At 45.0% G+C, this 50171-nt stretch carries 38 protein-coding genes, 1 tRNA gene and 2 pseudogenes; 32 read left to right on the top strand and 9 right to left on the bottom strand.

Annotated elements, in window-relative coordinates; all coding sequences use genetic code 11:
* From EJL04_RS15380 to EJL04_RS15280, 21 genes and pseudogenes are all read left to right on the top strand, one after another.
* Positions 1-101 (top strand): annotated as a pseudogene (locus tag EJL04_RS15380) (IS1595 family transposase); the annotation flags it as partial.
* A gap of 35 nt (positions 102-136) precedes the next feature.
* On the top strand, positions 137-1129 hold the full coding sequence (locus EJL04_RS15375; RefSeq protein WP_021855279.1) for a glycosyltransferase family 2 protein: 993 nt from the start codon (positions 137-139) through the stop codon (positions 1127-1129).
* A 57-nt stretch (positions 1130-1186) separates the two neighbouring features.
* On the top strand, positions 1187-2149 hold the full coding sequence (locus EJL04_RS15370) for a glycosyltransferase family 2 protein (RefSeq protein WP_125105578.1): 963 nt from the start codon (positions 1187-1189) through the stop codon (positions 2147-2149).
* A 1-nt stretch (position 2150) separates the two neighbouring features.
* Positions 2151-3089 (top strand): glycosyltransferase family 8 protein, encoded by a 939-nt coding sequence (locus EJL04_RS15365; protein WP_021855281.1) that lies wholly within the window; start codon positions 2151-2153, stop codon positions 3087-3089.
* 10 nt (positions 3090-3099) lie between these two features.
* The gene (locus EJL04_RS15360; protein WP_021855282.1) at positions 3100-4230 is read left to right on the top strand and encodes a glycosyltransferase family 4 protein; all 1131 of its coding nucleotides are present in this window, start codon (positions 3100-3102) and stop codon (positions 4228-4230) included.
* Complete coding sequence (locus EJL04_RS15355; RefSeq protein ID WP_125105577.1) at positions 4227-5204, top strand: glycosyltransferase family 2 protein; 978 nt, start codon at positions 4227-4229, stop codon at positions 5202-5204. Before EJL04_RS15360 ends, EJL04_RS15355 begins: the two co-directional genes overlap by 4 nt.
* A gap of 114 nt (positions 5205-5318) precedes the next feature.
* Complete coding sequence (locus tag EJL04_RS15350) at positions 5319-6506, top strand: hypothetical protein (protein ID WP_125105576.1); 1188 nt, start codon at positions 5319-5321, stop codon at positions 6504-6506.
* 14 nt (positions 6507-6520) lie between these two features.
* Positions 6521-7660, top strand: coding sequence for a glycosyltransferase family 4 protein (locus EJL04_RS15345; protein ID WP_125105575.1), 1140 nt, complete (start codon positions 6521-6523; stop codon positions 7658-7660).
* Complete coding sequence (locus EJL04_RS15340) at positions 7657-8889, top strand: glycosyltransferase (protein ID WP_125105574.1); 1233 nt, start codon at positions 7657-7659, stop codon at positions 8887-8889. The genes EJL04_RS15345 and EJL04_RS15340 overlap by 4 nt, the downstream gene beginning before the upstream one ends.
* Positions 8890-9089: 200 nt before the next feature.
* On the top strand, positions 9090-10382 hold the full coding sequence (locus EJL04_RS15335; RefSeq protein WP_241210028.1) for an RNA polymerase sigma factor sigma-70 region 4 domain-containing protein: 1293 nt from the start codon (positions 9090-9092) through the stop codon (positions 10380-10382).
* A gap of 88 nt (positions 10383-10470) precedes the next feature.
* The gene (locus EJL04_RS15330) at positions 10471-11610 is read left to right on the top strand and encodes a glycosyltransferase (protein WP_125105573.1); all 1140 of its coding nucleotides are present in this window, start codon (positions 10471-10473) and stop codon (positions 11608-11610) included.
* A 49-nt stretch (positions 11611-11659) separates the two neighbouring features.
* A complete protein-coding gene (locus EJL04_RS15325) occupies positions 11660-12253 on the top strand; it encodes a sugar transferase (RefSeq protein WP_125105579.1) in 594 nt (197 codons plus the stop codon).
* A gap of 13 nt (positions 12254-12266) precedes the next feature.
* A complete protein-coding gene (locus EJL04_RS15320) occupies positions 12267-12548 on the top strand; it encodes a PqqD family protein (protein WP_021855290.1) in 282 nt (93 codons plus the stop codon).
* A 13-nt stretch (positions 12549-12561) separates the two neighbouring features.
* Positions 12562-13674: a nucleotidyltransferase domain-containing protein gene (locus tag EJL04_RS15315; protein ID WP_125105572.1), complete on the top strand. Its 1113-nt coding sequence runs from the start codon at positions 12562-12564 to the stop codon at positions 13672-13674.
* Positions 13671-14555, top strand: coding sequence for a phosphoenolpyruvate carboxykinase (locus EJL04_RS15310; RefSeq protein ID WP_125105571.1), 885 nt, complete (start codon positions 13671-13673; stop codon positions 14553-14555). The genes EJL04_RS15315 and EJL04_RS15310 overlap by 4 nt, the downstream gene beginning before the upstream one ends.
* 23 nt (positions 14556-14578) lie before the next feature.
* Positions 14579-15370 carry a polysaccharide biosynthesis/export family protein gene (locus tag EJL04_RS15305; protein WP_021855293.1) on the top strand — a complete coding sequence of 264 codons (792 nt, stop codon included), beginning with the start codon at positions 14579-14581 and terminating at the stop codon, positions 15368-15370.
* A gap of 24 nt (positions 15371-15394) precedes the next feature.
* Positions 15395-17737 carry a GumC family protein gene (locus EJL04_RS15300; RefSeq protein ID WP_125105570.1) on the top strand — a complete coding sequence of 781 codons (2343 nt, stop codon included), beginning with the start codon at positions 15395-15397 and terminating at the stop codon, positions 17735-17737.
* Between the two features lie 41 nt (positions 17738-17778).
* Positions 17779-17994: a hypothetical protein gene (locus EJL04_RS15295; RefSeq protein WP_125105569.1), complete on the top strand. Its 216-nt coding sequence runs from the start codon at positions 17779-17781 to the stop codon at positions 17992-17994.
* A gap of 15 nt (positions 17995-18009) precedes the next feature.
* Positions 18010-20244, top strand: coding sequence for a hypothetical protein (locus tag EJL04_RS15290; RefSeq protein ID WP_125105568.1), 2235 nt, complete (start codon positions 18010-18012; stop codon positions 20242-20244).
* 76 nt (positions 20245-20320) lie between these two features.
* Positions 20321-22879, top strand: coding sequence for a CotH kinase family protein (locus EJL04_RS15285; protein WP_125105567.1), 2559 nt, complete (start codon positions 20321-20323; stop codon positions 22877-22879).
* A gap of 31 nt (positions 22880-22910) precedes the next feature.
* A complete protein-coding gene (locus EJL04_RS15280; protein ID WP_125105566.1) occupies positions 22911-24116 on the top strand; it encodes an OmpA family protein in 1206 nt (401 codons plus the stop codon).
* A 775-nt stretch (positions 24117-24891) separates the two neighbouring features.
* Here EJL04_RS15280 and EJL04_RS15275 read toward each other — a convergent pair.
* The 3 genes from EJL04_RS15275 to EJL04_RS15265 form a co-directional block, all read right to left on the bottom strand.
* Positions 24892-24964: transfer RNA gene (locus tag EJL04_RS15275), tRNA-Lys, on the bottom strand.
* Between the two features lie 62 nt (positions 24965-25026).
* Entirely contained in the window at positions 25027-26139 is a 1113-nt protein-coding gene (locus EJL04_RS15270; protein WP_125105565.1) for an AI-2E family transporter, read from the bottom strand.
* An 11-nt stretch (positions 26140-26150) separates the two neighbouring features.
* The gene (locus tag EJL04_RS15265; protein ID WP_021855145.1) at positions 26151-26750 is read right to left on the bottom strand and encodes a thymidine kinase; all 600 of its coding nucleotides are present in this window, start codon (positions 26748-26750) and stop codon (positions 26151-26153) included.
* A 95-nt stretch (positions 26751-26845) separates the two neighbouring features.
* On the opposite strand from EJL04_RS15265, the gene rsmI reads away from it, so the two are divergent.
* Together rsmI and EJL04_RS15255 are read left to right on the top strand one after the other, a co-directional pair.
* The gene (gene rsmI, locus EJL04_RS15260; RefSeq protein WP_021855144.1) at positions 26846-27541 is read left to right on the top strand and encodes a 16S rRNA (cytidine(1402)-2'-O)-methyltransferase; all 696 of its coding nucleotides are present in this window, start codon (positions 26846-26848) and stop codon (positions 27539-27541) included.
* 7 nt (positions 27542-27548) lie between these two features.
* On the top strand, positions 27549-28397 hold the full coding sequence (locus tag EJL04_RS15255) for a Cbp1 family collagen-binding glycoprotein adhesin (RefSeq protein WP_021855143.1): 849 nt from the start codon (positions 27549-27551) through the stop codon (positions 28395-28397).
* A gap of 181 nt (positions 28398-28578) precedes the next feature.
* Here the strand turns inward: EJL04_RS15255 and EJL04_RS15250 are convergent.
* A pseudogene (locus EJL04_RS15250) lies at positions 28579-29517 on the bottom strand (IS982 family transposase); the annotation flags it as partial.
* A 117-nt stretch (positions 29518-29634) separates the two neighbouring features.
* On the opposite strand from EJL04_RS15250, the gene EJL04_RS15240 reads away from it, so the two are divergent.
* From EJL04_RS15240 to EJL04_RS15230, 3 genes are all read left to right on the top strand, one after another.
* Positions 29635-31845 (top strand): RecQ family ATP-dependent DNA helicase, encoded by a 2211-nt coding sequence (locus tag EJL04_RS15240; RefSeq protein ID WP_206429395.1) that lies wholly within the window; start codon positions 29635-29637, stop codon positions 31843-31845.
* The gene (locus tag EJL04_RS15235) at positions 31842-32975 is read left to right on the top strand and encodes a DNA-processing protein DprA (RefSeq protein ID WP_164511800.1); all 1134 of its coding nucleotides are present in this window, start codon (positions 31842-31844) and stop codon (positions 32973-32975) included. Before EJL04_RS15240 ends, EJL04_RS15235 begins: the two co-directional genes overlap by 4 nt.
* 727 nt (positions 32976-33702) lie before the next feature.
* Entirely contained in the window at positions 33703-36030 is a 2328-nt protein-coding gene (locus tag EJL04_RS15230) for an outer membrane beta-barrel protein (protein WP_125105562.1), read from the top strand.
* A gap of 193 nt (positions 36031-36223) precedes the next feature.
* Here the strand turns inward: EJL04_RS15230 and EJL04_RS15225 are convergent, their stop codons facing one another.
* Positions 36224-36709, bottom strand: coding sequence for a nucleoside deaminase (locus EJL04_RS15225; protein WP_125105561.1), 486 nt, complete (start codon positions 36707-36709; stop codon positions 36224-36226).
* A 153-nt stretch (positions 36710-36862) separates the two neighbouring features.
* Here EJL04_RS15225 and EJL04_RS15220 point away from each other — a divergent pair, with 153 nt between their 5' ends.
* From EJL04_RS15220 to pyrH, 3 genes are all read left to right on the top strand, one after another.
* Positions 36863-37231 (top strand): YraN family protein, encoded by a 369-nt coding sequence (locus EJL04_RS15220; protein ID WP_053397507.1) that lies wholly within the window; start codon positions 36863-36865, stop codon positions 37229-37231.
* A 3-nt stretch (positions 37232-37234) separates the two neighbouring features.
* On the top strand, positions 37235-37969 hold the full coding sequence (locus EJL04_RS15215; RefSeq protein ID WP_125105560.1) for a biotin--[acetyl-CoA-carboxylase] ligase: 735 nt from the start codon (positions 37235-37237) through the stop codon (positions 37967-37969).
* A gap of 255 nt (positions 37970-38224) precedes the next feature.
* Positions 38225-38935 (top strand): UMP kinase, encoded by a 711-nt coding sequence (gene pyrH, locus EJL04_RS15210; RefSeq protein ID WP_021855137.1) that lies wholly within the window; start codon positions 38225-38227, stop codon positions 38933-38935.
* 205 nt (positions 38936-39140) lie between these two features.
* Here the strand turns inward: pyrH and EJL04_RS15205 are convergent, their stop codons facing one another.
* The 4 genes from EJL04_RS15205 to EJL04_RS15190 all read right to left on the bottom strand — a co-directional run bounded on the left by EJL04_RS15205 (position 39141) and on the right by EJL04_RS15190 (position 42519).
* Complete coding sequence (locus tag EJL04_RS15205; RefSeq protein ID WP_021855136.1) at positions 39141-40715, bottom strand: glycoside hydrolase family 28 protein; 1575 nt, start codon at positions 40713-40715, stop codon at positions 39141-39143.
* 65 nt (positions 40716-40780) lie between these two features.
* Positions 40781-41062, bottom strand: a complete 282-nt coding sequence (locus EJL04_RS15200) for a DUF4834 family protein (protein WP_053397376.1) — start codon at positions 41060-41062, stop codon at positions 40781-40783.
* Entirely contained in the window at positions 41062-41772 is a 711-nt protein-coding gene (gene pssA, locus EJL04_RS15195) for a CDP-diacylglycerol--serine O-phosphatidyltransferase (RefSeq protein ID WP_021855134.1), read from the bottom strand. The genes EJL04_RS15200 and pssA overlap by 1 nt, the downstream gene beginning before the upstream one ends.
* Before the next feature lie 57 nt (positions 41773-41829).
* A complete protein-coding gene (locus EJL04_RS15190) occupies positions 41830-42519 on the bottom strand; it encodes a phosphatidylserine decarboxylase family protein (protein WP_021855133.1) in 690 nt (229 codons plus the stop codon).
* 905 nt (positions 42520-43424) lie between these two features.
* Between EJL04_RS15190 and dnaE the strand changes: the two genes are divergently transcribed.
* The 3 genes from dnaE (at position 43425) to EJL04_RS15175 (ending at position 49462) form a co-directional block, all read left to right on the top strand.
* Complete coding sequence (gene dnaE, locus EJL04_RS15185) at positions 43425-47132, top strand: DNA polymerase III subunit alpha (RefSeq protein WP_021855130.1); 3708 nt, start codon at positions 43425-43427, stop codon at positions 47130-47132.
* A gap of 134 nt (positions 47133-47266) precedes the next feature.
* Positions 47267-47578, top strand: coding sequence for a thioredoxin (gene trxA, locus EJL04_RS15180; RefSeq protein WP_021855129.1), 312 nt, complete (start codon positions 47267-47269; stop codon positions 47576-47578).
* 219 nt (positions 47579-47797) lie between these two features.
* Positions 47798-49462, top strand: a complete 1665-nt coding sequence (locus tag EJL04_RS15175; RefSeq protein WP_125105559.1) for a sigma-70 family RNA polymerase sigma factor — start codon at positions 47798-47800, stop codon at positions 49460-49462.
* The last annotated feature ends 709 nt before the right edge of the window (positions 49463-50171 follow it).

Raw genomic sequence — 50171 nt, 5'->3', positions numbered from 1 at the left:
GTTATAAGTTCAACAGAAGGTATTTGGGCTTCAGACTCTTTGACAGGCTCGAACTTTGCGCATGTACGTATAGGGCGAACTTTAAACATCGAATTTATTGATTGGCAACTTGCGGACATTCATTAAAAATAATAGCATGGTTTCGATTATTATTCCCGTATATAATTCCGAAACAACGTTAAGACGTTGTTTGGAAAGTGTCATTAACCAATCAATATCTGATTGGGAACTTATATTGGTTGATGATGGAAGTAATGATAAATCTGGTGAAATCTGTGATGAATATGCAGAAAAGAATCAACGAATTAAAGTCTTTCATAAGAAAAACGGAGGTGTCAGCTCTGCTCGTAATATAGGACTTGATAATGCGAAAGGAAAATGGATTGTATTTATAGATGCTGATGATTTTGTAAAAGAATCTTATTTGGCAAATCTATTGGAACATTCACAAAAGCAAGTTGATTTGGTGATATCTTATGCTGAGATTCATAATGGTGATGATATCAATAAAGAATCGTATCCACCTAAATTGATAGACGATACGAATTTTGAGTCCATGTTTATAGAAAATGATATGAATTGGCATACCTCTCCTTGGAGTAAATTATATAAAAGAAGTATTATAGAGGAACATCGTTTACGCTTTTGTGAGGGTATGCATATTGGGGAAGATGCAGTATTCCTATATTCATATATGTTGTGCTCTAATAGAATTTATATATCTAATGATACGGATTATTGCTATTTTGCTTACAACGAAGGTTCATTAACAAAGCGTGTGAATTCTTTAGATTCAGAGACTCTCGCTTACAACCAAATTTTGGCAATCGTAGAATCTATGATTGCCAAAAAATCAATAAAGAATTTTATTGCTTTGAAGAATCTCAATTGGTTGATTGCTTCATACCAAAGACGTATTCTAAATGCACTGTACCACAATAAAGTACAAAAGCCAAAAAGATTATCGATTTTACTAAATATTAATTGGGGGTATTATATTAAACATATTAATTCAAATTCTATAAACGAAAAAATACAAATAGCTTTATTAAAAAAACATCATTATAGATTGTATGATTTTATTAGAAGTATTGTAATTCTAATAAGAAAGATAAAATTATCTATGTGAGAATTATTTTCTTGATCAGGTAGCATATTTACACAAAATCTTAAGAAATTAAAATAAATGGAATATACAGCTGTTATCCGCACATTAGGCACTGCCAAAGAAAAATATCAAACTTTATTAGACTCTTTAAAGCGGCAAACTGTTAAGCCTTCAAAAATATTAGTATATATTGCGGAAGGCTATACAATACCGAAAGAGACTATTGGAAAGGAACAATATATTTATGTAAAAAAAGGTATGGTGACACAACGTGCTTTGCCTTATGATGAAGTAGATACAGAATTTGTTTTATTCTTAGATGATGACGTGTATTTACCTGAAACAGCGGTAGAGCAGTTGTATGGGTATTTAATTGATTATGATGCTGATGTTATTTCTCCTGATGTATTTCCAAATGCAGAACGTTCTTTCTTAGGTAAATGTTTGATGATGCTTTCTGGGAGAATGTTAGCAAGAAAGGATGATGGCAAATGGGGATATAAGGTGATGCGTAACTCTGGTTATTCCTATAATAACCATCCGAGTCCCGGAGTTTATTGGTCTCAGACAAATGCCGGTCCTTGTTTTTTCTGTAAAAAGGCGGATTTTCTAAAAATTCATTTTGAAGATGAACTTTGGCTCGATAAAATGAAATATCCTATGGGTGAGGATCAGGTTATGTTTTATAAAATGTACCTGTATGGGTTAAAGCAATTAACATGGTTCCATAGTGGAATAAGGCATCTAGATGCGGGATCGACCATGCTAAATGAAGATAAAGAAAAAATGTTGATATATTCTGATTTTCGTTTTAAAACGATATTCTGGCACCGTTTCATATATATGCCTGACAGAAACTTTTTTAGTCGGTTATTGAGCTTAGTTTCTATTGGATATGCCTTTGGCTTTACGTTATTTATATCTGCTCTAAAATGTAATTTTAGCATTTTAAGATTGAAGTATAAAGCAATAAAAGATGCTTGTCAATTTATAAAGAGTAAAGAATATAAAAAACTTCCATTAATAGAAAATTTAATTTGATATGAATATTGTACCTATAGTTTTTGCCTTTGATAATAATTTGATTTTACCAGCATGTGTTTGCATATCATCATTGATGATGAATGCTAATGAAGATACATTTTATGATATTTTCATCTTACATTCAGCCCATATAAAATTAAAAAAAGAAGAATTGGATAAACTACCGTTGTATTACAAAAATTGCCGTATTCAATATAAGCAGGTAGACGATACATTTGATTCTTCTTTTGAAATCCGAGGAATAACAACACCTGCATATTATCGCTTATTAATCCCAGAATTGATTACAGAGTATGACAAAGTGATATATTCAGATGCCGATATTATTTTTAGGATGGACTTGTCAGAGTTGTATCATTCTGATATATCGCAATATTATTTAGCTGCAACCAAAGATGTATGGTTAAATTTTAGCGATGACGGAATGAAATATATTTCTTCTGTAAATGGTTTGCGGCAAGGGCGATATTTGCAGTCAGGATTTATTATGATGAATTGCAAAAAAATGTTGGAAGACAAATTGGTTGACAAATTCCGCAATTTTGCTAAAGAGAAACTGAAATATCAAGATCAAGATATTCTCAATCTCACTTGCGGTGAGAAAGTATTGTTTCTATCCATGAAATATAACATGACAGATAATTTATATTACTTTCTCAATAAAGAGAGAGATAAAATAGCCTCCATTCTGTCAGGAGAAGATATTTGTAAAGCGATGAATAATGGAAACATACATTTTAATGGTCATAAGCCATGGAAAAAATACAGTATAAACTTTGATGTTTGGTGGGAGTATTATCGAAAATCACCTTTCTTCGATGAAAGATTTTATTTCGACTACTTTTATTATCGATTGAATATATTTGACCAATTGTCTTTATGGAAAAGAATTAAAATATTGGTGAGATATTTTGTATATGGAAAACGTATAATTTAAACTAGGAAGAATGAAGATTGTTTATTGCTTACCGTCTACATACCTTTTAGGAGGAGTGGAGCGGATTGTATCAAGTAAAGCTAATTTACTTTCTGAAATGGGACATGATGTATCAATCGTTACTACCGATCAACAAGGAAAACAACCATATTTTAAGATTAACAATAACATAAAATGTTATGATTTAGGTATCAATTATTGTTTAAATGGTCAACGCAGTTTTATAAAGAAATTATTTTATTTTTTTTATAACTTCTATCAACATAAAAAGAGGTTAAAGAAATTGTTGTTGGAATTGAGGGCAGATATAGTCATATCAACTTTTCGTACCGAAATGGGATTTCTACCAAAAATAAAAGATGGTAGTAAAAAAATTGTTGAGTTTCATGTATGTAAACCTATGTTCCGTATTACTAGAAGAAAGGGGATAATGGGTTATGTAGATGATTTTATGATGCCTAAAATGATTCATTCATTACGAAAATATGACCGCTTCGTAGTTTTAAGTCATGAGGATGCAGACAATTGGAAAGAATTAAATAATGTTTCTGTTATTAACAATTTTTGTTCTAAGAACTTTGCAGAAAAGGCAAAATTAGAGAAACATCGTGTAATTTCTGTGGGCAGATATGAATATCAAAAGGGCTATGACCGATTGATCAATGCCTGGGCTTTGATTGCCAAACAAGTTCCTGATTGGACTCTTCATATCTTTGGAGAGGGAAGTTTACGGCCTGTGTTGACAAAACAGATATATGATCTAAATTTAGAAAAATCTGTCTTTCTTGATGGGGCGACGAATAATGTTGGCAAAGAACTGTCAGAATCTTCTATTGTTGCTTTTACTTCTAACTATGAAGGCTTTCCCATGGCTATAGTAGAAGTAGAATCAGCTGGTCTCCCTGTTGTTAGTTTTGATGCTCCATGTGGTCCTAAAGATATTATTAGAGATGGAGAAGACGGTTTCTTGGTAAAAAATGGGGATATTGAAGATTTCGGAAAGAAACTTCTTTCTCTTATGCAGGATGAAGAATTAAGAAAAAAAATGGGCGAGAAAGCCCTTGAGAATTCGAAAAGATTTACGCAAGAAAATATTATACCACAATGGATTTCCTTGTTTGAAACCATATTAAAGAAATGAAAATATCTGTAATTGTTCCAATTTATAAGGTTGAGCCTTTTATTGCCCGTTGCGCAAAGTCATTGATGGAACAGACGCTGACGGATGTAGAGTATATTTTTGTTGATGATGCCTCACCAGATGGAAGTATTGCGATGCTACTTAAAGTACTTGCAGATTATCCAAAACGGAGTAATCATGTTAAAATCTTGACTCATACGGAGAATAAGGGGTTGCCTGCAGCACGCAACACAGGTCTTGCCGTGGCTCAAGGAGAATACATTTTCCACTGCGACAGCGATGATTTCGTAGAGCCGGATATGCTTGATCAACTTTACCGCAAGGCAACTGATATTGATGCGGATATAGTGTGGTGTGATTGGTGGTTGTCGTTTGCTAAGAACGAGCGGTATATGAAACAGCCGGAATTTCATACACCTATTGATGCACTGAAAGGCATGTTGAGTGGGGTTATGAAATTTAATGTGTGGAATAAGCTGATACGTAGATCCTTATATGTGGAAAATAAAATAGAATTTCCTGCTGGATACGGTATGGGAGAAGACATGACTATTATGCGTCTTTTTGCTCGGGCTTCTAAAGTAGCTTATTTACCCAAAGCCTTTTATCATTATGTGCAGCTTAATACCGGAGCGTTCAGCAAGACATACTCTAATAGGCATTTGGAGGAATTGCAATATAATGTATCATTATTGTTAAATGATTTACAAGGGATGTTCGGAGAACAATTGAAGAAAGAAATGGCTTTCTTTCAACTGGATGTGAAATTCCCATTCTTGATTACTGATGATTTTTCAAAATATAAATTATGGCAGTCTTGGTATCCAAATGCAAACAAGTATATTCTTAAGAATAAACAACTGTCATTGCGAAGCCGTTGCCTGCAATGGTTGGCATGGAAGAATCAATTTTGGGCAGTATGGCTCTATTACAAATGTGTACATAAAGTGATATACGGACTGATTTATAGATAAAGAACTATGTGGATATTGCGGTTGGTTGGAATGGTGATACTTACCATATTAACCAGTTTTTATTTTTTCCCGTTTGAATTTACCTTTTTGCCGGGAGCCAATACCAAGATGGTTATGGCAGGTATAGGACTAATAATATTGATTGTTCAATTAGCACGTCAAGGCCAATCTTTGATTAATAAGGATATTTTTAACCTTGCCATAATGGCTGGAGTTGTATCATTAATCGGATTTTTTTCAGTAATATGGAATGACACTCATGATTATACATACGCTACTTATATTGTATCAATGTTGGTTTGGCTTTCAGGTGCATACGTGGTTATTCAAGCCATCAAAAAATTTCATGGACATATTTCTGTGGAATTGTTATGTAATTATTTGATTGTGGTATGTGTTACCCAATGCCTGATAGCCTTTGCGATGACACAGTCTCCTCCTTTGAAAGCCTTTGTAGATAGTTTTTTAGGAAGTACGGGATTTATGGGAAAATTAAAAGACAGAATGTATGGTATTGGTGCCAGTTTAGATGTTGCTGGTTCACGTTTCTCTGTCATTTTGATGATGATCGTATATTTTTTGACAAAGAATGCCAAAACAGAAAAAAGTAAATATATTGGATTGTATATGGTAGCTTTTGTGATTGTTGCTGTGATAGGGAGTATGATTTCTCGTACGACTTCTATAGGAGCAATATGCGCTTTGGCTTATCTGATTTATATATCTCGCATTTATACCTTAAGGTTTGATTCAAATATGGCTCATTTATATAGCTGGTTTCTTGGTATAATGTTTGTCATGCTTTTGTTGATGATTTACGGATATAATACAAATATTGCTTTCCGTGAGAATCTACGTTTCGGTTTTGAAGGATTTTTTAGCTTGGTTGAAGAAGGTAAATGGGATGTTCATTCTAACGAAATCCTAAAAAATATGTATGTTTTTCCAGATAATCTGAAAACTTGGATTATTGGAGACGGCTATTTTGATAATCCGAATGGTATAGAACCTTATTATATAGGTCCGACATGGCATGGATATTACCAAAATACAGATGTAGGATACTTGAGGTTTATATATTATTTTGGGTTGGCAGGACTTATTGCTTTTATTCTTTTTATGATTAAAGCAAGTAAAGTTTGTATGAACCGTTTTGCATCATACCGCAGTCTATTTTTTGTAATATTATTATTGAACTTTATTGTATGGTTTAAAGTTTCAACAGATATATTTTTGGTTTTTGCCCTGTTCCTATGTCTTGATAAAGACGATGGCCAAATGGCTGTGCAGAAATCATTATAGAATAATGTAATATCATGAAAATAATCTATTGCACTCATTCAACATACAACCCCGGTGGAATGGAGCGTGTGCTGCTGAACAAGGTAACGTATCTCTCGCAGATTTGCGGATGGGATGTTTCCATTGTAACTACAGACCAGCATCAGCGGCCGCCGTTCTATCCGTTTCCTGATAATGTGAGGATGACAGATCTGGACATAAATTATTCGGACGACAACGACAGGGGAGCATGGAGAAAGATAGCAGGATATCTGCGCAAAAGGAAGGTACATAAACGTAAGCTGGCGGAGTTGCTGAAAAGGGAGAAGGCAGACATCGTGGTGTCGCTATATCCGTCGGAATCGTCGTTTATCCCCGATATAAAGGACGGCAGCAAGAAGGTGCTTGAGTTGCATTTCTGTAAGTTCTTCCGTCTGCAATACGGACGAAAGGGACTGTTGGGATGGATAGACAAATGGCGCACACGGCAGGATGAACGTATTGTAAGAAGGTTTGACAAGTTTGTTGTGCTGACATACGAAGATTGTAGTTATTGGGGCAATTTGCCGAACATTGAGGTGATACCTAACGCGGCAATGCATGTGAGCGACCGCTATTCGGATGTGACAGCGAAGCGGATAATTGCCGTAGGCCGACTTGACTATCAGAAAGGCTTTGACAGATTGATACGTGCATGGGAGATAGTTCAGCGCAACTCTTATTTTGCCGACTGGCGTCTCGACATCTTCGGTCAGGGAGAATGGCAGGAGATGCTGCAGCAGATGATAGACGAAAGAAATCTACAGGGTACAATGCGGATAAATCGTCCGACAAATTCAATAGGTTGTGAATATGCTAAAAGTTCACTGATTGTGATGACGTCAAATTATGAAGGTTTTGGTATGGTATTGGTTGAAGCAATGGCTTGTGGGGTTCCTGCTGTTGCTTTTGACTGTAAGTGCGGTCCAAAGGACATCATCAAGGATGGTGAAAACGGTTTGCTGGTCAGAAACGGAGACATTCAGGCACTGGCAGATGCCATGATGAAGGTTATGGTTGACCAGGAATATAGAAAGAGACTATCGAAAAACGCTCTAAATGTTGTTTCCACTTATTCAGAAGAAACGGTAATGAATAAATGGATAAGCATGTTTACTTCTTTGACTGAGAGATGAAAAAGCTACTTCAGATAAATCCTGTGTTACGTGTCTCAACATCAACGGGACGCATAATGCAGGAAATAGGCGAACTGGCCCTGCAGAACGGGTGGAAGAGTTATATCGCTTACGGCAAGGGACGCGACGGAATAAAACCTTGTAAATCGGAAATTATTCCTGTTGGCGGTATATGCAGCACTCTATGGCATGGCGTTCAGACGCGTTTGTTTGACAGGCATGGCCTGGCTTCAACGCACGCAACTCATGAGTTTGTCAGACAGATAGACCGGATAAATCCGGACATAATACATATACACAACATTCATGGCTACTTCCTGAATTATCGTGTCTTGTTCGATTACCTGTCGCAGTGCGGCAGACCTGTTGTGTGGACCGTTCACGACTGTTGGCTTTACACAGGGCATTGTTATTATTACTCTTATGCCGGATGCGACAGATGGCAGACAGGATGCGGAAATTGCCCACAGCGGAAGGATTTTCCTGCAAGTCTTGTATTTGACAGAAGTAAGCGAAACTTTGAGGATAAAAAGGCTGCTTTCACATCAATGCCCAGGGACAAGTTTGTCATAGTGCCTGTTTCCGACTGGATAAAGACGGAGATGTCAAAGTCGTTTTTGAGTGAATATCGTTTCCGGGTGATTCATAACGGCATAAATACCGATATCTTTAATGTCTGTCCCGACAAAGAGGTTATTGAGAAATATGGACTGAAAGGAAAACGCATATTCTTAGGTGTGGCAAGTATATGGAGCAGAGAGAAGGGGCTGGATGATTTTATGCAATTGAGCAAACTGCTGAATGATGATGAGGTTATTGTGCTCGTAGGAATGAAAGAAGAGGAAAAGAAGAAACTTCCACGGAACATAATCGGAATAAGCAGGACCGAAAATATTCATCAGCTTGCTCAGTTGTATTCAGTTGCCGATGCCTTTGTCAATCCCACGTGGCAGGATAATTATCCAACGGTGAACTTAGAGGCTATATCATGTGGCACGCCTGTGGTGACTTATCGTACAGGAGGCAGCGTTGAGGCTGTAACAGACTCTACGGGACTTATAGTTGAACAGGGGGATGTGAAAGGACTGCTTGAGGCTGTGCGTGCCATCTGTCAGCGTGGAAAAGACTTTTATCAAAAATCATGCAGGCAATATGCCCTTCAGAATTTCAAGAAGGAAGAACGCTATGCCGATTATTTTTGTTTATACGAGGAATTGATGAATACTTAAAAACCAGATCGGTTTAAAGGGTTTAAGTATACCGTTTTTTACAGCTTATTCAGATATTTATTTTTTCCGTTTTATTTCCTTATGGTGTCTGTATTGCATGTCTTGCTGCACCTTGGATAAAACGGACAGAAGTTTATTTTGCGTAAACTGATGAAACGACTGAACTCTTTTCTTGAGTGACCGGTGAAAAATAATTTACTATGAATACACTGAAAAACTGTCAAGAAGACCTGGTGTCATTGACAAAGAGAGAAAAGTCGGTTGTCCAACGCCGGCAGGCTTTACATAAGAAATATGAGGAGGCGGTGAAGCTATATGCCGAAACGGACAAACCTTTGAAAGAAATAGCAGAAATCTGTAATGTTTCTGTAGGTGGATTAGGCAGTTATCTGCGGCGTTACTGGCGTGAACTGGTCTTTAGACACCACGGAATATCTGTGAATAACAGCAGTTTGCAGAATGTGAAAATAATAGAGACGGGAAAGCAGAACATTAATGCCCACATGAAGTATAAGGATGCTGTAGCTGCATGTGATTCATTGACATTTATTGACCTGAATATTTCTCAAATTGCACGCAAGTATGGTCTGGATGCAACAGCGATGGCCAATTTTATGCGTATACATTATCATGACACATTAGTGTGGCGCGAAAAAGTGCGCAAGCAGCTTGGAATAAATGACAATACGGCTCATGGCGCCCGTAAGAAGTGCATCAAGCAATATGCAGAGGCTGTGAGAATGTATAAAGAGACAGACATGACAATGTCGGAAATTGCCGAGGCGTGCAAGGTTTCGCTCAGCGGCTTCAGTCAGCATATGAGATTTTATCATAGCGACATCCTCAAGCAGAAACGGCAGCGGCGTAAAGTGGCAGAGGCAACCAAGACTTTTGGCAAACTGACAGGCAACGGAAGGATGTATAAGCCTGCTCCTGCAACGGAAAAGAAATATGCTGAGGCTTTAGACTTATATAAAAACACGACGATGACCATGAAAGACATTGCGAGGCATGCCGGCGTTTCGTCAGAAGGCTTCCGGTCTTATTTGCATAAATGGCATAAGAACTTGGTTCTTGAACGTTTGGGCGTTGCAGGCGATGTAGATGAAAATATCGATTTGCGTAAGGCGAAAAGACGTTTAAAGACCGTGGCTGTGAAATATGAAGGCGCAATAGAGAGCCTCAGGCAAAATCCTCGTCCGATAGCTAAGGTTGCCGTTGAATTTGGCTTCCGGCCAGATGTCTTCAGAGAATATTTGAATAAGCATGAGCCGGAGCTGGCAGCCAGACAGGGTATGACGTGTTCTGCATCAGGAAAGAAAATATCCCGAAGGAGTGAGGAAAAATATTTCGTCGCGATGAAGCTGTATGAAACAACGCCGGAAAGTCTGAAATCTATTTCCAGACGGCTGGGCTTGACATATAATAGTCTTGGAGGCTATATCCGGCGTAATTATCCGGAAGTGATTAGTCGTCATCGTGATTTACTTTGACGTATGTTTGTTACCAATCAAATTAACTGAACTTAAATTAAGCAGACGCTGATTCTGCTTTTCGGCAAATGTCGAAAGAGAAACTTATATGATTAACAATAATTTTAGAGTATTACAGTTGGGTAAGTTTTACCCGATATGTGGTGGTGTGGAAAAAGTCGCATACGACCTGATGTCTGGATTGTCGGAGCAGAATGTGTATTGTGATATGATGTGTGCCGCCACAAATGGTGAAAGTAGAACTATTTCTGTGAATGAGCATGCAAAAGTCATCTGTTGCCATACGTTGGCGAAGATAGCAGCCACGATGATTTCTCCTGCAATGATTTTTGCGTTAAAGAAAGTACAAGACCAATATGATATTATACATGTGCACCATCCTGACCCGATGGCCTGCCTGGCTTTGCTGTTGTCTGGATATAAAGGTAAGGTCGTACTGCATTGGCACAGCGATATTCAGAAACAAAGGATATTGCTGAGATTATATTCTCCGTTACAAAAATGGCTGATAAGAAGGGCTGATAAGATTGTCGGCACGTCACCGGTATATTTGTCTGAATCTCCGTTCTTACGGAAAGTGCAGCACAAGACAGTGTGTCTGCCTATAGGCGTCGACCCTATGTGTCCGGATGCTGCCGGTGTAAGGAAGATAAAAGACAGATATAAAGGAAAGAAGATTATTTTTTCTTTAGGACGTCTGGTAACCTATAAGGGCTACGAATTCCTTATTGCGGCAACAAAATATCTTAAAGACAATTACATGATACTTATCGGCGGTACGGGTGCCTTACGCGAGAAGTTGCAGGAAGAGATAAACTCAATGCATTTGCGTGGAAAAGTCAAGCTGCTAGGACACGTAAGCGACGAGGAACTGCCTTCATATTATGGAGCCTGCGATGTGTTTTGCTTGAGCAGCGTGCAGAAGACAGAAGCTTTCGGCATCGTTCAGATTGAGGCGATGTCATGCGGAAAGCCTGTTGTTGCTACAAAAATTCCTCATTCGGGAGTGTCTTGGGTAAATGCACACGAAGAGTCTGGCATCAATGTCGTTCCCGGTAATGCTTATGCCTTGGCAAAGGCTATTGAGGCCATTGCCGAGAATGGTGCCGCTTATGACAGATACTCAGAAGGAGCCTTAAACAGATACCAAAAGCTATTTACTAAAGAGAAAATGATAGCTAAATGCAAAGAACTTTACGACGGATTAATGAAAGAAACTAAACAATAACTGAAAACTAATAAACATGAATGATAAAAATAATTGTCAGCACAAGAAAATGTCACTTGGGGCATGTATGTTAAAACGTATTTTTGATGTAATATGCAGTCTTGGAGGCTTGATAGTTACATCGCCTGCTTTTTTGATAATATATTTCTTTATAAAACGTGAAGATGGTGGTCCGGCTATTTTTAAACAGGAGCGTGTCGGATATGGAGGCTTGCCGTTCACGTTGTACAAGTTTCGCTCAATGAACGTCATGTCTGAGGCAGACGGAAAGCCTGCCTTATGCCAGAAAAACGACATGAGACTTACGAAGGTCGGCAACTTCTTGCGTGTACATCATTTAGACGAACTCCCCCAGTTGTGGAATGTCCTAAAAGGAGACATGAGTTTTGTGGGGCCGCGTCCGGAGCGTAAATACTTTGTCGACCAGATAAGGGCTATCAACCCTGACTACGAACTACTCTATCAGCTAAGGCCGGGACTTTTCTCTCCGGCTACATTATACAATGGATATACAGATACGATGGAAAAGATGCTTGAGCGTCTCAGAATGGATCTTAAGTATCTGCGTGAACGTTCATTATGGCTGGATTTAAAGATAATCATACTTACAGTGTCATCGATAATATCTGGAAAGAAATTCTAAATATATTAATGTAATGAATAAAATGGTATTGAACCCTAAAGCAGGGGTTAAACTTAGGAAAGTTGGCAATCAGTATATGATTGTTGAGGCTAATGAAGAAAATGCAAACATGAGCGATGTCTACAGCTTGAACCATACGGCTGCGCTTTTGTGGCAGCAAGTGGAGAAAGGCGGCACCACTCCGGATATGTTGGCTGATTATTTATGCGAGAATTTTGAGATAGACAAAGAAGTGGCAATTAATGACATAGAACGGCAGATGGCCGAGTGGAAGTCTTTTGGCCTGTTGCTTTGAATTTTATATTTGAATGGAGATAAAACAGGACGGCGCCCGACAAGAAAAGCTGCGAAACGTGCTGCTCTTGCTTGTTAGACTGGGGCTGTGGGGCGACCGGGAGGAACACAATACAAGGTTAAATCTTACAGAAGAAGATTGGAACGATGTGTTTCGCCTTGCCATGCAGCACACTGTAACGGGACTTGCATTTCAGGGAGTTTCGCATTTGCCTGACAGTCAAATTCCGCCGCAGTCTCTTCTTGTGAGATGGATGGCAGAGACTGATGCCGTTGAGCGCCGAAATAAAAGAATGAATGGCGTACTTGGCCAGCTTTATAACATATTTCATGAGAAAGGCCTTAATCCTATATTGCAAAAAGGACAAGGCGTGGCCAATTATTACGAGAGTCCGCTGTTGAGGGTATGTGGTGATATCGACCTGTATTTCAATAATAAGAAGGCATGGGACGATGCCTTGGACTTCTTGCGAAAAAACAATATAACGTTTACGAAACAGGCAGATGAGGGCATATCATACAGATGGCAAGGTGTTGACATAGAGCATCATAGCCGCTTGTTTGATTTATATAATCCTTTTCTGCAAGGTTTTGTTGGCAAGTTAGAAGGTCAAAAAGGATACCGGCATACTGCATTGTCAACATATCCGTCGGTCATAGTAACAACGCCGTCTCCATTTTTGGATATATTGTTGCAAAGCCTGCATATCTTGAAGCATTCTGTCAGCCGCGGTATCGGGCTCAGGCAGATGTGCGACATGGCTCGCTCATGCTATAAGCTGCATGGAGAAATAGATTCAGAAGAGATGAAGGCTGTATGCAAGAAAATAGGACTCCACAGATGGTGCCCGTTGTTGCATACTTTCCTGATAGATTATCTTGGCCTTCCTAAAGACTGTCTACCTTATGAAGACACAGCGCCGTCGGCAGCTCCTCTTGCTGAAATCGTATGGCGTGGAGGTAATTTTGGCCAGTATGACAGTATGCTTGTTTCCGAATCTGTTGCTTACAGGCGCAAATTAAATACAATACGTTCATTCATGCGTAATATGCATTTTGCTTCATACTATGCACCAAAGGAAACTTTTTGGTATTTCGTTCAACTGTTGAAGGGGCAATTTAAATGACAGCTACTTATTATTTCCGGGTGGCAGGCTTTCCTTTTTCCGTGTCCTTGCCAGAGGAGTGTGATATTGAAGAGCTCCTCCCGTCATTCTTTCCTTTTTATGAGACAAGTCTTGGTGCTGAAGAGCCTTTGTTCCGGTTCTTTGCCGTGCCTTTGAGCCAGCTGCCTTGTTCAGAGACAAAGGAACTGATAGACGAGACAGACAATGACATGGGGCACCTTGTTCTATACGCCTTGTCAGACGGCTATTATATAGAAATCATCAATAACGGTCATTTGCACAGAATGTTTGCCAAGTCTGATTTTTCATCAGTAGAGGCACACATACAGTGGGATGACGTTAATGCCGGAAACGCTCTCTCGTCTCTTATCCGTGTGGCATACGCTCAGGCTATATTGCGCCACGATGCCGTTTCGATACATGCCTCGGCTGTCTTCTGTAACGGACAGGCATATTTGTTCTTGGGAAAAAGCGGAACAGGCAAGAGCACACATTCAGCTCTTTGGATTGAGAACATTCCTGGCACGGAACTGTTGAACGACGACAATCCTACTATAAGGATTCTGAACGGTAAGGCATATGCCTACGGCTCTCCGTGGAGCGGCAAGACGGCATGCTATAAAAATGTTTCTTTTCCCGTGGGCGGTATGGTGCGCTTGAATCAGGCACCTGAAAATTCGTTTCAGCTGCAGGAAGGAGCCGATGCCTTTGTAGCACTTTATCCCGGCTGCTCTTTTATTGCCAGAGACGAGCACCTACGCAACAGCCTGTATGACACGTTGACCGTATTGGCCGGAAGCGTAACGGTTGGTACTCTTGACTGTCTTCCAGACAAAGATGCAGCACTAATGTGTAATAGAGAACTTACAAGGAAACAATAAAAACAGATAAATCAAAAAAAAAAATGAGCAAAAACTTTTTATGGGCAAGTTTGCTTGCCGTATTGATTCTTACGTCTTGCGCGTCACGAAAAAGTTTCGTTTACCTGCAAGACATGCAGATGGGTACAAAATATCCCATTGAGACAAAGTATGAAGCCGTTATCCATGATGATGACAGGCTTAGTATAACAGTCAGCAGTAAAAATCCTGAGTTGGCAATTCCTTTCAACATCAACGGCGGAGCTGTTCAGGTGGGAACAGACGGAAATGTTTCTGCCGCAGCTTCAGGCGGTGCCAAGCAGATGGGCTATCGTGTGGATGTCGACGGCAACATTGATTTCCCCATCCTTGGCAAGATACATGTATCCGGAATGACGGTCAATGCAGCCAAGCAGCTGATAAGAGACAAAATTATTGCCGGAAACTACATCAGTGATCCTATCGTGTCAATAGAGTTTCTCAATTTCAAGTACACGGTATTGGGTGCCGTAGGACACAACGGCACATTCACAGCCAACGGCGACCGTGTTACGCTTATTGAGGCCATAGCTAATGCCGGCGACCTTACCGCCAAGGCGCAGACCAATCGCGTGGCTGTCATCAGAGAAGTCAACGGCGACAGGCAGATGTTCATGCACGACCTTACAAGCAAGGACATCTTTGAGTCACCCTGTTTTTATCTTCAGCAGAATGATATCGTATATGTAGAGCCTAAGTACCGCAAGAAGGACACTGAAGACCGCGGCTGGCAGATCGGTACAACCATACTTTCTGCAATTACGGCAGTTTGTTCAATCTTATGGGCTATTAAGTAAAAAAACATCATCTAATTAAGTTTTATGCAAACTAATAATTCTCCCAAGAACGAGCAGAGCGTCAATTTGGTTGACCTGTTCGTTTACTTAGCCTCAAAGTGGAAATGGTTCTTGGTTTCCATTGTTGTATGCGTCGGGATCGCATGGTATAAGTATGCCCGTGCGCCTTTTGTATATTTCCGTTCGGCTACAATTATTATCAAAGACCCTTCAAACAAGACAGCAACGTCAGGATTGGACCGCTTTGATAATATCATCAACAAGACCAACGTGGCCAATGAGATTCTTCAGTTCCGCTCCAAGCGGCTGATGCAGGAGGTGGTAAAGCGTGTGCATGCTGATGTCAGCTATCAGATTGACGACGGGCTCCGTACCAACGAGCTCTACACGCAGTCGCCTATGCTTGTGCGCTTCCTTGATGTCATGCCGGAGCATAGCATCAGTCTTGTGATGACGCCAAAAGACAGAAACACCGTCGTGCTGTCTGATATATCCGGATTTGACGCCAAGCCGAGCTACACTCTTCACATGAACGACACTGTGACGCTGGCAAAGGGCGTTCGCGTAGTGGCAACCCGCACCAACTATTATAATGCTTCGTGGATAGACCAGCCAATCCATGTGCACAAGCGTCCGCTCAACTCTGTCGTAAACTATTACAGGTCAGTGTTCGGCATTCAGCAGGAAGATGAAGAATCGTCTATACTCACACTCTCGCTGAAGGACAATTCGGCCACACGTGCAGAGGATGTGCTGAACATGCTTATCACGGTTTACAATGAAGAGGCAATCAAGGACAAAAACCAGGTGGCTGTAAACACCGCCAACTTTATCAGTGAGCGTCTGATCATCATCGAGAACGAACTCGGAAACGTTGAGTCAAGCCTCGAGTCGTACAAGCAGCGCAACCAGGTTGTTGACATTTCGTCTTCGGCAAATATGTATATGAACGAGTCGCAGAAATACAATGCCGATGCCCTGGAACTTGAAACGCAGTTGCGTCTTGCTCACTTTATCAAGGACTATCTGACCAATCCTACCAAGGAAACCGACCTCATCCCGGCTAACACCGGTATCGGAGACATGAATATCGAAAATCAGATAAGCTTATATAATAACACTAAACTTAAGCGCGACAGGCTTATAGACGACAGTAGCGAGAACAACCCGGTGGTGCAGGAGCTGAACAACTCGTTGCGTGCGATGAAGCAGAACATCATACGTGCCGTTGACAATATGATTGTAAGCCTGAACGTGAAACGCAACGATGCCCAAAACCGCGAGATGAGGGCACAGAACCGCGTAACGTCTATTCCGCGTAAGGAACGTCAGATCCTTTCTATCGAGCGTCAGCAGAAAATCAAGGAAGCCCTGTATCTGTTTTTGCTGAACAAGCGCGAGGAGAACGCTCTCTCTCAGGCTATGGCCGACAACAATGCGCGCGTCATCGACAGCGCCGACGGCAGCGGCGCGCCTATAGCTCCGCAGCGCAACCGCATCATCCTGCTTGGACTGCTCGTCGGTATAGCTCTTCCCGGCGTAGGCTGCCTGCTCGTGCTCTTTATGGACACACGCGTTCACGGACGTAAGGATGTTGAAAAGGTTATTAGCGTGCCTTTCCTCGGTGAGATACCGATGGACAAGGAGACAGACCGCAGTCAGCACGGCTATCAGCTGATAAAGCCCGATGACGACAGCGTCGTGTCAGAAGCTTTCCGCATTTTGCGTACCAATATGTCGTTCATGTCGAAGAAAGACCACCCGACTCAGGTCATCACCTTTACCTCGTTTAACGAAGGTGCCGGCAAGACGTTCATCTCTTTTAACCTTGCCATGAGTTTTGTCTTCGCAAAGAAAAAGGTGGTGATGGTCGACCTCGATATACGTAAGGCCACGCTGAGCTGCCATTTTGGCGACCATCGTAATGGTGTTACCAATTATCTGGCTGACCCGACAGTGGCGTTGGACGACATCATACGTCATCAAGACTCTTTCGACCTTATTCCTTCAGGCGAAATTGCTCCAAACCCTGCCGAGCTGCTTATGGACGAGCGTCTCGACCAGATGATGGCAGAGCTGCGTAAGCGTTATGACATAATCATTGCCGACAACGTGCCTATGGGCATCATTGCCGACGCAAGCATCGTCAACCGTATAGCCGACCTGACAATCTTTGTTGTGCGTGCCGGCAAACTCGACCGCAGACAGCTTCCTGACATCGAGGCTCTCTATGAGGACAAGAAGCTCAAGAACATGGCCTTGGTGCTCAACGGCGTAGATCCTGACCGCCGCGGTTATGGCTATGGTTACGGATACGGCTATGGCTACGGTTATGGTTACGGCAAGCATGGAAAAAAGAAAAAATGAGATCTTAAAACTATAGTTTAATTATTAAAAATTTTATTGCAATGAAAAAAGAACAGAAAGAAAAGTATGAGTCTCCGTCAACCCGGAAGACTCAGGTAAACCTGGAAAACGGGTTTATGACGGCTTCGATATTCGAAGACGATAACAATCAAGACGACGGAGTGACCATTACTGGGCATGAAGTCGGAAACACTGGAACTTATACAGATTGGGACTCCGATTTGAATAATAGTACACAACGGACTTGGAGTAATTAACAAAAATAATCAGTTATGAAAAAAATTGTATATTATTTATGTGCAGCCGTAATGATTGCTTTTAGCGGTTGTCAGGACGATATTGTTGATAATCCAGTGGTTCCTGCACAAACTGGTGAGGAAATCATGTTTGGCTCGGAACTTACGAATATTGGCACTCGTACAATATATGGTGACAATCCTGTGGACGGAGCATATCCTGTATATTGGGAAGATGGAGACCAGGTTGCAATTTATTGCCCCCAGGCAGCTCAGGGAAAGTTGGTTAATTATAAAATTACACCGGCAACAGACAATGCTTCTCATTCATCTGCAGTAACGAAAGTAAATACCGACGAAGCTGGTTTGCAATGGGGAACAGAAGAAGTACATAAGTTTTATGGATTCTACCCTGCAAGTGCCGTTACTGGTACAGAGGATGGTAAAATTGTAGGAGAAATACCTACTGTTCAAGATCCCGTAAAATGGAATAAAACATCTAATGACCAGGGGGGTACAACCTATACAGGTGTTGCCAACACTGACTATGCTTTTATGTGGGCTTATGGTGCTCATAATAAAAAGGATGGTGGCGATGTTGCCTTGATATTCCATCCATGGGTTACCATTCTTGATATTGAAATAAACGGACCTGCAAATGATGGTGAGAAGATCAAGATGTCTTCAGTACAGGTTCGTTCTCTAAATAACGAAGTGTTGAACGGTAAGTTTATTTGTGACATGAATCCTGTTGAAGAAGACCCGTCTAAAGCTCCTACCTATACAGGTCTTGAGAATTTGGCTTCAACACGTAACCAGATTTCTATTGAATTGTATGATAAGGAGACAAAGGATTTTATCACACTGGGACATGGCGACAAAATTGTGGTTAGAGCTTATTTGCTTCCTTCTGATGATGATTATGATACAGGTGGAACCGGTGCAGACCATTCTCAGCTTCAGATACGTGTAGCACCTTTTAACTCTGCAGTGCTTACCCGTACGTTGAATGGTGGTTCGGAAAATGCTTCTGGTATTGTTGCCCACAAAATTAATAGGGTTGTTCTTCCGTATGTAAGTAAGGCTGGTCCAAACTATTGGATGTCTTCTCTTGATCCGGATATCTTTGTTACAGAGCTTTCTCTCCCAGGAAGTAAGATGTCATATCAGACTATTGCTAACGGTGCAAGTGTGCCTTATCAGGGACAGTCTATTGCTGAGCAGTTTACAAATGGTATCCGTGCTTTCCAGATACAAACAGCAAGTACAAACAATCATGGAACTTGGGACACAGGAAGTGCTGAAGACCAAATACTTTATATGACAGTTGCTGGAAATAAAACAGGAACACGTTTTAAAGAAATTGTTGAGGAAATTGCAAAAGGCTTGCAAACAGCAGAAGAAGCAGGTAAGAAAAACGAGTATGCTTTCATTTTGTTGACGGCGGCATTGGGTGAATGTGATAGTTATGGTAGCTATCTCGCAGGAAGTCATGTGGATGGTAATCAGGCATGGATGGATGCTATCAGAAATGAATTAGCAGAAATGACAGCAGACAATGGTACATACAGAATTTATACAGGTGAAATAACACCTAATACCACTATTGCCGATGTTGCCGGACATATTATTATTAAGGTGAACTACAATACAGACGCCATGGGTAATCACCTGTCTACTACTGACAAAATACCAGCTATGTTTGCCCAATGGGGAACTCTTGATGATGTAAGTACAGACTTTACAGAGACTAATGCTTATGCTATTAATACGCTTCGTTGGGGTACATCAAATCATAGTGTTAATTCTAATCTGCAGTGGTTCTATCACGAGGCTACCAGCGTAGGTTATAATAATAATGGTGGTGAGGAGACTTATGATCAGAAAACGGGTAATATTGAGGATATGTGGAATAGGAGTATTCAATATTACAAAAACAGCAATGACCATAGCATGTGGTTCTTGAACGACCTTGGTGGATGTTATGTAAATGGTGGATATGACAGTGGTGAATCGGAGAGAGGTGTAAATGCATGGACACAGGTAGTTGGTCCGTATGCGACAAACTTACTTCAGAATAGAAATGAAGATGCTACATTGGGAATTGTTCTTATGAACTATGCAGATCCTAATGATGAATATACCGGTAACCTGATTCAGACCATCATCAACAACAACTTCAACTTCCAGCTGCGTAAAAAATCAGCCACTACGACAAATTACAATGCCACTTATTCAAATGGCGGAAATGCCGTTGGTTGGGATAAGTAATCACTATTTGACAATGAAACTTTCGCTGAAAGACTCAGCGAAAGTTCATTGTTGAAGAATGTATCATATAAGATAAATGAGTTATCCTATACGAAAATATGCGGCATTAGTAATTGCGTTAGCCTGCTTTGTTTCATGCCAGGACGAGTCTTTGCTCGGCGGCGACGCTGCCGGCAACGTGAAGATTCTTGCACGCATGAGCGGCTCAACACCTACGCGTACTTGTGTTGACGGAGTTACGACAGACGGTTCGGTGGGCATATTGTGGTCGCCGGGCGACCGTATCGGCGTGTATGGAAGCGCCGGAACGGCAAACGCCTTGTTCGTATCTTCAAATACGAGTGCCGCGCCTGAAGCCGTCTTTGCAGGCAATCTGAAGCAGGGCGAATCTCCCTATTACGCCTACTATCCCTATGACGAAGGCAACACTTCGTCGGATGTCTCGGCTATTAAAGGAAACCTGAAGCTTGTTCAGGCATACAATATGGCCGACGGAACGTTAGAGGCCGACTATAAAGTAGGCAAGCCAACGTTCTCATCAGCTGATGGCGGACAATATGAGTTCTCGTTCGAGCATCTGTTCTCCCTTATCAGGTTCAGCATCAACGCCACGGGTACTTTTCTCGAAGGCGATAATCTTGAAAGCATCATCCTGACTTTGCCAGACGGACGCAGGCTCGGCGGCGAGTTTACGTTCGACGCAGCTTCGAAGGCTGTGACATGGACAGGTGCTGCCGACGGGGTGAACCAGCTGACCATGAAATGGAGCGATGCTCCGGCGCTTACGAGCGGACAGGAGCTGACGGGATATATGACCTGTGCCCCTGACATACATCAGAACGACGATATAAAAATCACCATTCTGACACATCAGTACAAGGCAGAGTTCACCCGCCGTTCGCTTGCAGACTTCGCTGCTAACACATGCTACACGTTCCCGCTGACGCTTGCCAACTATTCTGATATGGTTGTAACCAAGCGTCCTGTGTTCAAGAGTTTCTCATTCGATGTAAGTGCCAACAAAGGCAAAATTCTTGGCACCAAATTGGTGTATGAGAACGGAAAGACACAGCCTGTGGCTAATAAGGCAGAGGTGATGACGGTAGGTACTGACAGCGTTACCGGCTGCATACCTTATCTGTTTGACTTCAAGCTGAAGCCCACGTTCACCATACCTGAAGGCATGACCGTAACAGTGGACGGAAAAGCACAGACGAGCGGAGCCGACGAGCAGGACTTCAGCAAGCCGGTGACATATGTCGTGTCTAACGGCGAGGAAGACCGCGCCTATGTTGTTGAGGTTACAAACACCGGGCTGCCGGTGGCTGTGCTTGAGCAGGAAGGCGGCAGCGTCTATTGGGATGAGGCCGGCATAAATGTGCGCGCTAAGGGTGAAGACTGGAGCGTAACCGACCATTTTACGCTCTACAATGCAGATGGAACGGTAGATGTGGAAACTGCTTTATGCGGTTCGCGCCTTCGCGGCAACTCCACGCAGAACTTCCCGAAACTTCCCTTTGCGCTTAAATTCGACAAGAAAGTAGGTATACAAGGACTGCCTACCGACAAGCGCTGGGAGCTGCTTGCCAACTGGATGGACCGCACTTCGCTGCGCAATGCAGTTGCTCTCGACATAGCTCATCGCACGGCCGGTGCACATACTGACGGCCTGGGATGGAGTCCTAATGGTGTGAATGTGGAACTGGTTATCAACGGACGTCATGTGGGAAACTATTTCCTGTGTGAGAAAGTGAAGATTGATGCCGACCGCGTGAACATCAAGGACTGCTATGAGGACGTTGTGGACGGTGGCAACTCCAATCCTTCTGTTGCCGACTGCGGTTATCTGCTCGAGTTTGACGACGCGATGGATGAGGTCAACTGTTTCCGTACAGACCGCGGACTGCCTGTCATGTTTAAGGATGAAGTGCCGGAAAACGGAACGCTGTTTAATGCCATAAAAGATAAGATTGAGGCAATTGAGCAGAATCTGGAAAACGGCAACTACTCTGAAGCCTACAAGCAGCTGGACATCAACTCCGTCATTGACTATTTCTTTGTGCAGGAACTTACGTTCAACGATGAATACAAGCATCCTAAAAGCGTATATATGTACATCGACGGCGAGGATAAGCTGACAGCGGGCCCGGTGTGGGACTTCGACTGGCAGACGTTTATCATTCCGGATCAGGTGCGTGCCTACGGCGGAACTTACGACTGCCGTAACACGGACGAGTGGCTGTATGGGGCTTCGGCGTTGGCCGAAAAACAGTGGCCATGGGGAAATCCTGATTATGTCAACGACAAGCCCTATATGTGGTATCCGCTTCTGTTTAAAGACCCGACGTTCAGAAGTAGCTTACAGACGCGCTGGACGGCTGTTTATGCAGCCCTGCAGGCTGTAGTGGCAGAGATAGACCGGCTGGCACTTCAGAATCGTCTTTCAGATAAGTTCAACTCGGCAATGTGGCCTACCACACGCACTCTGAAAAACGAGTGTGGCGCTGCGTTCAACGGTGATGAGGATATGACCTTCGACCAGGCAATACAGTCGATGAAGAAGGCATATACAGACCGTCTGAACTGGATGAACGCGCAGATAATAAGTGGAAGTTTCGTGACAGACGCAGACTAATGAAAATATCTAACGAATAAAAATTCATAATATGATTAAAAGAACAATCGCGGCAGCCATTGTAGTATTGGCTGCAGGTTCAGCCTTTGCCCAGGCTGAACAAAAGACCAGTTCCACAGAATATGTGGAATACAGCTCAAGTAAATATAAAGTGGAGACAAACGGCTTCTGGAGCAACTGGTTTGTCAGTGTTGGCGCAGGTGGCCAGGTCTACTTTGGCGACCATGACCGTCAGGCTTCGTTTGGCGACAGAATTTCGCCGGCTCTCGATGTAGCTGTTGGCAAGTGGTTCTCGCCGAGCATAGGCGTAAGGCTTATGTATAGCGGCCTTTCGGTTAAGGGTGCTACACAGAAGGGATCTTTGGCTCACAGCACCGGTGAGGATGTGCCCGGAAAGGGAGGCAACGGCTATTGGCTGGAGAAGCAGAAGTTTAATTACTTCAACTTCCATGCAGATGTGCTGTTCAATCTCTCTAACATGATATGTGGCTACAATGAGAAGCGCCTGTATAACCTCAGCGCTTACGGAGGTCTCGGCGTGATGCACGTGTCAGAAGAACCGTCAGCCACAGACATATCAGCACACTTCGGTCTTCTTAACACCTTCCGTCTGTGTTCAGCTCTGGACCTCAACCTTGACCTGCGCGGAACGCTGGTTAACGATGAGTTCGACGGCGAGGGCGGAGGCCGCGGCGGCGAAGGTATGTTCACCGTTGCAGTTGGTCTTACCTATAAGTTTAAACCGCGCGGCTGGGAGCGCAGCAAGGTCGTTACACGTACTGTGTATAACAACGACGAAATCAACGCCATGCGCGAGCAGCTCAACCGCATGAGCGAGGAGAACGCACGCCTGCAGGAAGCTCTCAACCAGAACGACAAAGAGAAGGCTGAGACCATAGTTAAGCAGATAACATCTGCCAACCTCATCGTGTTCCCGATAGGCAAGAGCACCTTGTCTAATCAGGCTCGCGTGAACCTCGGAATGCTTGCAGAGGTAATCAAGCAGGGCGATCCTTCAACGGTTTACACCATCACCGGATATGCTGATGTCGGAACCGGAACCAAGGCCGGCAACGAGCGTCTGAGCAAGAAGCGTGCTGAGGCTGTATATAACTGTCTGGTAAAAGAGTTTGGTGTTAACAAGTCACAGCTCCAGATTGACTATAAGGGCGGTGTGGACAATATGTTCTATGACGACCCGCGCATGAGCCGTGCCGTAATCACCAAGACAAAGTAAATATATCTGTCTGACTTGTTGCGATGCGTACCTGCGTCAGCAACGCAGTGGCGCGAGGGTGTGGCAAGGAGTCAGGGCTGGTTAGCTCATTTTATTGCAGTCGGATTTGCTCTGCTGCCTGAATGTGTTTTCGGGCATACAGCGTCAAGTCTGGTATGAGTTTGTCTGTTTCAATAGCCCCTCTTCGTACACATCCTCGTTTTCTAATTGAAAGTTTTGTGTTCAATCCCATTTGCTGTCTTTTTGGCAGTGAATGGGATTTTTTGTTTTCGGGAGTTTCATCTGTCCGCCATGATTCTGATGAGGCATGCCGAGAACATGATCAAACTGCAATGGAAACAAAACGGCTGGCTGAAAGCATGGACGCACAAAACATATAACGCTATCTGCGGTCTGATGTCAGATTCGCGTTTAAGGGCCAGCATAAGGCTTGTGTGCCTGATATGCTGTTGCCTGGCGGAAAGGCCGTCAGAAGGCGCAGAAATGCTCCGTGTGGGCATGCAGCATAGGGAAGCCTGTGCCGGCCATGCGTGCTGAGGTTATGTCATTGTGCATATCCATGCCGCGTCAGAGCTGCTCATGCTGATAAAGTTGCCGGTTGAACTGCATTATGCTTAATGATTTTTGAGACGTGCCTTGAAGGTATGCCGGCGCCCTGTGTAAAAAAGTCAGTTGCTTTTCTGTTGTTTTGGCTTAGCTGCATCGTAGGTTTTTCTGCACGATTAGACGGTGGAGTATATGCAATAAAAAAGGAGTACCGTTTGGTACTCCTCTGTGATCCGTTTGGGGCTCGAACCCAAGACCCCAACATTAAAAGTGTTGTGCTCTACCAGCTGAGCTAACGGATCATCTTATCCATTCGTTTTGTAAAGCGAGTGCAAAGGTACGGCTTTTTTCTTAAACTACCAAATTATTTTTCAATTTTTTTTAGTTTTTCTTCGTTTTGCACCTTTTCATGGCCTTCTTTGGTGATGTATCGCTGATAATAGGCTATGAGGATGGTGGTGAGGGGCAGGGCGATGATGAGGCCGATGAAGCCCAGCAGGGTGCCCCATACGGAGAGCGACAGCAGCAGTATGGCAGGGTTGAGGCCCATGGCCTTGCCCATGATTTTTGGCGTTACCACCATGTCGCTTATTATCTGTACGATGCAGAACACGGCCACGGCTCCTGCCAGTATTATCCAGAAGTTCTGTCCTGTGTCGGCAGCCTTGAGCAGGGCAAGGAACACTGTGGGGATGAGCGCGAAGGTGTGCAGATAGGGCACAAGGTTCATTATGCCTATCATTATGCCGAGGCCTATGGCCATGGGAAAGTCTATTATGGTGAAGCCTATGCAGAACATGATGCCCATGCAGAGCGACACGAGCGACTGGCCGCGTATGTAGTTGTTGAGCTCGCGCTCCACGTCGCCCATCAGCTCCTGCCAGAACGGGCGCACCTTCTGCGGGAATATCTTTATCCATTTGGTGGTGAGCGCCTCATAGTCGAGCAGGATGAAGAACATGTACATGAGCGTTATGAGCGATGCCACCACGCTTATGATGATGTTGGCCGTCTGTCCGAGCACGCTGAATAGCTTTGGCATGGCACTCCTGATGGCCTCTGTTACGTCTTTCTGCTTGAAGAACTGGTGTATCTCGTGGCGGTTGTCCTCAATCCATTGCCTTATGGTGCTGGGAAAGTTGTTTATGTGCGTCGTCTTGTGCAGATAGCGCGAGAGTACATCGCCCAGCTTGTCGAACTGTTCGATCATCGGCGGAACTATGAGATAGAATATGCCCCCTATGACGGCAATGACGAAAATCAGCGCGACGATGATGGACAGCGCCCTTGTGGGCACGTGCATCTTGTACTGGACAAACTTTACGATGGGGTAGAGCAGATAGGCCAGCAGCCATGCCACGAAGAACGGCAGCAGCACGTTGCTCAGATAGTTGGTTATGAACAGCACGGCGCCGACAAGCAGGGCTATGAGCATCCAGCGTATGAATTTGTCGAAAGTGATTTTCTCTTCAAGCATATTTTATCGTGTCAATGTGTTTTGTCCTTGTTTTTGTCTTCCTCAAGCGCCTTGCGGTAACATTCGCGGCAGAGCGGCTCATATTCGGCCTGCTCGCCGAGCATCACGCGCTTCTCGTTGTTCACGAGACGGTGGCTGACGTAGGCCAGCGCGCCGCATCTTACGCAGATGGCATGCACCTTAGTCACTTCGTCGGCAATGGCGCACAGGGCGGGTATGGGGCCGAAGGGCACGCCCTTGAAGTCCATGTCGAGTCCGGCCACGATGACGCGTATGCCCTTGTTGGCAAGTTCGTTGCATACGGCCACGAGTCCGTCGTCGAAAAACTGCGCCTCGTCGATGCCCACCACGTCGATGTCTGACGACAGCAGCAATATCGACGAAGACGAGTCGACCGGCGTGCTCATTATGGAGTTGCGGTCGTGGCTGACCACCTCAATCTCAGAATATCGCGTGTCGAGGGCGGGCTTGAAAATCTCCACTCTCTGCTTTGCAAACTCGGCGCGTTTAAGCCTTCTTATAAGTTCTTCGGTCTTGCCCGAGAACATCGATCCGCACACAACTTCTATTCTTCCAGGGCGGTGTGCCTCGCCTGCCAGATTGTTGTTCATTATGGCGCAAAATTACAAAGACGTTTTAAAAATTGCAAAGAAATATAGCGTTTTTTTGCACTCGTGAATTATTTAACTTATATTTGTGGCGAATTATGGGCTTGTTATATATAGTACCCACACCGGTGGGAAATATGGAAGATATGACGCTCAGGGCCATACGCATCTTGAAGGAGGCCGACCTGGTTTTGGCAGAGGACACCCGCACGTCGGGCATACTTCTCAAGCATTTTGAGATAAAGAACCAGCTCTATGCCCACCACAAGTTTAATGAGCACGGCACGTCGGCGTCGATAGTGGAGCGGCTTAAGGCCGGAGCCACGGTGGCTCTGATAAGCGATGCCGGCACTCCCGGCATAAGCGATCCGGGATTCTTCCTGGTGAGAGAGGCTGTCAGTGCAGGTGTAACGGTGCAGTGTCTTCCCGGCGCCACGGCTTTTGTGCCGGCTCTGGTGTCATCGGGACTGCCTTGCGACAGATTCTGTTTCGAAGGCTTCCTGCCTCAGAAGAAGGGGCGCGCAACCAGGCTTGACAGTCTGCGCGAAGAGACCCGCACGATGATATTCTATGAGTCGCCCTACAGAGTGCTGAAGACTCTCGAGCAGTTTGCCGAATATTTTGGCGAAGACCGCAGGGCAAGCGCCTGCCGCGAGATATCCAAGATACACGAAGAGAGCGTGCGCGGCACACTGGCTGAGCTTATAGCCCATTTCAAGGAAACCGAGCCGCGCGGCGAGTTTGTCATCGTGGTGGCCGGCAAGAACGTTAAAGAAAGGAAACCTAATAATTAATAGCATTATGAAAAAGGTATTATTTTTCGCGGCATGTTTTATGGCTTTGGTCGCATGTAACAACGAGAAAACAGGTTCTAATCTGCCTCAGGTAAGCCAAACAGACTCTTTACAGAAGATTATAGAGCAGAAGGACAATGAGATAAACGACATGATGGGAATCCTGAACGATATTGATGAGGGCTTCCGTCTGATTAACGAGGCTGAAAACAGGGTGAGCGTGGCCAAGGACGGCGAGGGTGCCGACAAGAAGCAGCGCATACGCGAGAACATCCAGTTCATACAGCAGCGCCTGGCACAGAACCGCGAGCTGATAGAGAAGCTGCGCAAGCAGGTCAGCGAGAGCTCTGTGAAGGGTGAGGAAATGAAGCGCACAATAGAGAATCTGGTTAAGCAGCTTGAGGACAAAGACCACCAGCTGAAAGATCTCCGCGCACAGCTCGAGGCAAAGGACATACATATCGAGGAGCTCGACATGACAATCAACTCGCTCAACAAGGATGTAAGCAACCTGAAGGGTGAGAGCGAGCAGAAGTCGCAGACAATAAGCAATCAGGACAAGCAGCTCAACACAGCATGGTATGTGTTCGGAACAAAGAAGGAGCTGAAGGAACAGCAGATCCTGGTTAACGGCAAGGTGCTGCAGGGCAACTTCAACAAGAGCTACTTCACAAAGATAGACATCAGAAACTTCAAGGAGCTGAAGCTGTATTCTAAATCGGCAAAACTCCTTACGATGCACCCGTCAAGCAGTTACAAGCTTGAGCGCGACTCTAAAGACCAGTATGTGCTGCGCATAACAAATCCGCAGATATTCTGGAGCACAAGCAAGTATCTCGTGGTGCAGGTTAGATAAATATAGAATATATGTTTCGGAGGTTATACTGCTAATGCCTCTTTGACACGACATAGTTGACGGACAATATCTTGACCATGAGATATTGTCCGCCGTTTTTTATGTATTTCAGATTAGTGGTCTTATATATTCTTCTAGTGTTGTTCACTTGTAATAATAATACGTGAGTTCGACGACTTCGGAACAAATCCAGCTGTGTGTCAATCGTTCTCGTAACATGGATACAAGGTTTCTTAAGAAAATAGCAATATGAGGCATTTGCATCCAAAAGGTTGAAAATTAAATTATCAAAACTCCTGTGCTTGGAAGCGAAGATCACTATTCGCAAAGCTTAGAAAAGTAATATGTTCGACCTGCGCCATATTCTTGAGTTCGCCATTGACAGATTCGATAATGGCCCGTATCTTGAGAAGTGTTTGCTTGAGAATGACATCAATGCTCCTTTAATGTTGCTTTTCAACTTGGTTATAAGTTGTATACCATCCACGAACAATCTCTCAAAAAGATTATTGCTGATGTATTCCTTGTCTCCGACAAGCTTTCCATGGATGAATTCCATAAAAGCTTTGTATTCAAGATGTTTACGGTAATCCACATTTCCGGGGATAATCATGAAATTCAGAAGTTCTCCATGTTCGTTGTATATCAGGTGCAGCATGAATCCGGAGAACCAACCCATGGGGCATTTACCACTTTGTGTTATTCCTTTGAACGTCTTATGAATATGTGTCTTTTGATTCTTGCATATTCGTAAAGGAGTGCTGTCTATGAAGAATATACTGGTATATTTGCCACAAAGCACCTTTTTGATGAACGGTGTCAACGGGATGACTACTTCTTTCTCTAATTCTACAAAGCGGTTATATGAGACAATCTTTGGAAAAATATGGCGCATATCCTTGTATATCTTTTTCTGATAGAAATGCTTAAGACAACGATAGCCCGAATCATGGAAAAGTATAATAATAAGCATGATTTCCGCCTTAAATAAGGTTGAGACACGGTGATATTTGCGCTTTTTAGCAGATTTAAGCGTCTATTTTGTCGTTATGACATCAAAAAACTTGCAAAAATCATCTGCCATATAAAATAATTCTATAACTTTGCTCTCGGTAATCATAGTGATTATTGTTTGTAAATCTTTGTAATTCAGCACTATAAGATTACAACAATTTTTGCTAATCACCAAATTCACAAGAACTTATAATTCGTCGAATTCACGTTAAATATGACGGCAATGACAAGAGTAGAAGCAGAAAAAAGATTGAAGACTATATTCGGAATAGAACATTTCTATGACGAACAGTGGAACGCTATTGACAGGATACTCTGTGGAGAACGTATCCTTATGATTGAGCGTACAGGATTTGGCAAGTCTTTATGCTACCAGTTCCCGGCAACTCAGTTTTCTGGGATAACTGTAATATTTTCTCCATTGATTGCTTTAATGCGTGATCAAGTACGTAGTTTGAATGAAAAAGGAATATCAGCAGCATATATTAATTCTGAACAGTCGCAGGAAGATAATACACTTGTTATAGAAAAAGCATTAAAAGGAGAAATTAAAATACTTTACATCGCTCCCGAAAGACAGGAAAATCAGGAGTGGATTGAAGCTACAAAAAACATGAACCTTTCAATGGTTGTCATTGATGAAGCTCATACTATTTCTACATGGGGACATGATTTTCGCCCGGCTTTCAGAAGAATAATTAATTTGATACAGTTGCTTCCGAAAAATCTTCCGGTATTGGCAACTACTGCTACCGCAACAAAGAGGGTTCAGAAAGATATAGAGGAGCAAATCGGTGGTCGTCTTACAACCATCAGAGGGAGCCTTTCAAGGAAGAACCTCTATCTTCAGGTGATAAGAGTAAACTCTGAAGATGAGAAAATGATTTGGCTTGCATCAAATTTGGGGAATCTAGATGGAACAGGATTGTTATATACAGGTACCAGAGTTGATACAGAAGTATATGCGCATTGGTTGCGGTATTGTGGTATCGATGCCATTGATTATAATGCTGGCTATGACGCTGACACACGTAAGGAAATAGAAAAGGGTTTGATGGAAAACAGATGGAAATGCATAGTCTCTACTAATGCTTTGGGTATGGGTATTGACAAGCCTGATATACGTTTTATCATTCATACTCAGATTCCAGCTTCACCAATACATTATTATCAGGAGATAGGAAGGGCAGGAAGAGATGGATTACCTACAAGGATTATCTTATTTTTTAATGAAAATAAAGGTAAGGAAGATGAACTTCCAGCTGATTATTCATTGCCATATTCATTTATAGAAAGTTCACGTCCAGGGATAAAAAAATATGAAAGGGTAATAGATTTGCTAAAACAAGAACCTCTTTCGGAAAGAGAGATTATGAAGAAGGCAAATCTTAAACAAAATCAGATAAGAGTAATTAAAGCAGATCTTGTTGATCAGGGAATTATTAAGGAAGTTCTGTATGGAACAAAGCAGAAAAAGTATGAATATCAGTATAATGCTAATGAACTTGATGTTTCTAAGTTTGAGGAATTACGAAAGGCTAAAATTAAGGATTTAGATTCTATGGTGGATTATGTCTATACAGATATGCCAAGAATGGAATATTTGTGTAAATTCCTTAATAGCGACGAAGATAGTAAATATACTAATTGTGACAATACGAATATTGAAAAGTTGGAAGTGGAAAATGATGTAGAAATATCTGCAAATTTAGAAGAATTCAGAGACTCCTATTTCCCAAAACTTGAATTGGCCAGTCATACTCTGAAATCTAGAACAGGATTGAAGATTAGAATGCCATATCCCAATGCGGTAGAAGTATTGAGGAATAATGACGTCGTGGGTGAATATATTAATAAAATTAATTATAGTGAATTCAGTGAGGAAGAAGCGTGTGTTTTACGTGATTTGTTAGAAAAACATCTGCATAACGCGTCGAGACTGACTGATGGGTATGCTGCATCTTATTATGGGGTGTCTAATGTAGGAGCAGCTCTGCATAGATCGAAATATGAAGGAGGTGGCGATTTCCCTGATTTCTTATTAAAAAAGACTCTTTCTGTTTTTGGCAAGAAATATAGAGAAATAAAATTCGATCTCGTATTATATGTTCCGCCGACACATTCCGGTGACCTTGTGAAGAACTTTGCGATAAAGTTTGCAAATACTATAAAAGTTCCAATTTCTCATAGCTTAATTAAAACAAGAGAAACAGAGGAACAGAAAATATTTCAGAATTCGTATGGTAAACAAGATAATGTGAAAGATGCTTTTACGATAGAATCTGAGTTGGTAAGAGGTAAAACAATTCTTCTTATAGATGATATTTATGATAGTGGCGCTACATTGAAAGAGATAGGAATAACATTGACAGAAAAAGGCGCCAAATGGATTGTTCCAATAGTAATAGCAAAAACAGTAGGAGGTACGTTATGACAAATCAGGAATTGACATATTGGGTTACTTTGGCACTTATGCCGAAAATATGGACCAGAAGGAAAAATGAAATATATGTAAAATGTTTTAAGCATAATCCTCGAATATCGGTAATTGATTTATTTGAGAACAGATTATGTTGGGATGAATTATTCTTGACGGACGAAGAAAAAGAACTTTTCAGTGCAGCTTATAAACAATTGCCAAACAATTCATTTATTGTAGAAGACATGTTGTCACAAGGATATGAAATCTTGCCCATTCATTGTGATGAATATCCTAAAATATTAAAAAAGAATCTTGGTAAAGCTGCTCCAACTGTAATATTTACTAAGGGTAACAAGGAACTTCTCAATGAATCATCTATGGCAATAGTAGGCTCCAGAAATGCAGACAAAATATCATTACAGTTTACTGATAATGTGGCAAAACGTATTTCTGCTTCAAATGGAGTTGTTGTGAGCGGATTTGCAAAAGGAGTTGACAGACAGGCTCTTGACTCGGCACTCGCAGCGGGCGGTAAAAGTATAATTGTTCTTCCACAGGGAATCATGACGTTTGCATCTGGATTCAAACAGTATTATAAACATATCATTCAGGGACATGTTCTTGTTATGAGTTCGTTTGCTCCTAAAGCACCATGGAGTAAAGAGTTTGCTATGGCAAGAAATCCTATTATATATGGTATGGCTTCGCATATTTATGTGGCACAGAGTGATGATAAAGGAGGAACATGGTCTGGTGTATTGGACGGGTTAAGGAAAAACAGATCCATTTATGTGCGTTGGCCTGAGACGGGAGAAAAGAATGCTAATGTACAGCTTGTTCAAAAAGGGGCTGTGGCTGTAGATATAAATGGTAATACTATCAAACTTGATGCGGAAAAACTGAAAACAGAGGAGCAGAAAAAAACAGAAATACTGAATGATAAGATTGTAAAAATATTGTCATCAGTAGAGTATTGTTCTTCTAAAGATATTCTTATTCGACTTAATATAGGCTGGTCTGATGCAAAGATGAAAAAATTTCTTGAGACTATGTCGCAGGTTGAAAAGAATAAAATAAAGAATAGAGTGTATTACAGTTTAAAAAATAGTAAGTCTAAAAATCTGACTCTTGATTTTGAATAAGATTTTTGTGGCAATAAATACATTGGTATTAAAGACTGTTATAAGTCATTCGTTTGCGATAAAAAACTCGGCCACTTTTGCATCAAAAGTGGCCCATTTACGGGTCGTAAACGATAGGTTAATGATTTGAAACATATATGCATCGTTTTGCTTAATATCCGTGTTGAATTAATTGGGAATTGTGCGGGATGTTAAGTAAAACGGCCCATTTTCCTTTCAGATTTTTGCCCTTTTTAAAGTCAAAGCCTTTTTGACCTCCACGGATTCTGATTTTTATTTATATTATGTTTGTGCACCTCGTCATGATGTCGCAGATAATGCCGTTGTTTATACTTTTGCGCGTGTTTTATATCTGTTATCAAAAAAAACGGGTTTCTGTATCAAAAATTATGGTTTATTGTTGGCAGCTTTAGAAAAAATGCTTATCTTTGTAAAAAGCTACTTGGCTTAAATGTAATAAAATGAAAAACCTGCATATATGACAAAATGTGGCCAACACCGGATCAGCCTACCAGTGATGTTCATCGTTTTGTAGAGGTGATAACCATAAGCCTCTGTGCAGAAAGCACCACATTAAGCAGCATTGGCTTTGTTGCCTGATGAAGGTGCTGTGGAATACAAAAACTTAAAAAGATAGCAATATGGGATAAGGAAGTGTTTTTGAGTAATGCGAAACAGTAATTATGGCGTCGATGTATAAAAGTTTATCAGTTAAAACTTATCGACCATGAAAGGCAATATTTTTATCAGTAAGCTGCTGTTGGCGGTGCTTGTTTCCATGCAGGCTTTCGGCTGCATTTATGCACAGGACAGCGGATTTAAATTGAAAGGCCGTATATGCGAGAAAGACGGCAAATCGGGCATTGGATATGCCACAGTGAAAGTATATAATGACACCGACAGCGCGTCGGTGTATCGCGGAGTGGCCGACGAGGCCGGAGCGTTCAGCATAGGCAGCGTGGCAGCCGGCAGCTATCGTGTGGCTGTTACATGTGTAGGCTATGAGGATTATGCCGCACGCGTAAATGTAGGTGCTGACACCGACATGGGCACGATAACGTTAAGCGAAGACAAGAACATGCTTGACGGAGTGACGGTTATGGCCGACTACTCGAAAGTGAAACCTACGGGCGACGTTGTCGTCAAGGTGAAAGGCAATCCTATGGCCAAGGGCAAGACCCTGATCAACTTTATGCGCTATCTGCGCGACCTGGATGTTACAAACAACAGTATAAGTGTGCGCGGCAGAGAAAACACCCTTATATATGTAGACGACCGTAAAGTGAGCTTCGAGCAGCTCAAGTCTATCCCACCGTCAATGATCGACCGCATAGAGATAATACCTCATGCCGACGCGTCTTACGGAGTGAATGCCACGGGAGGCGTAGTGAAGGTGTATCTGCGCAGCGAGGGCGGACTGCTCGGTTCGGTGTCGCTGTATGGCGAGGCCGACTATTATTCGCCGGTAAGGTTTTCTCTGGGATTTAATCTTCTTTACTCTAAAGGAAAGATAAGCATCGGAAACTTCTTTAACTCGCGCCCTTATGAGCGTTACAGGCCGGAATATTCAGAGACAAGCATATATGAAGGCGTGAAGGACGAAACGCATATAAAGGGCGTCAACTACGGCAGGTCGCTTGATGAGAATCTTTCGTTCAGATACTCGTTCAACAAGTTCGACCGCATCGACGTTTATGGCGGAGTGGGCGTCGGCAGCGGCGACAGCCGTCAGACCAGCATCGGCAGCGATTCGGAAACGAAGATGAACACCGACAACAATCATAGAGACTATAACGCCGGACTGCAGTTTCAGAAAGGTCTGTCGGACGACGGGCGAAGCTATTTCATGCTGAAGACCGAATATAACAAGAGTTTCGAAAATACCGACAACCGCTATGTGGTAGACATCACGTCTGACAAGGCACACAGCAAGTATAACCTCGACGGCGTTTCGGTTGAGCCTTATGTTTCGGTCGGTCTGACAAAGAGGTCGACGCTTTCGGCCGGATTTAATTATTATTATCTTATAGACCGGCATCAGAACAGGGGCACAGAGACTCTAGGCTATGTTTCGGACATGCACTTTGTCAATAAGGGACACGACTGCGCTGCGTGGGCAAGCTATGGCATCACTATAGGCAAGCTGTTCATGAGGGCTGCGCTGAACTATATATGGGGCGAGCAGATATATAAAGACTATCTTGCTCCTGAAAACAATGTCAGAAATATAGAGAGAGGCTTGTTCCCGACTTTTGTCCTGCAGTGGGACATAAATCGGGAGAAAAGGCGCTTCCTCAATATAGGCTATTTCCGCTATTACTCTTATCCCAACTATAATTACCGTTCGCCGGAGGTGGTATGGCAGAACAGCAAACTTTACAGCGTGGGTAATCCGTCGCTGAAGATGCAGACGTACAACCAGCTGCAGGTATATTTCTCGCTGAACAGGTCGTGGTCGGCAGATTATCTTATGAATTTCGGCAACGACTTGGTTAAGGTGCTGATGCAGCCTGACGGAAGCCGCCCGGGCGTATATTTTACGCGCCCTGAGAATGCTGGCGACAGGATGTATCACAAGCTAAGGCTTACATATTCGGGCCGTCTTTTCGGCTTCTGGTACAGCCGCAACACTCTCGGGGCAGTGTATATGCAGGAGAAGATGCCGGGACGAAAGGTGTGCAACGCCAACATCTCGTTCAGTACTGACAACGATTTCACTCTGTACAAGGGAATAGGCCTTACCATGGCAATGAGTGCTACGAGCAAGACCGAAACGCTGAGCTATGAGAACAACGCGACATATACGATAGACTTCGGTGCCTATGCTTCGCTGCTGAAAGACAAGCTGTCGCTTAACTTTGTATGGGGCAACGTGTTCTACAACAAGAATAAGATGAAAATGTATGGTGACGGATGGGAGGTTACGCGCCTGACGCTGCACTCGAGAACGCGCCTTATGCTTACGGCAACATGGAATTTCAGTCTTGGCGCTAAGATAAAGAAGACCAGTCTGCCTACTTCTGACGGCATGCACAGGCAGACGCCTACGTTGTGATTCCGCCGGGCTTAAGTCATGTAGGGCTTATAATAAACAGCAACCTTACAGTCTTGATATTAACACAAAGAATGTGCCGGCAAACTTATGCCGGCACATTCTTTGTATTTATTGTATGAGATGTTTTTATCTTATTTTTGGCAAGGACAGATGAGACTTGATATGGTCTGATGATGACGGACTGAACTGACGTTTATCTCTTTCCCTTGAAAAACTCCTGCATGAGGGTTCTGCATTCCTCCTCAAGCACGCCTGCAGTAACTTCGGCTTTAGGGTGAAGAGCCTTTGGAGCGTAGATGTGAAATCCGCGCTTGTCGTCGCTTGCGCCGTAAACCACTCGCTTTATCTGTGCCCAGCCGATGGCTCCGGCGCACATGGGGCACGGTTCAACGGTTACGTAGAGCGTGCAGTCGGTGAGATACTTGCCGCCCATGAAGTTCTCGGCAGCTGTTATGGCCTGCATTTCGGCGTGTGCAGTTACGTCGCACAGCGTTTCTGTAAGGTTGTGGGCACGCGAAACTATGCGGTCTTTACACACGATGACGGCTCCTATAGGTATTTCGCCGGCCTCTCCTGCCGCCTCGGCTTCCGCCAGAGCCTTGCGCATAAACTGTTCGTCCTTCTTCTGTTGTGTCTCCTGCTTGTTGTCTTCGTGGTTGTTAAAGCCGTTGTTTGTCATATCTTTGTTTTTGTGCAAAAATACAACATTTCGCAATAACAGCCTTTGGTGTATAGCAGAAAAGTTGTATTTTTGCATTACAGCCGCGGCATTGCAGTTGCTGAAGATGTTGCTGCACGGCGGCTCAACATTTCAAAACAACATGAAAAACTCATGGCAGAGCATAACAATATAGGCCGTTGGGGCGAGCAGAAGGCAGCCGAATATCTTGAGCAGCACGGCTTCAGGATAATATGGCGCGACTGGCGCGACGGCCACCGTGACATCGACATTGTGGCAATCGACGCTGACTGTCTGGTGGTTGTTGAGGTGAAGACCAGGCGCAATGCCGACTTTATGGCGCCCGAACAGGCTGTCGACGCCCGAAAGATACGCAACCTAAGTCTGGCTGCGGCAAAGTTTGTCAGGGCCAACAACATTGAGATGCCCGTGCGCTTCGACATCGTGTCGGTTACGGGCGTGCCCGGAGGGCCGTGCGAGATTAACCATATTGAGGATGCTTTCTTACCCCTGTCTTATTGAAAAATGGAAGATATAAAGATAATAAAGGTTGACGAAACCAGCTCGACAAATGTTCTTATGCGCGAATACTCCGGCGAAGAAGGCCGGCTTATGACCGTGGGCGTTGCCGCCTTTCAGTCGGCAGGGCGCGGTCAGGGCGAAAACAAGTGGGAGAGTGAGCGCGGCAAGAACCTTACGTTCAGCATAAAGGTTTATCCCGTGGCGGTGCCGGTTATGCGCCAGTATGTCATGCTCGAGGCCGAGTCGTTGGCCATACGTGACGCTCTTGCCGGATATGTCGACGACATCACGATAAAATGGCCGAACGACATCTACTGGCGTGACAAGAAAATCAGTGGCACTCTCTCTGAATGTACTATCAGTGGAAGCCACGTAGGCAGCTGTATTCTCGGCACAGGCATCAATCTCAATCAGCGTGAGTTTGTGAGCGATGCGCCAAATCCGGTATCGTTGTCTCAGATATTGGGCCGCGACATTGACGCCGATGAGGTGCTCGGTGTGCTTCTCCGCCGTTTCGAGGTTTATCTCGGCATGGTCAATGAGGGCCGTTATGACGAGGTGGCGTCGCTTTATTCTGCCGCTCTCTATCGCCGCAGCGGCCGTCATGCCTATAAGGATGCCGGCGGCGACTTCATGGCGGAGCTTGAATGTATCGAGCCTGACGGCCATCTTGTTCTTCGGCGCAGTGACGGCAGCCTGAGCAGATATGCGTTTAAGGAGGTGAAGTATGTTTTATAATGAAGTAGTTAAAGTAGTTAGAAGTAGTTAAAGGAGTTAAAGTCATATGCATTGTTGACAAAAACATTACTGGTAGAATAGAAAATATTATTTTTAATGCAGCATCAATTTTTAATTATACAAATATTGCTGACTGCACAGAATAAAGATATTGTCACAAAGCACATACAGCAACAAAGCATATGACTTTAACTCCTTTAACTACTTCTAACTCCTTTAACTCCTAAACGATAAATAATTAATGACTAAATAATTATGGCAAAGTACAAAAGAATTTTATTGAAACTTAGTGGCGAAAGCCTGATGGGAAAACAGAACTTCGGCATCGACCCGGAGCGTCTCGGCGACTATGCGCGCCAGATAAAGGAAGTGCACGAGATGGGCGTGCAGATTGGTATCGTTATCGGAGGCGGCAACATCTTCCGCGGACTCAGCGGTGCCGGCAAGGGCTTCGACCGCGTTAAGGGCGACCAGATGGGTATGTGTGCAACGGTTATCAACTCGCTCGCATTAAGCTCTGCTCTCGGTGCTGTAGGCGTAAAGACAAAGGTGATGACGGCTATACGCATGGAGCCGATAGGTGAGTTCTACAGCAAGTGGAAGGCCATCGAGGCTATGGAGGCAGGATATGTGTGCATATTCTCTGCCGGAACAGGTTCTCCTTACTTCACAACCGACACAGGCTCGTCGCTCCGCGGTATTGAGATTGAGGCCGACGTTATGCTCAAGGGTACACGCGTTGACGGCATCTACACTGCTGACCCGGAGAAAGATCCTACTGCAGTGAAGTTTAAGGACATCACTTACGACGAGATTTATACACGCGGACTGAAGGTGATGGACCTTACTGCCACAACAATGTGCAAGGAGAACAACCTGCCTATCTATGTGTTCAACATGGACGTTGTGGGCAACCTGAAGAAGGTTATGGACGGCGAGGAGATTGGTACGCTGGTTCACAACTGATAGCATCATAAATGCACAAGCCGCTTACGCTGCTGTCTTATTTGCATTTTTTTCTGTACGGCAGACAGCACGATGCGTAGGCGGGCACATCCGTTGAAATTGAGGATGTATCTTCATTAATATAAAAAAGAAACCGTTGCCTCTTTGCGCATAAATGTCTGTGCTTGAGGCAACGGCTTCTTCTTTTTTTTATGTCTTAAAGGGCTTACATGTCGAGAGTAATGCCCTTGTTGTCAATCTTCTTATATTCTTTTCCGTTCACTGTTACGTTTGCAGAGTTACGTGCGCTGAAGGTCTTTCCCTTCGACTTGACGTTGATGTCCTGCAGCTTAACGCCGTCAGTGTTGTTGATTACGATACCCTCTTTGGCGTTGTTTACCTCGAGGTCGGTTATCGTTATGTTCTTCACCGGCATCTCGGGCAGTCCGTTGAAGTAGGCTGCACGGCGTGCTGTGCGGCATATTACATGGTTGATGTTGATGTCGCGGAAGCAAGGTGTTGTCTCGTCTACCTTTATCTTCTTCACGTTCTGCTGTTTTGCCTCGTCGCCGTCGGCAAGAGCCTCTACTGCCGACTTGCCTCCGTAGTAGAGGTCGAAGGTTATTGCGTCTGTCTGGATGTCGAACATTGAGATGTTGTTGATGTAGATGTTCTCAACCACGCCGCCGCGTCCGCGTGTGCTCTTGAAGCGCAGGCCCACGTCAGTGCCGAGGAACTGGCAATCGGAAACATAAATGTTCTTCACGCCGCCGCTCATCTCGCTGCCTACAACAAAGCCGCCATGGCCCTTGAACACGGTACAGCCGTTAATCAGTACGTTCTCGCAGGGTATTCCGCGCTTGCGTCCGTCGGCGTCCTTACCGCTCTTGATGCAGATGCCGTCGTCGCCAACGTCGAATGTAGAGTTAACTACCAGCGCGTTCTTGCACGACTCAAGGTCGAGTCCGTCGCCGTTCTGTGCAAATGCCGGGTTTCTTACCTGCACATCCTCTATCAGCACATTCTCGCACATCAGCGGATGAATGTTCCATGAAGGAGAGTTCTGGAAGATTACGCCGTTGAGCCATACGTTCTTGCAGCCCACGAGGTTTACCATCACGGGGCGCAGGAAGTGCCTGATGCTATGCCATTCGGCGTCGCTCAGATTACCCTTGGGCACGTTCATGTTGCTCATTGAGTCGCCTTTAAGCGCACCTTCAGAAGGGAACCAGAACTTAGGATTCTTGAATGCTCCGCCGCGTGAAGTAAACTCTTTCCATTGCTTGTCGGTAACCTTCTCGCGTTTCACCGGGCGCCAGTATTCTCCGTTGCCGTCTATCACTCCGGCTCCGGTTATCGCCACGTTTACAAGGTTGTGCCCCGATATGGGCGACTGGCAGCGGCGTGTGTTCAGTCCTTCGAACGACGCATCTATAAGCGGATAGAGGTCGATGTCGGGCGAGAACAATATCACTGCACCCTTGTTGAGGTGAAGGTTGATGTTGCTCTTGAGAGTTATAGGACCGGTGAACCAAACACCCTGCGGCACAACGAGCTTGCCGCCGCCCTTTTTCTCAAGTGCCTCAATGGCCTTGGCAAAAGCATCGGTACAGAGCGAAGATCCGTCGCCTTTAGCTCCGAAGTCTTTCAGGTTAACCTCGTTGTCGGGAAACACGGGGGCTGTAACCTGTTCCATCTTGAAGGGCAGATTCTCATACAGACAGCTGTATTTGTCTGTGCCGGTGGCGCTTGCACCAAGTGTAAGCAGGCATGCGCACACCAAAAAGAAGATTTTTCTCATTTATTTTTATTGGTTTAAGTTAGTAGATTCATGTAGTTTTATTATTGCCGGGACGGCCGCAGGAGCTATTTCTCCTCTTCATAGTCGACATATTCTCCTTCGTTTTTCGAGAATATCTTGCGGTTCATCTCGTCGGGCGTGCGCCGGTCGATAATTATTTCGTCGTCGCCTGATGTCTGTCGGTACTGCTGCCGGCCCTGTCCGTTGCCGTTGTCCTGGCCCCTGAAGCCCTTAAACTGTTTCTTCACACTGTGGAAAGTGCGGTATATCTTGTAGGCAACCACGCCTACGACGATGAATATTCCGAGCAGTATTATGAATAAGAAGTTTAATAAAGCAGCAATCATTATTTGTTCTTTGAATTAAGATAAACCGATAATATTACATACCATGCGATTATTATGGCGAAGGCAGAGATGCCGAAGATGATGAGCAGCGGCACGCAGGTTATAAGGAAAATGTATTTAACCTCGTTGCCTTTCCATCCCCATTGCTTAAACTTAAGGGCAAACATCGGAATCTCGCTCACCAGCACATAGCTGCAAAGGAAAATAAGCAATATTACGGCCGGCACCATCCACGGCGACGACTCGAGCACGTCGGCAGCTCCCACGATGAGCGAGCCCCAGAACAGGGCGTTGGCCGGCGTGGGCATGCCTATGAACGATGTGGTCTGACGCTCGTCAAGATTAAACTTGGCAAGGCGCAGCGCCGAGAACGCAGCCATGACGAAGGCCACGAAGGGCAGCACCGGGCGCAGCGGCTCGAGAAACGACGGATAGTCCATCACGCCGAGCTGATAGAACACCATCGTGGCCGGCGCCATGCCGAACGTGATGTCGTCGGCAAGCGAGTCGAGCTCCTTTCCGATGGGAGACGACACCTTTAGCAGGCGTGCGCTCATGCCGTCGAAGAAGTCGAACACGGCACCCAGGATGATGAACGTCAGCGCCATCTTGGGCTGTCCGCCGAAGGCGTAAGCCGTGGCTATGCAGCCCGAGATAAGGTTGCAGCACGTGATAGTGTTCGGAATATTTCTTACTATGATGTTTGCCATAACGTAGCGTAGTTATCGGCCGTGTACTTTCATTCGCAGAAAGGGCGGCTGTTATGTTTATTTAAGCCGTGCAATAATCGTGCGGTTGCCTGTTGTAGCCTGTCCCATCTTCACGCAAACCTCAGTTCCGAGTGGCAGATACACGTCAACGCGCGAACCGAACTTGATAAATCCGAGATGCTCGTCGATGTAGCAGTCTTCTTCAGGCTTGGCGTAGGTTACGATGCGTCGTGCCACCGCACCTGCTATCTGGCGGCACAGCACTTCGGTGCCTTCGGGAGTCTCGAGCATCACGTCGGCGTGCTCGTTCTCCTCGCTGGCCTTTGGCAGCCATGCCTTGTGGTAGTTGCCGTTCTGATGATGAACGAATTTCACTTTGCCGTCAACCGGGAACCAGTTGGCGTGAACGTTGAACAAGCTCATAAAGATGCTTATCATGAGACGTTTGTCGTGAAAGTACTCATCTTCAAAAACCTCCTCGATAACCACCACTTTTCCGTCTGCCGGAGCCACTACCACCTTCTCGGTCTCGCCGTCGAAGTAGCGCTTGGGGCATCTGAAGAAGTTTACCACTATGGAATAGATTACGCCGAAGACGACGACAAAGCTCCAGAACGGAATTTTGTTGTCGACATAGAACCACAGAATCAAGGCTATGGCCACAAACGCAGTCAGTCCGTAGACCAGCGTGTCAGTGCCCTCTCGATGAAGTCTTACATTCTTAAGTTTCTTTATTCTTTTTCCCATAGTAAAGTTTGAAGTGGAAAATTATTTGCAAAGGTACGCCTTTTTTGTGTAATTGGCAAATTTTTTGCATTATTCTTTAATAAATACACATTGTCCGGCAGCTGCGGCTTAATCGGCTGATAGTTCGATTTTTATTGTTTGCTCTGCTGTCCTGTTGCGGTTTTCGTTCTCGTTTGCTCCTTCTGCGGGTGTCCTGCTGAAGCGGCCGGGGCATGTCCTTGTTTCAGCTTTCGTGTGTCATGCCTTTTATGCTTGATGTCAGGTGTCGCCGATGTGTAATGTGATGCTGCGCGGATTCACATTGTCGCAATATTCGCCGTGTTGCCTTACATTCTGATTTTGCCTGACGCTCTCATTCTGAAGTATTTGAAAATAAAAATAATTCGGACGGAAATATGGGCTGAAATCGTGTGCAAACATAAATGCGTTGATGTCAGAGTGTTGTATGGTTATGGCGGTCTGTGTGCATAAAATTTAGCCTGAAAACGGCTGAAATACCATGAAATTCGGGTTAAAACGGCTGCAAACCATAATGCCGGACGAGGCTTTTCAGCTTATAAAAGCTGCCCTTTCGCTGTGTAAGAGCATGCTTTTCGGTGAATTGTCTGCCGCTTTACGGTCTTTCGGGCATGTTTTTATGCCTCGGCGTTTCTATTTCGTCTGAAAATCCAGACATAATCATGATGACACAATGCAATGATAATGGCCGGTTTGCCTGTCAAAGTAACATCTCCGTAAACGCTCGTGGCTGCTGCCGTGCGTGTGTCCGTGCGGTTGTCAGGGCGTGTGCATGCATGTCGTATAAACATAAAAAACAATCTGCATAAGATAATTTTCACATTATTATTTTGGCTGTTTCAGTTTTTCAGAATAACTTTGACGCTCTAAAAGCGCAAATGTAGTTTATGCAAGATTTCGTCCATTTACACGTACATACTTATTACTCCATTCTTGACGGACAGTCGAGCGTGCAGAAACTTGTAGACAAGGCTGTGGCCGACGGCATGAAGGGCATGGCCATAACCGACCACGGCAACATGTTCGGCATAAAGGAGTTTTACAACTACTGCAAGAAAGTCAACGGCAAGCTGAAGGCCGAGGGCAAGGAGCCTTTCAAGCCCATATTCGGCTGCGAGATGTATGTGGCACGCCGTACAAAGGACGACAAGGAGAAAGAGAAGGGCGACATGGGAGGATACCACCTCATAGTGCTTGCAAAAAACTACAACGGATACAAGAACCTTATTAAGTTGGTTTCGCGCGCGTGGGTAGACGGCTATTATATGCGTCCGCGTACCGACCGCGCCGATCTTGAGAAGTATCACGAAGACCTCATCGTCTGTTCGGCATGTATAGCCGGCGAGGTGCCCGCAAAGATTCTCAAGGGCGACATGGAGGGGGCACGCGAGGCCATAGAGTGGTATCACCGCGTGTTCGGCGACGACTATTATCTCGAGCTTCAGCGCCACAGAGTCACCAATCCGCATCAGCGCGCCAACCGCGAGACTTATCCGCTGCAGGTGCGCGCCAACAAGGCTCTGATGGAGCTGGCGGAGGAGTATGGCATAAAGACCGTATGCACAAACGACGCCCACTTCGTTGACGAAGAGAACGCCGAGGCCCACGACCATCTGCTCTGTCTGTCTACGGGCAAGGACCTCGACGACCCTAACCGTATGCTCTATTCAAAGCAGGAGTGGTTTAAGACGCGCGAGGAGATGAACGCCGTGTTCAGCGATGTGCCCGAGGCACTTAGCAACACGCTCGAGATACTCGACAAGGTTGAGACCTACAGCATTGACCATGCACCTATCATGCCGTTCTTCCCCATACCTGAAGAGTTTGGTACGGAGGAGGACGTGCGCCGAAAATATTCAGAGAAACAGCTCTACGATGAGTTCACTACCGACGAGAACGGTGAAAATCCGCTGCCGCCCGAAGAAGGCGAACAGAAGATAAAGCGCCTCGGCGGCTACGAAAAGCTGTACCGCATAAAGTTTGAGGCCGACTATCTGGCCAAGCTTGCCTACGACGGAGCAAAGCGCCTGTATGGCGACCCGCTGCCCGAGGAGGTGGCAGAGCGAGTGAAGTTTGAGCTGCACATTATGAAGACGATGGGTTTCCCCGGTTACTTCCTTATCGTGCAGGACTTCATCAACTCGGCGCGCGACGAGCTCGGAGTGATGGTTGGCCCGGGACGTGGTTCAGCCGCCGGTTCGGTTGTTGCCTACTGTCTGGGTATTACGAAGATAGACCCTATTAAATACGACCTTCTGTTTGAGCGTTTCCTCAACCCCGACCGTATATCGTTGCCCGATATCGATACCGACTTCGATGACGACGGACGCGGAAAGGTGCTCGAATGGGTGGAAGACAAATACGGACACGACAAGGTGGCGCACATCATCACCTACGGCACCATGGCCACAAAGAACTCCATTAAGGACGTGGCGCGCGTGGAGAAGCTGCCGCTCGACGTGTCTAACCACTTGTGCAAGGCCATCCCTGACCGTCTGCCCGACGGCCTGAAGATGAACCTGCCCAACGCCATTAAGTGCGTGCCCGAGCTGCGCGAGGCTGAGGCAAGTCCCGACCCGCAGCTCAGCAATACGATAAAATATGCAAAGATGCTTGAGGGCACCGTGCGCGGAACGGGTATACACGCCTGCGGAACCATCATCTGCCGCGACGCCATCAGCGACTGGGTGCCCGTCAGCACGGCCGAAGACAAGTCGGACCCGGGCCACAAGCTCCTTGCCACACAATACGACGGACACGTCATCGAGGAGACCGGACTGATAAAGATGGACTTCCTCGGACTCAGCACTTTGTCCATACTTAAGGAGGCTGTAGAGAACATACGCTTCACGCAAGGCATAGAGGTAGACCTCGACAACATACCTATCGACGACGAGCTTACCTATAAGCTCTATCAGGAAGGCCGCACCGTGGGCACATTCCAGTTTGAGTCGGCCGGCATGCAGAAGTATCTGCGCGAGCTTAAGCCTACCGTATTTGAGGACCTCATAGCCATGAACGCCCTCTATCGCCCCGGACCTATGGACTACATCCCCTCGTTCATTGCCCGAAAGAACGGCAAGGAGGAGATAAAGTATGATATTCCCTGCATGGAGAAATATCTGAAGGACACTTACGGCATCACGGTGTATCAGGAGCAGGTCATGCTTCTGTCGCGTCAGCTTGCCAACTTCACCCGAGGCGAGAGCGACGCTCTGCGTAAGGCCATGGGTAAGAAGAAGAAGGACATCGTCGACGCCATGAAGCCTAAGTTTATCGAGGGCGGAAAGAAAAACGGACACGACCCGAAGGTGCTCGAGAAGATATGGGCCGACTGGGAGAAGTTTGCTTCTTACGCCTTCAACAAGAGTCACGCCACGTGCTATTCGTGGGTGGCTTATCAGACGGCCTATCTCAAGGCCCACTATCCGGCAGAATTCATGGCAGGCAACATGAGCCGATGCCTTAACGACATAACGAAGATAACCAAGCTGATGAACGAATGTCAGGCTATGGGCATAGCCTGCATGGGTCCTGACGTTAACGAGAGCCGCCAGAAGTTCAGCGCCAACAAGAAAGGCGAGGTGCGCTTCGGCCTCGGAGCCATCAAGGGCATGGGCGACGCCGCTGCTCAGGCCATCATCGACGAGCGCGAGAAGAACGGACAGTATAAAGACATATTCGACTTTGTGCAGCGCGTCAATCTCTCGGCCGTTAACAGCAAGGCGCTCGAGAGCCTTGTGCTCAGCGGAGCGTTCGACGGCTTTAAGATCAAGCGCGAGAGTTTCTTTGCGCGCAATCCTGACGGCCGCACGTTCCTCGAAACCCTTATGCGCTACGGACAGGTGTATCAGCAGGAGAAAAACGAGTCGCGTCAGTCTCTGTTCGGAGCGATGGAAGAAGTGGAGATTGCCACTCCCGCCATACCTCAGGCTGAGTCGTGGAGCGCCATAGAGAAGCTTAACCGCGAGCGCGACCTCGTGGGCATATACCTCTCGGCACATCCGCTCGACGAGTTTGAGTTTATCCTCAAGAACCTTTGCAACACCCAGTGCCAGGAGCTCAACGACCGCATCGAGCTGTCAAAGAAGCAGGAGGTGGTGCTGGGAGGCATCGTCACGGCCGTTAGAAGCAAATACACCAAGACCGGCAAGCCGTGCGGCTTTGTCACCATTGAAGACTTCGACGGCTCGGGCGAACTTGCCCTGTTCGGCGAGGAGTGGGGTAAGTGGCGCGGAATGCTTATCGAAGGCTGCACGGTCATGGTCAAGGCACAGTTTGTGCAGCGCTTCCGCAACAGCGACATGATGGAGATGCGTATAACCGACATACAGTATCTGCAGACCGTAAAGGACACACAGATAGAGAAGATAACCATATCGCTTGAGGCTGACAAGCTGGACGACACCACCGTGTCTGACCTTGTTACGATAATAAAAGACGCGCCGGGCACCACGCAGTTGTTCTTCCAGGTGCGCGAGACGAGCAACAGCAAGCCCTTTGTGCTGCGCAGCCGCAAGGAGAAGATAGACATCAGCAAGGAACTGATATCCTTTATTAAAGGATGCGAGGCGCTCGACTATAAAATAAACTGACAAATATGATTGCCCGCCACGATGTGTGACAATTGGCCGCAAAGGCTCTGTCAGAGAAAATATGGCATAATGTTTGTTGGCAAAACAGTAGAAGACAAAACCTAATTATTAACATAATAAATTACAAAAGAAAGATGGAAAAAATTACAACAGAGAACTTTGAGAGTCTGAAGAATGGCGCACTGCCTTTAGTAGTTGATTTCTGGGCTACATGGTGTGGTCCTTGCCGTGCCATCGCACCTATCGTTGAGGAGCTGGCTAACGAGTACGAAGGCAAGATTGTTGTTGGTAAATGCGACGTAGAGGAGAACGACGACATCGCCATGGAGTTTGGCATCCGCAACATTCCTACAATACTGTTCATCAAGAACGGTGAGGTTGTAGACAAGTTTGTAGGTGCAACAACAAAGGCAAAATTGCAGGAGAAGTTTGAGTCTCTGCTGTAATAACACGCCTGAAGATATTTTTTAGTGCGGAGCGGCTTTAATGTTATTAATGCCGCTCCGCATTTTTTGTATGTCATAGCATGGTTGTATGCATGGCACGTGCAGGTGGCGGCGCTTTGTGATTTTGTGTTTTTCTGAAAAAAAACAACCGCGGCATGCAGTATTTTCGTCCTTTTTATATCATATATAAAGGGCACCTGCGGCGCCCGGTACGTAGATATGGAAACAGAAGAACTTGTCAGAAGATGTAAGGATGGTGACAGAGGCGCCTTGGCGCTTCTGTATCAGACCTATTCCGGCAGGTTATTCAGGCTTTGCGCAGATATCGTTAAAGACAAAGACGCAGCCCGGGACCTGCTCCACGACGGCTTTATCATAATATTCTCGTCGATAGGCTCGCTGCGCAGTCCTGCCCGCCTTGAGGTATGGATGAGCAGGGTGATGGCCAATCTTGCCGTGAAATATCTCAACGACAGAAAGAACCGGCCTGTGGCCGGAGCTGTGGCAGACGTGCCGGTTGAGGCTGAAGAAGGGCAGGGCGGGTGCGACATTCCGTTTGATGAGCTTATGCGCATGATCGACATGCTGCCCGAGGGCTACCGCAACGTGTTCCGCCTGTCGGTGCTCGAAGGCCTGTCGCACGACGAGATAGCCCGTATGCTAGGCATCAGGCCGCGCACGTCGTCTTCACAGTTGCTCAGGGCACGTGTCAGTTTGCAGAAGATGATAACGGCCTACAGGGCCCGCCTCGTTCTGCTGTTGGCCGCAGTGGCCGTTTCGGTAGTGACGTTATTGCTCCGGCAGCCGTTCAGACGGACAACCGGAGTTGACGTGGCGTCTGTCGGAACAGCCTGCCATGCAGCCGGTGGCAGCTGCGCAGGCCCCGTGGCAGATATGCATGCCGCACCGTCGGCAGAGGGAAATGTCGTGCGGAGGCTCCATGCCGAAGACTCTCTTGGCGCAGGGCTTTGTCTGTCTTGTCCTGCCGACACCTTGCGTGCTGATGCCCTTGCCGAAAGTGTTGACGCCCTGTGCCGCATTGCCGGCAGCGGATCGGCCGTAGCCGTTGAGCCGTCGCTTGTCATGGCAGATGTGGCTCCTGCCGACACTTCATGTGTTAATGTCACAACAAAGAGCCATGACGGCTGGCTGCTCGGATTCAGTTCGATGATGGAAAGGGCGTCGGACGTGATAATGCCGCGCATAATCGAGGTTATAGAACATGCTGTAGGCTCGGGCACGAGGGTGGAGATTGAAACCTGGGAGCAGCTCGTACATTATCTCACTTATGATGTCGGCGAGAGTCTTGACCCGATAGAGCGCGACGTTCTTCTGCGCATAGCGCTTATGAACAGTGGCAAGATTGTTACGCACAAGAACTATGAAAAGCCGCTGCAGCTGGGGCTCAACTTCAACCGGCGTCTGTCTGACAGATGGAGCCTTGACATGGGACTGCGCGTTACACGGCACACCACCAACATGCTTACAGGCAGTTCTGACACGACAAACATCAGCGAGCGTCAGCGCATATTCTATGTCGGCATGCCCGTAAATGCCACTTACACGTTTATGAGGCGCGGCCGTATGTCTGCCTATCTGACTGCCGGCATGGCTATTGACGTTCCGTTCAGTGCAAAGTCAGACAAGCTTTACAACATCGACGGCAAGACAGAGTTCAGCAGGTCTGTTAGCCTTGGCTTCACCGGACTACAGTGGTCTGTGGGTGCTGGCGTCGGCATGGCTTATGAGATTGCGCCGCATCTCGAACTGTTCTTCAGTCCGCGTATAACGTGGTATATCCCTAACGGCAGCAAGGCCGAAACCCAGTGGACCGGCAAGCCCCTGCAGCTATCCCTGCCTTTCGGTATCCGCATCAGTTACTAAGCGCTGTCGGCTTTGAATAAAAAGTTTTTTAAAAAAAACTCGTCACTCATCACATTCCGGTATAACACGCTGACAAACAATATATTATGGTGTGACGAGTTGAAAATCCAACTCGTCACATCCGTTACATCTAGTCATATGAATATGTCGTTGTCCTTATTCCGGTTGACTTCAGACAGGCAATTTCCTGATTAAAGTTGACTCTGATAAGACTTATTACTGCCATCGGTTAACTTAAATACCCAAGTTTTCATCATATACAGCCCTGTAGGGACACACGCCAGGTGTGTCCAACTCACGCATTATCGAAAAAAACTCCGCAATATATAATCAGGCATAAATATCTGTTATATTGTCAGTTACATTATAACGTCGACAAATCTTTGGGACAGCAATAAATCCGCATTATTCATCAAAATGATGTTACAGACTATAAAGTTTACACGTAATCGGGCTGTGGACGCACCTGGGGTACGCCCCTACGTTTACTATCAACAAGACTAATGACTTTAACTCCTGGCTCACCCTAGTGAGCGATAACTCCTTTAACTACTATAACTCCTAAAAAGAATCTACTTTAATTCCTAAAAAATGTCTTACCCTGAAAAAAGTTGACTCATAAATAAAATAATTATGAGGAAAAATAAATCACAAAAGGGTCAATATCTTCAAAAAGTGATAGATCTTCGCTCTTCAGGTGTAAGTTTTT

The sequence above is a fragment of the Prevotella marseillensis genome, from assembly GCF_900625065.1.
GTDB lineage: Bacteria > Bacteroidota > Bacteroidia > Bacteroidales > Bacteroidaceae > Prevotella > Prevotella rara.
Note: the sequence above shows the minus strand (reverse complement) of the source record. Positions and strands in the feature narration are given on the sequence as shown.

Bases quoted from the DNA above. Each gene is read 5' to 3' on its own strand.
- EJL04_RS15220 (WP_053397507.1), top strand. From the start codon at position 36,863: ATGGCAGAGCATAACAATATAGGCCGTTGGGGCGAGCAGAAGGCAGCC.
- EJL04_RS15300 (WP_125105570.1), top strand. From the start codon at position 15,395: ATGCAAACTAATAATTCTCCCAAGAACGAGCAGAGCGTCAATTTGGTT.
- EJL04_RS15305 (WP_021855293.1), top strand. From the start codon at position 14,579: ATGAGCAAAAACTTTTTATGGGCAAGTTTGCTTGCCGTATTGATTCTT.
- pyrH (WP_021855137.1), top strand. From the start codon at position 38,225: ATGGCAAAGTACAAAAGAATTTTATTGAAACTTAGTGGCGAAAGCCTG.
- EJL04_RS15330 (WP_125105573.1), top strand. From the start codon at position 10,471: ATGATTAACAATAATTTTAGAGTATTACAGTTGGGTAAGTTTTACCCG.
- EJL04_RS15355 (WP_125105577.1), top strand. From the start codon at position 4,227: ATGAAAATATCTGTAATTGTTCCAATTTATAAGGTTGAGCCTTTTATT.
- EJL04_RS15285 (WP_125105567.1), top strand. From the start codon at position 20,321: ATGAGTTATCCTATACGAAAATATGCGGCATTAGTAATTGCGTTAGCC.
- EJL04_RS15370 (WP_125105578.1), top strand. From the start codon at position 1,187: ATGGAATATACAGCTGTTATCCGCACATTAGGCACTGCCAAAGAAAAA.
- EJL04_RS15265 (WP_021855145.1), bottom strand. From the start codon at position 26,750: ATGAACAACAATCTGGCAGGCGAGGCACACCGCCCTGGAAGAATAGAA.
- EJL04_RS15270 (WP_125105565.1), bottom strand. From the start codon at position 26,139: ATGCTTGAAGAGAAAATCACTTTCGACAAATTCATACGCTGGATGCTC.
- EJL04_RS15280 (WP_125105566.1), top strand. From the start codon at position 22,911: ATGATTAAAAGAACAATCGCGGCAGCCATTGTAGTATTGGCTGCAGGT.
- EJL04_RS15320 (WP_021855290.1), top strand. From the start codon at position 12,267: ATGAATAAAATGGTATTGAACCCTAAAGCAGGGGTTAAACTTAGGAAA.
- EJL04_RS15175 (WP_125105559.1), top strand. From the start codon at position 47,798: ATGGAAACAGAAGAACTTGTCAGAAGATGTAAGGATGGTGACAGAGGC.
- EJL04_RS15295 (WP_125105569.1), top strand. From the start codon at position 17,779: ATGAAAAAAGAACAGAAAGAAAAGTATGAGTCTCCGTCAACCCGGAAG.
- EJL04_RS15345 (WP_125105575.1), top strand. From the start codon at position 6,521: ATGAAAATAATCTATTGCACTCATTCAACATACAACCCCGGTGGAATG.
- EJL04_RS15315 (WP_125105572.1), top strand. From the start codon at position 12,562: ATGGAGATAAAACAGGACGGCGCCCGACAAGAAAAGCTGCGAAACGTG.
- EJL04_RS15230 (WP_125105562.1), top strand. From the start codon at position 33,703: ATGAAAGGCAATATTTTTATCAGTAAGCTGCTGTTGGCGGTGCTTGTT.
- dnaE (WP_021855130.1), top strand. From the start codon at position 43,425: ATGCAAGATTTCGTCCATTTACACGTACATACTTATTACTCCATTCTT.
- EJL04_RS15360 (WP_021855282.1), top strand. From the start codon at position 3,100: ATGAAGATTGTTTATTGCTTACCGTCTACATACCTTTTAGGAGGAGTG.
- EJL04_RS15235 (WP_164511800.1), top strand. From the start codon at position 31,842: ATGACAAATCAGGAATTGACATATTGGGTTACTTTGGCACTTATGCCG.
- EJL04_RS15290 (WP_125105568.1), top strand. From the start codon at position 18,010: ATGAAAAAAATTGTATATTATTTATGTGCAGCCGTAATGATTGCTTTT.
- EJL04_RS15335 (WP_241210028.1), top strand. From the start codon at position 9,090: ATGAATACACTGAAAAACTGTCAAGAAGACCTGGTGTCATTGACAAAG.
- EJL04_RS15255 (WP_021855143.1), top strand. From the start codon at position 27,549: ATGAAAAAGGTATTATTTTTCGCGGCATGTTTTATGGCTTTGGTCGCA.
- EJL04_RS15205 (WP_021855136.1), bottom strand. From the start codon at position 40,715: ATGAGAAAAATCTTCTTTTTGGTGTGCGCATGCCTGCTTACACTTGGT.
- rsmI (WP_021855144.1), top strand. From the start codon at position 26,846: ATGGGCTTGTTATATATAGTACCCACACCGGTGGGAAATATGGAAGAT.
- EJL04_RS15325 (WP_125105579.1), top strand. From the start codon at position 11,660: ATGTCACTTGGGGCATGTATGTTAAAACGTATTTTTGATGTAATATGC.
- EJL04_RS15365 (WP_021855281.1), top strand. From the start codon at position 2,151: ATGAATATTGTACCTATAGTTTTTGCCTTTGATAATAATTTGATTTTA.
- EJL04_RS15190 (WP_021855133.1), bottom strand. From the start codon at position 42,519: ATGGGAAAAAGAATAAAGAAACTTAAGAATGTAAGACTTCATCGAGAG.
- EJL04_RS15200 (WP_053397376.1), bottom strand. From the start codon at position 41,062: ATGATTGCTGCTTTATTAAACTTCTTATTCATAATACTGCTCGGAATA.
- EJL04_RS15375 (WP_021855279.1), top strand. From the start codon at position 137: ATGGTTTCGATTATTATTCCCGTATATAATTCCGAAACAACGTTAAGA.
- EJL04_RS15240 (WP_206429395.1), top strand. From the start codon at position 29,635: ATGACAAGAGTAGAAGCAGAAAAAAGATTGAAGACTATATTCGGAATA.
- EJL04_RS15225 (WP_125105561.1), bottom strand. From the start codon at position 36,709: ATGACAAACAACGGCTTTAACAACCACGAAGACAACAAGCAGGAGACA.
- pssA (WP_021855134.1), bottom strand. From the start codon at position 41,772: ATGGCAAACATCATAGTAAGAAATATTCCGAACACTATCACGTGCTGC.
- trxA (WP_021855129.1), top strand. From the start codon at position 47,267: ATGGAAAAAATTACAACAGAGAACTTTGAGAGTCTGAAGAATGGCGCA.
- EJL04_RS15310 (WP_125105571.1), top strand. From the start codon at position 13,671: ATGACAGCTACTTATTATTTCCGGGTGGCAGGCTTTCCTTTTTCCGTG.
- EJL04_RS15215 (WP_125105560.1), top strand. From the start codon at position 37,235: ATGGAAGATATAAAGATAATAAAGGTTGACGAAACCAGCTCGACAAAT.
- EJL04_RS15350 (WP_125105576.1), top strand. From the start codon at position 5,319: ATGGCAGGTATAGGACTAATAATATTGATTGTTCAATTAGCACGTCAA.
- EJL04_RS15340 (WP_125105574.1), top strand. From the start codon at position 7,657: ATGAAAAAGCTACTTCAGATAAATCCTGTGTTACGTGTCTCAACATCA.